The organism is Streptomyces malachitofuscus, assembly GCF_055571035.1.
Map to the genome: position 1 here is coordinate 6,927 of NZ_JBVIGA010000025.1, position 55,064 is coordinate 61,990.

General features: G+C 71.0%; 54 protein-coding genes and 2 pseudogenes (1 of these 56 only partly in view). 19 read left to right on the top strand and 37 right to left on the bottom strand.

Annotation, left to right across the window (positions count from 1 at the left end; translation table 11 throughout):
• Positions 1-211 precede the first annotated feature (211 nt).
• The 3 genes from ACZ44S_RS30250 to ACZ44S_RS30260 all read left to right on the top strand — a co-directional run bounded on the left by ACZ44S_RS30250 (position 212) and on the right by ACZ44S_RS30260 (position 4,807).
• Complete coding sequence (locus tag ACZ44S_RS30250; protein WP_466934457.1) at positions 212-1,615, top strand: class II fumarate hydratase; 1,404 nt, start codon at positions 212-214, stop codon at positions 1,613-1,615.
• Between the two features lie 72 nt (positions 1,616-1,687).
• Complete coding sequence (gene fomD / locus ACZ44S_RS30255) at positions 1,688-2,380, top strand: cytidylyl-2-hydroxypropylphosphonate hydrolase (RefSeq protein WP_466934459.1); 693 nt, start codon at positions 1,688-1,690, stop codon at positions 2,378-2,380.
• Positions 2,381-2,653: 273 nt separating this feature from the next.
• A complete protein-coding gene (locus ACZ44S_RS30260; protein ID WP_466934461.1) occupies positions 2,654-4,807 on the top strand; it encodes a SpoIIE family protein phosphatase in 2,154 nt (717 codons plus the stop codon).
• A 61-nt stretch (positions 4,808-4,868) separates the two neighbouring features.
• Here ACZ44S_RS30260 and ACZ44S_RS30265 read toward each other — a convergent pair whose 3' ends face one another.
• Entirely contained in the window at positions 4,869-7,163 is a 2,295-nt protein-coding gene (locus ACZ44S_RS30265; protein WP_466934463.1) for a transglycosylase domain-containing protein, read from the bottom strand.
• Between the two features lie 271 nt (positions 7,164-7,434).
• On the opposite strand from ACZ44S_RS30265, the gene ACZ44S_RS30270 reads away from it, so the two are divergent.
• The 5 genes from ACZ44S_RS30270 (at position 7,435) to ACZ44S_RS30290 (ending at position 12,276) form a co-directional block, all read left to right on the top strand.
• Complete coding sequence (locus ACZ44S_RS30270) at positions 7,435-8,379, top strand: SPFH domain-containing protein (RefSeq protein ID WP_466934464.1); 945 nt, start codon at positions 7,435-7,437, stop codon at positions 8,377-8,379.
• Positions 8,325-8,621, top strand: a complete 297-nt coding sequence (locus ACZ44S_RS30275; protein ID WP_466934466.1) for a type II toxin-antitoxin system antitoxin — start codon at positions 8,325-8,327, stop codon at positions 8,619-8,621. Before ACZ44S_RS30270 ends, ACZ44S_RS30275 begins: the two co-directional genes overlap by 55 nt.
• A 105-nt stretch (positions 8,622-8,726) precedes the next feature.
• Positions 8,727-9,251 carry a PadR family transcriptional regulator gene (locus ACZ44S_RS30280; RefSeq protein ID WP_466934467.1) on the top strand — a complete coding sequence of 175 codons (525 nt, stop codon included), beginning with the start codon at positions 8,727-8,729 and terminating at the stop codon, positions 9,249-9,251.
• A complete protein-coding gene (locus ACZ44S_RS30285; RefSeq protein WP_466934469.1) occupies positions 9,248-9,943 on the top strand; it encodes an ABC transporter ATP-binding protein in 696 nt (231 codons plus the stop codon). Before ACZ44S_RS30280 ends, ACZ44S_RS30285 begins: the two co-directional genes overlap by 4 nt.
• Positions 9,940-12,276 (top strand): ABC transporter permease, encoded by a 2,337-nt coding sequence (locus ACZ44S_RS30290; protein ID WP_466934470.1) that lies wholly within the window; start codon positions 9,940-9,942, stop codon positions 12,274-12,276. Before ACZ44S_RS30285 ends, ACZ44S_RS30290 begins: the two co-directional genes overlap by 4 nt.
• Positions 12,277-12,295: 19 nt before the next feature.
• Here ACZ44S_RS30290 and ACZ44S_RS30295 read toward each other — a convergent pair whose 3' ends face one another.
• Positions 12,296-13,240, bottom strand: coding sequence for a LysR substrate-binding domain-containing protein (locus ACZ44S_RS30295; protein WP_466934471.1), 945 nt, complete (start codon positions 13,238-13,240; stop codon positions 12,296-12,298).
• Positions 13,241-13,373: 133 nt separating this feature from the next.
• Here ACZ44S_RS30295 and ACZ44S_RS30300 point away from each other — a divergent pair, with 133 nt between their 5' ends.
• Positions 13,374-13,928: a peroxiredoxin gene (locus ACZ44S_RS30300; RefSeq protein WP_149547415.1), complete on the top strand. Its 555-nt coding sequence runs from the start codon at positions 13,374-13,376 to the stop codon at positions 13,926-13,928.
• Positions 13,929-13,934: 6 nt separating this feature from the next.
• Positions 13,935-14,468 carry an alkyl hydroperoxide reductase gene (locus ACZ44S_RS30305; protein ID WP_466934472.1) on the top strand — a complete coding sequence of 178 codons (534 nt, stop codon included), beginning with the start codon at positions 13,935-13,937 and terminating at the stop codon, positions 14,466-14,468.
• A 389-nt stretch (positions 14,469-14,857) separates the two neighbouring features.
• Here the strand turns inward: ACZ44S_RS30305 and ACZ44S_RS30310 are convergent, their stop codons facing one another.
• The 13 genes and pseudogenes from ACZ44S_RS30310 to ACZ44S_RS30370 form a co-directional block, all read right to left on the bottom strand.
• Positions 14,858-16,222 carry an AI-2E family transporter gene (locus tag ACZ44S_RS30310; RefSeq protein ID WP_466934474.1) on the bottom strand — a complete coding sequence of 455 codons (1,365 nt, stop codon included), beginning with the start codon at positions 16,220-16,222 and terminating at the stop codon, positions 14,858-14,860.
• Between the two features lie 145 nt (positions 16,223-16,367).
• The gene (locus tag ACZ44S_RS30315; RefSeq protein WP_466934475.1) at positions 16,368-17,066 is read right to left on the bottom strand and encodes an aggregation-promoting factor C-terminal-like domain-containing protein; all 699 of its coding nucleotides are present in this window, start codon (positions 17,064-17,066) and stop codon (positions 16,368-16,370) included.
• Between the two features lie 418 nt (positions 17,067-17,484).
• The gene (locus tag ACZ44S_RS30320) at positions 17,485-18,810 is read right to left on the bottom strand and encodes a PhoH family protein (protein WP_466934477.1); all 1,326 of its coding nucleotides are present in this window, start codon (positions 18,808-18,810) and stop codon (positions 17,485-17,487) included.
• Positions 18,811-19,148: 338 nt separating this feature from the next.
• Positions 19,149-19,922, bottom strand: coding sequence for an isoprenyl transferase (locus ACZ44S_RS30325; RefSeq protein WP_466934479.1), 774 nt, complete (start codon positions 19,920-19,922; stop codon positions 19,149-19,151).
• Positions 19,923-20,093: 171 nt separating this feature from the next.
• Positions 20,094-20,741, bottom strand: a complete 648-nt coding sequence (locus ACZ44S_RS30330; protein ID WP_466934481.1) for a hypothetical protein — start codon at positions 20,739-20,741, stop codon at positions 20,094-20,096.
• Positions 20,742-21,261: 520 nt separating this feature from the next.
• Positions 21,262-22,047 (bottom strand): class I SAM-dependent methyltransferase, encoded by a 786-nt coding sequence (locus ACZ44S_RS30335; RefSeq protein ID WP_466934483.1) that lies wholly within the window; start codon positions 22,045-22,047, stop codon positions 21,262-21,264.
• Positions 22,048-22,112: 65 nt separating this feature from the next.
• Positions 22,113-22,988 carry an LLM class flavin-dependent oxidoreductase gene (locus ACZ44S_RS30340; protein WP_466934485.1) on the bottom strand — a complete coding sequence of 292 codons (876 nt, stop codon included), beginning with the start codon at positions 22,986-22,988 and terminating at the stop codon, positions 22,113-22,115.
• Positions 22,989-23,007: 19 nt separating this feature from the next.
• A pseudogene (locus ACZ44S_RS30345) lies at positions 23,008-23,625 on the bottom strand (hypothetical protein); the annotation flags it as partial.
• A gap of 211 nt (positions 23,626-23,836) precedes the next feature.
• Positions 23,837-24,349, bottom strand: coding sequence for a hypothetical protein (locus ACZ44S_RS30350; RefSeq protein ID WP_466934486.1), 513 nt, complete (start codon positions 24,347-24,349; stop codon positions 23,837-23,839).
• Positions 24,346-25,080 carry a hypothetical protein gene (locus tag ACZ44S_RS30355; RefSeq protein WP_466934488.1) on the bottom strand — a complete coding sequence of 245 codons (735 nt, stop codon included), beginning with the start codon at positions 25,078-25,080 and terminating at the stop codon, positions 24,346-24,348. The genes ACZ44S_RS30350 and ACZ44S_RS30355 overlap by 4 nt, the downstream gene beginning before the upstream one ends.
• Before the next feature lie 73 nt (positions 25,081-25,153).
• A complete protein-coding gene (locus ACZ44S_RS30360; protein ID WP_466934490.1) occupies positions 25,154-27,517 on the bottom strand; it encodes a Tox-REase-5 domain-containing protein in 2,364 nt (787 codons plus the stop codon).
• 251 nt (positions 27,518-27,768) lie between these two features.
• Positions 27,769-28,107, bottom strand: coding sequence for a helix-turn-helix domain-containing protein (locus ACZ44S_RS30365; RefSeq protein WP_466934491.1), 339 nt, complete (start codon positions 28,105-28,107; stop codon positions 27,769-27,771).
• Positions 28,104-28,256: pseudogene (locus ACZ44S_RS30370) on the bottom strand (type II toxin-antitoxin system RelE/ParE family toxin); the annotation flags it as partial. The gene ACZ44S_RS30365 and the pseudogene ACZ44S_RS30370, both read right to left, overlap by 4 nt.
• 248 nt (positions 28,257-28,504) lie before the next feature.
• Between ACZ44S_RS30370 and ACZ44S_RS30375 the strand changes: the two are divergent.
• Positions 28,505-28,909 (top strand): DUF192 domain-containing protein, encoded by a 405-nt coding sequence (locus ACZ44S_RS30375; RefSeq protein ID WP_466934492.1) that lies wholly within the window; start codon positions 28,505-28,507, stop codon positions 28,907-28,909.
• Here the strand turns inward: ACZ44S_RS30375 and ACZ44S_RS30380 are convergent.
• Entirely contained in the window at positions 28,896-29,429 is a 534-nt protein-coding gene (locus ACZ44S_RS30380) for an ATP-binding protein (RefSeq protein ID WP_466934493.1), read from the bottom strand. The genes ACZ44S_RS30375 and ACZ44S_RS30380 overlap by 14 nt on opposite strands.
• A 240-nt stretch (positions 29,430-29,669) precedes the next feature.
• On the opposite strand from ACZ44S_RS30380, the gene ACZ44S_RS30385 reads away from it, so the two are divergent.
• Positions 29,670-30,521: a helix-turn-helix domain-containing protein gene (locus ACZ44S_RS30385; protein WP_466934495.1), complete on the top strand. Its 852-nt coding sequence runs from the start codon at positions 29,670-29,672 to the stop codon at positions 30,519-30,521.
• 13 nt (positions 30,522-30,534) lie between these two features.
• On the top strand, positions 30,535-30,726 hold the full coding sequence (locus ACZ44S_RS30390; RefSeq protein ID WP_466934497.1) for a hypothetical protein: 192 nt from the start codon (positions 30,535-30,537) through the stop codon (positions 30,724-30,726).
• On the opposite strand, the gene ACZ44S_RS30395 is transcribed toward ACZ44S_RS30390, so the two are convergent.
• From ACZ44S_RS30395 to ACZ44S_RS30420, 6 genes are all read right to left on the bottom strand, one after another.
• Positions 30,727-31,326 carry an OmpA family protein gene (locus ACZ44S_RS30395; RefSeq protein ID WP_466934698.1) on the bottom strand — a complete coding sequence of 200 codons (600 nt, stop codon included), beginning with the start codon at positions 31,324-31,326 and terminating at the stop codon, positions 30,727-30,729.
• A gap of 23 nt (positions 31,327-31,349) precedes the next feature.
• Positions 31,350-31,931, bottom strand: coding sequence for a hypothetical protein (locus ACZ44S_RS30400; protein WP_466934498.1), 582 nt, complete (start codon positions 31,929-31,931; stop codon positions 31,350-31,352).
• A 34-nt stretch (positions 31,932-31,965) separates the two neighbouring features.
• Positions 31,966-32,568 carry a pilus assembly protein TadG-related protein gene (locus ACZ44S_RS30405; RefSeq protein WP_466934701.1) on the bottom strand — a complete coding sequence of 201 codons (603 nt, stop codon included), beginning with the start codon at positions 32,566-32,568 and terminating at the stop codon, positions 31,966-31,968.
• Entirely contained in the window at positions 32,565-32,765 is a 201-nt protein-coding gene (locus tag ACZ44S_RS30410) for a Flp family type IVb pilin (RefSeq protein ID WP_466934501.1), read from the bottom strand. Before ACZ44S_RS30410 ends, ACZ44S_RS30405 begins: the two co-directional genes overlap by 4 nt.
• Positions 32,766-32,922: 157 nt before the next feature.
• Complete coding sequence (locus tag ACZ44S_RS30415; protein WP_466934503.1) at positions 32,923-33,747, bottom strand: response regulator; 825 nt, start codon at positions 33,745-33,747, stop codon at positions 32,923-32,925.
• Positions 33,744-35,129, bottom strand: a complete 1,386-nt coding sequence (locus ACZ44S_RS30420) for a sensor histidine kinase (protein WP_466934704.1) — start codon at positions 35,127-35,129, stop codon at positions 33,744-33,746. Before ACZ44S_RS30420 ends, ACZ44S_RS30415 begins: the two co-directional genes overlap by 4 nt.
• Between ACZ44S_RS30420 and ACZ44S_RS30425 the strand changes: the two genes are divergently transcribed.
• Positions 35,128-35,364 (top strand): hypothetical protein, encoded by a 237-nt coding sequence (locus ACZ44S_RS30425; protein ID WP_466934725.1) that lies wholly within the window; start codon positions 35,128-35,130, stop codon positions 35,362-35,364. The two genes, ACZ44S_RS30420 and ACZ44S_RS30425, sit on opposite strands and share 2 nt — an antisense overlap.
• Here ACZ44S_RS30425 and ACZ44S_RS30430 read toward each other — a convergent pair.
• The 8 genes from ACZ44S_RS30430 to ACZ44S_RS30465 all read right to left on the bottom strand — a co-directional run bounded on the left by ACZ44S_RS30430 (position 35,351) and on the right by ACZ44S_RS30465 (position 42,263).
• Positions 35,351-36,238: a DUF5936 domain-containing protein gene (locus ACZ44S_RS30430; protein ID WP_466934505.1), complete on the bottom strand. Its 888-nt coding sequence runs from the start codon at positions 36,236-36,238 to the stop codon at positions 35,351-35,353. The two genes, ACZ44S_RS30425 and ACZ44S_RS30430, sit on opposite strands and share 14 nt — an antisense overlap.
• A gap of 21 nt (positions 36,239-36,259) precedes the next feature.
• Positions 36,260-37,204, bottom strand: a complete 945-nt coding sequence (locus ACZ44S_RS30435) for a type II secretion system F family protein (RefSeq protein ID WP_466934507.1) — start codon at positions 37,202-37,204, stop codon at positions 36,260-36,262.
• An 11-nt stretch (positions 37,205-37,215) separates the two neighbouring features.
• Entirely contained in the window at positions 37,216-38,553 is a 1,338-nt protein-coding gene (locus ACZ44S_RS30440; protein WP_466934508.1) for a CpaF family protein, read from the bottom strand.
• Positions 38,554-38,597: 44 nt separating this feature from the next.
• Entirely contained in the window at positions 38,598-38,975 is a 378-nt protein-coding gene (locus ACZ44S_RS30445; RefSeq protein WP_466934706.1) for a TadE/TadG family type IV pilus assembly protein, read from the bottom strand.
• Between the two features lies 1 nt (position 38,976).
• Positions 38,977-39,372, bottom strand: a complete 396-nt coding sequence (locus tag ACZ44S_RS30450) for a TadE/TadG family type IV pilus assembly protein (RefSeq protein ID WP_466934510.1) — start codon at positions 39,370-39,372, stop codon at positions 38,977-38,979.
• Between the two features lie 14 nt (positions 39,373-39,386).
• Entirely contained in the window at positions 39,387-40,640 is a 1,254-nt protein-coding gene (locus ACZ44S_RS30455; protein ID WP_466934512.1) for an AAA family ATPase, read from the bottom strand.
• A 9-nt stretch (positions 40,641-40,649) separates the two neighbouring features.
• Positions 40,650-41,357, bottom strand: coding sequence for a Flp pilus assembly protein CpaB (gene cpaB, locus ACZ44S_RS30460; RefSeq protein WP_466934514.1), 708 nt, complete (start codon positions 41,355-41,357; stop codon positions 40,650-40,652).
• A 72-nt stretch (positions 41,358-41,429) separates the two neighbouring features.
• Positions 41,430-42,263, bottom strand: coding sequence for a hypothetical protein (locus ACZ44S_RS30465; RefSeq protein ID WP_466934709.1), 834 nt, complete (start codon positions 42,261-42,263; stop codon positions 41,430-41,432).
• A gap of 438 nt (positions 42,264-42,701) precedes the next feature.
• Between ACZ44S_RS30465 and ACZ44S_RS30470 the strand changes: the two genes are divergently transcribed.
• The 3 genes from ACZ44S_RS30470 (at position 42,702) to ACZ44S_RS30480 (ending at position 46,406) form a co-directional block, all read left to right on the top strand.
• Positions 42,702-44,411, top strand: coding sequence for a chitinase (locus tag ACZ44S_RS30470; protein ID WP_466934515.1), 1,710 nt, complete (start codon positions 42,702-42,704; stop codon positions 44,409-44,411).
• Positions 44,412-44,575: 164 nt separating this feature from the next.
• Positions 44,576-45,085, top strand: coding sequence for a SigE family RNA polymerase sigma factor (locus tag ACZ44S_RS30475; RefSeq protein ID WP_466934517.1), 510 nt, complete (start codon positions 44,576-44,578; stop codon positions 45,083-45,085).
• A gap of 64 nt (positions 45,086-45,149) precedes the next feature.
• Positions 45,150-46,406 (top strand): hypothetical protein, encoded by a 1,257-nt coding sequence (locus ACZ44S_RS30480; RefSeq protein WP_466934519.1) that lies wholly within the window; start codon positions 45,150-45,152, stop codon positions 46,404-46,406.
• Between the two features lie 7 nt (positions 46,407-46,413).
• Here ACZ44S_RS30480 and ACZ44S_RS30485 read toward each other — a convergent pair whose 3' ends face one another.
• Positions 46,414-47,736, bottom strand: a complete 1,323-nt coding sequence (locus ACZ44S_RS30485; protein ID WP_466934521.1) for an Nramp family divalent metal transporter — start codon at positions 47,734-47,736, stop codon at positions 46,414-46,416.
• Positions 47,737-47,919: 183 nt separating this feature from the next.
• Between ACZ44S_RS30485 and ACZ44S_RS30490 the strand changes: the two genes are divergently transcribed.
• The gene (locus tag ACZ44S_RS30490) at positions 47,920-49,257 is read left to right on the top strand and encodes a M14 family metallopeptidase (RefSeq protein WP_466934523.1); all 1,338 of its coding nucleotides are present in this window, start codon (positions 47,920-47,922) and stop codon (positions 49,255-49,257) included.
• Between the two features lie 4 nt (positions 49,258-49,261).
• On the opposite strand, the gene ACZ44S_RS30495 is transcribed toward ACZ44S_RS30490, so the two are convergent.
• The 6 genes from ACZ44S_RS30495 to ACZ44S_RS30520 form a co-directional block, all read right to left on the bottom strand.
• Positions 49,262-49,879 carry a hypothetical protein gene (locus tag ACZ44S_RS30495; protein WP_466934524.1) on the bottom strand — a complete coding sequence of 206 codons (618 nt, stop codon included), beginning with the start codon at positions 49,877-49,879 and terminating at the stop codon, positions 49,262-49,264.
• A 92-nt stretch (positions 49,880-49,971) separates the two neighbouring features.
• Positions 49,972-51,537 (bottom strand): AAA family ATPase, encoded by a 1,566-nt coding sequence (locus ACZ44S_RS30500; RefSeq protein WP_466934526.1) that lies wholly within the window; start codon positions 51,535-51,537, stop codon positions 49,972-49,974.
• A 53-nt stretch (positions 51,538-51,590) separates the two neighbouring features.
• Positions 51,591-52,154 (bottom strand): hypothetical protein, encoded by a 564-nt coding sequence (locus ACZ44S_RS30505; protein WP_466934528.1) that lies wholly within the window; start codon positions 52,152-52,154, stop codon positions 51,591-51,593.
• Positions 52,151-52,387, bottom strand: coding sequence for a hypothetical protein (locus ACZ44S_RS30510; RefSeq protein ID WP_466934529.1), 237 nt, complete (start codon positions 52,385-52,387; stop codon positions 52,151-52,153). Before ACZ44S_RS30510 ends, ACZ44S_RS30505 begins: the two co-directional genes overlap by 4 nt.
• Entirely contained in the window at positions 52,384-54,156 is a 1,773-nt protein-coding gene (locus ACZ44S_RS30515; RefSeq protein ID WP_466934531.1) for a hypothetical protein, read from the bottom strand. The genes ACZ44S_RS30510 and ACZ44S_RS30515 overlap by 4 nt, the downstream gene beginning before the upstream one ends.
• Before the next feature lie 59 nt (positions 54,157-54,215).
• A complete protein-coding gene (locus tag ACZ44S_RS30520; RefSeq protein ID WP_466934532.1) occupies positions 54,216-54,737 on the bottom strand; it encodes a hypothetical protein in 522 nt (173 codons plus the stop codon).
• 176 nt (positions 54,738-54,913) lie between these two features.
• On the opposite strand from ACZ44S_RS30520, the gene ACZ44S_RS30525 reads away from it, so the two are divergent.
• Positions 54,914-55,064, top strand: the 5' end (the start) of a protein-coding gene (locus tag ACZ44S_RS30525; RefSeq protein WP_466934534.1) for a caspase family protein. Its footprint extends 1,814 nt past the window's final position; the window shows 151 of its 1,965 coding nt (coding positions 1-151); its start codon is at positions 54,914-54,916; the stop codon falls past the right edge of the window.

Here is a 55,064-nt window from a genome sequence, read left to right on the forward strand (position 1 = left end):
TCCTCGAAGAGATGGGCGCCGCCGGCAACCCCCCTCTGATAACGATCGCCCCCCCCCCCTCCCCCCCCACCCCCCCCCCCCCCCTCCCCACCCCCCCCCCCCCCCCCCCCCCACCCCCCCCCCCCCCCCCCCCCCCCCGCGCCGGGGCGGCGGGCATGTCCGGGAATACGCTCGTCAGGGACCGCTGCTGTGACTCCTCGGAGGTACCACGATGACGACCACGGACGACGACCGGCGCTACCGCATCGAGCACGACTCCATGGGGGAGGTGAAGGTACCGGCCGACGCCAAGTGGCGTGCGCAGACCCAGCGCGCCGTGGAGAACTTCCCGGTCTCCGGGCAGCGGCTGGAGCGGGCCCACATCGAGGCGCTGGCCCGCATCAAGGGCGCAGCGGCCAAGGTGAACGCGCGGCTCGGGGTGCTGGACAAGGACATCGCCGAAGCGATCCAGGAGGCGGCCGGCGAGGTCGCCGAGGGCCGGTGGGACGAGCACTTCCCGGTGGACGTGTTCCAGACCGGGTCGGGGACCTCGTCCAACATGAACACCAACGAGGTCGTCGCCACCCTCGCCACCGAGCGGCTGGGACGGGACGTGCACCCGAACGACCACGTCAACGCCTCCCAGTCGTCCAACGACGTCTTCCCCTCGTCCCTCCACATCGCCGCCACCGCCGCCGTCACCCGTGATCTGATCCCGGCCCTCGACCACCTCGCCGCCTCCCTCGAACGCAAGGCGGAGGAGTTCGCCGACGTGGTGAAGTCCGGGCGGACCCATCTGATGGACGCCACGCCCGTGACGCTGGGCCAGGAGTTCGGCGGGTACGCGGCCCAGGTGCGGTACGGGATCGAGCGGCTGAACGCCTCCCTGCCGCGCCTGGCCGAGCTGCCGCTGGGCGGCACCGCCGTCGGCACCGGCATCAACACCCCGCCCGGGTTCTCCGCCGCCGTGATCGAGGAGGTCGCCCGCGCCACGGGACTGCCGCTGACCGAGGCGCGCGACCACTTCGAGGCGCAGGGCGCCCGGGACGGCGTCGTGGAGACCAGCGGGCAGCTGCGGACCATCGCCGTCGGACTGACGAAGATCGCGAACGATCTGCGGTGGATGGCGTCGGGCCCCCGCACCGGGCTCGCGGAGATCGGCCTCCCCGATCTCCAGCCCGGCTCCTCGATCATGCCCGGCAAGGTCAACCCGGTGGTCCCGGAGGCCGTGCTGATGGTCTGCGCCCAGGTCACCGGCAACGACGCGACCGTCGCCGCCGCCGGCGCCTCGGGCAACTTCGAGCTCAACGTGATGCTTCCGGTCATCGCGAAGAACGTGCTGGAGTCGGTGCGGCTGCTGGCCAACGTCTCCCGCCTGCTCGCCGACCGCACCGTCGACGGGATCGTCGCCCACCGGGAGCGGGCCCGCGAGTACGCCGAGTCCTCGCCGTCCGTGGTCACCCCGCTCAACAAGTACATCGGCTACGAGGAGGCCGCGAAGGTCGCCAAGAAGTCCCTGGCCGAACGGAAGACCATCCGGCAGGTGGTCCTGGAGGGCGGCTACGTCGAGCGCGGCGACCTCACCGTCGAGCAGCTCGACGAGGCGCTGGACGTCCTGCGGATGACGCACCCGTGAAGCCCCGTGTCCCGGGCGAGAACCGTGACGGGCGCCGCAGCGTCGTATGCCCGGGGCACCTAAAATCCGCTCATGGCAGAGGGTGGAGCGATGAAGCGCGAGGAAGCGGGGCGAGCGGACGGCCACTGGGCGCCCGGGACACAGATCCTGTGGCGTTACCGCGAGAACGGCGGCGCGCGCATTCACATCGCGCGCCCCGTCACGGTCGTACGCGACGACTCGCAGCTGCTCGCCGTGTGGATGGCGCCCGGCACCGAGTGCGTGAAGCCGGTGCTCGCCGACGGCACGCCCGTGCACCAGGAGCCGCTCGCCACCCGGTACACCAGGCCGCGCACGGTGCAGCGGGGCCGCTGGTTCGGCACCGGTGTGCTGAAACTGGCCCGGCCCGGCGACCCCTGGTCGGTGTGGCTGTTCTGGGAGCCGGGCTGGCGGTTCAAGAACTGGTACGTGAACCTGGAGCAGCCGCTGGCCCGTTGGGCGGGCGGGGTGGACTCCGAGGACCACTTCCTGGACATCTCCGTGCACCCGGACCGCGGCTGGCACTGGCGGGACGAGGACGAGTTCGCGCAGGCACAGCGGGACGGTCTGGTGGACTCCGCGCTGGCCGGAAGGGTGCGCGAGGCCGGGCGGGCGGCGATCGGGGTGATCGACGCCTGGGGGCCGCCGTTCTCGGACGGCTGGGAGAACTGGCGCCCCGATCCGTCCTGGACGGTACCGTCACTGCCACAGGACTGGGACCGCACTTCCGCGCATGTGTCCTCGTGAGACCCTTGCTGCGCCCCCGGGCGGGAAACGTAGGATCGTCGTCCGCAAGGGCGCGGGAAACAACTACCGGAGCGCGCGCTGGGCTTGACCAAACGTCACCGAGGGGCGGCAGGACGTGAGCGAGGGGTACGGAAACACCGGTACCGGCCGAGGACGGTCAGCCGGCGGCGCAGGAACAACCTCTGACCACACGCGAAATCCGTTCCGGGGGCACGTATTCCGGGTATCGGAGTTTCGGCGGGACGAACCGCGCGCACGGCGTGCGCCGGACGGATGGACTCGACACGCGTGACGGAGCAGCCGACCTCCTTCGAGCGCCCGCAGCCGGGCGTGGACCCCGCGGATCCCCGCGGGGCACTCCTGCGTACCCCGCCACCGGCCCGCGTGCCGGGCACCGGGGCCGCCTTACCGGTACAGGGCCGTTCCGGCGACGAACCACCCGCGCCCGGGGCGTCCCCGGGCTCCCCGGGTGCCACCACGCCGGGCACGGTGACACCGGACGGCACCGGCCGGGACCCGGCGGACGGACCGGCCTCGGAGCATTCCCAGCCGGGCGCCGGACAGGGCGCCGAACCGGACACGCACCGCCCGCGTCCCGTGCCGGAGGGCATCCCGGTGCAGCCGGCCGCGGGGCAGGACCGGACGGCACCGGCGCAGGCACCCGACGGGAAGGAACGCCGCACCGGGCAGCAGACGCAGCCCGGGCGGCCGACGCCGATGCGGCGGGACGGCGACCGGCTGCGGTTCGTCGGTGCGGCCACCCGGCGGATCGCCCGCGGCATCGACCTGGACGAGATCGTGATGGGGCTGTGCCGGGCCACCGTGCCCACCTTCTCCGACGCGATCCTGGTCTATCTGCGCGATCCGCTGCCGGTCGGCGACGAGCGGCCCACGGGCCCGCTGGTGCTGCGGCTGCGCCGCACCGACCGGATACCGGCCGAGCGGGACACCGAGGGCGGGTTCGCGCCGGTCGCCGCCCCGCCGGAGCCGTCCGAACTGGACTCGGTCGGCGAGGAGCTGTGCACGGTACGGCCGGGCAGCGCGCTCGCCGAGGTGCTGCGCGGGGTGCGGCCGGTGTTCACGGACGCGCCGGCCGCCCGTGCCGCGCTGCCCGAACTGCTCGGCGACGACGGCGCGTCGGCGGTCCCGGACGGACAGCGGGCGATCCTCGCGCCGCTGCGCGGCCGGCGCCGGGTGATCGGCGCGGCACTGTTCCTGCGCCGTCCCGAGCGTATCCCGTTCGAGGCCGACGACCTGCTGGTCGCCGCCCAGCTCGCCACGCACAGCGCCCTCGGCATCGACAAGGCGGTGCTGTACGGGCGGGAGGCGTACATCGCGGACGAGCTGCAGCGCACGATGCTGCCGGAGAACCTGCCGCGCTGCACCGGGGTGCGGCTCGCCTCGCGCTACCTCCCGGCCGCGGAGACCGCCCGGGTCGGCGGCGACTGGTACGACGCGATCCCGCTGCCGGGCAGCCGGGTGGCGCTGGTGGTCGGTGACGTGATGGGCCACTCCATGACCTCGGCGGCGATCATGGGCCAGCTGCGCACCACCGCGCAGACCCTGGCCGGTCTCGACCTGCCGCCGCAGGAGGTGCTGCACCACCTCGACGAGCAGGCGCAGCGGCTCGGCGTGGACCGCATGGCGACCTGTCTGTACGCGGTGTACGACCCGGTCTCGCACCGCATCACCATCGCCAACGCCGGTCATCCGCCGCCGATCCTGCTGGAGCTGGGCGGCCGGGCCGAGGTGCTGCGGGTGCCCGCGGGCGCCCCGATCGGCGTGGGCGGGGTGGACTTCGAGGCCGTGGAGCTGGACGCGCCCGCCGGTGCGACCCTGCTGCTGTACACCGACGGCCTGGTGGAGTCCCGGCTGCGGGACGTGTGGACCGGTATCGAGCAGCTGCGCGAGAAGCTCGCCGCGACCGCGCAGCTGACCGGCCCGGACCATCCGCCGCCGCTGGAGGCGCTGTGCGACGAGGTGCTGGACATGCTCGGCCCGGGCGACCGGGACGACGACATCGCGCTGCTGGCCGCCCGCTTCGACGGGATCGCGCCGAGCGATGTGGCGTACTGGTTCCTGGAGCCGGAGGACGCCGCCCCCGGGCGGGCCCGCCGGCTGGCCCGGCGGGCGCTGTCCCGCTGGGGCATGGAGGAGCTGAGCGACTCGGTGGAGTTGCTGGTCAGCGAGGTGGTGACGAACGCCGTGCGGTACGCGACGCGGCCGGTCACGCTGCGGCTGCTGCGCACCGACGTGCTGCGCTGCGAGGTCGGTGACGACGTGCCGCAGCTGCCCCGGCTGCGGCAGGCGCGCGCCACGGACGAGGGCGGGCGCGGGCTGTATCTGGTGAACCGGCTGGCCCGGCGCTGGGGTGCGACCCGGCTGAGCACGGGCAAGGTGGTGTGGTTCGAGCTGAACCGCGGCTGAGCCGTCGTACGACAGGAGGGGCGCCCGGTGACCGCACCGGGCGCCCCTCCTGTCGTACCTGCTACTGGTTGCCGTCGAACTGCGGGTCGCCCGGGTCGTCCGGGTCTCCCGGGATGCCGAAGGTCGGCGAGTTCGAGGGCGTCTTCGTCGGCGGCGGGGTCGTCGGCGGCTGGGTCGGCGGCTGCGAGGTCGGCGGCGCGGAGGAGGTCTCCGGGGGCGCCTGGGTGGTGGGCTCCCGGGTCGTGGGCTCCTGGCTCGGGGTCTTCGAGGGCGTCTGCGACGGGGACGGCGACCTGGTCGGCCTCACGGCCGCGCCCTGTTCGGTGTCCAGGTCGAACTTGGCGACCTCGTCCATGATGCCGAAGGTGTACGCCGCCCAGATCTGCGCGGGCGGCCCACCGCCGTTGATGCGGTCCTCGCCGAGGGCTCCGTACATCTTCACGTGCCGGTGCGGGGGCTTGTCGTCCTCGCCGAACAGTCCGACGGAGGTCACCAGACCGGGTGTGAAGCCGGTGAACCAGGCCGAGATGTTGTCGTCGGAGGTACCGGTCTTGCCGGCGACCTGCTGGCCGTCGCGCAGCGGGTTGTCCCGCACCGCCTTCTGGGCCGTACCGTCGTCGACCACGCCGGTCAGTACGGAGGTCACGGTGTCGGCGGTCTGCCGGCTGATGACCTGTTCGCCGACCGCGTCGGGCATGGTGACCGTGCGGCTGCGGTGCTCCGCGGACTTGATGATCGTCGGGGTGGTCTTCTTGCCGTGGTTGTCGAGGGTGGCGTAGACCCCGGCCATGTGCAGCGGGCTGGCGCCCATCGAGCCCAGGGTCTGGGCGGGCACGGCCTCGAGGCCCTCGACGTCCATGCCGAGGTTGCCCGCGGTCTCCATCACCTTGTCCATGCCGACGTCGACGCCCATCTGCGCGAAGACGGAGTTGACGGACTTGTTCATCGCCGTCTGGACGGTGATGTCGCCGTAGTTCTGGTCGTCCTCGTTCTCGGGGGCGAAGCCGACCTTCTTGCCGTTGTCGACGACCGGGCGCTCGCTGGTGCCGTCATAGAGGGTGTTGGCCGTGATCGGCTGCCCGTCCTGGGTCTCGGACTGCTCCTCGAGGGCGGCGGCCAGGATCACCGGCTTGAAGGTGGACGCGGGCTGGTAGTCCTTGCGGGTGGCGTTGTTGGTGAAGTGCTTCAGGTAGTCCACGCCGCCGTACATGGCGACGACCGCGCCGTTCTTCGGGTTCACGGAGACGGCCCCGGCCTGGACGTCGGCGTCGACCTTGCGTTCCTTCGGGTCGAGCTTGCCGGTGAGCTGGGTCTTGACCGCCTTCTCCAGCGCGGTCTGCTTCTTCTTGTCGATGTTGAGGGTGACGGTCCAGCCGCCGGCGTCGACGAGCGCGTCCGCCTGCTTGGCGTCCTCCGCCGTGCCGTCGGCGACGAGCTGCCTCTTCAGCTCGTTGTTGGCGGCATACACCAGGTAGCCGGTCTGGCCGGCCATGCCCGGGTCGCCCTTGGGTTCCTCGGGCACGGGGAACTTCATGCCGGAGCGCTCGGACCGCTTCAGCCAGCCCTCCTCGACCATGTTGTCCAGGACGTAGTTCCAGCGCGCCTTGACCAGCTTCCTGCTGTTCTCGGAGGCGACCGCCCAGTCGTACTGGCTCGGCGCCTGGAGCAGCGCGGCGAGATAGGCGCCCTGTTCGACCGAGAGGTCCTCGGCGTCGACGCGGTAGTAGGCCTGCGCGGCGGCCTGGATCCCGTAGGCGTTGCGGCCGTAGTAGCTGGTGTTGATGTACCCGGCGAGGATGTAGTCCTTGGACTTCTCCCGGTCCAGCTTCAGGGAGATGACCAGTTCCTTCAGCTTGCGGGTGACGGTCTGTTCCTGCGTCAGGTAGTAGTTCTTCACGTACTGCTGGGTGATCGTCGAACCGCCCTGCGCGCCCTTGCCGGTGAGCGTGTTGAACACACCGCGCGTGGTGCCCTTGATGTCGACGCCGGAGTCCTTGTAGAAGGTCTTGTTCTCGGCGGCGACGAAGGTGCGCTGCACCGGCTTGGGGATCTGCGCCAGGTCGACGACCTCACGGTTGACCTCGCCGTCGCGGGCCATGATCGAGCCGTCGCTGTACTTGTAGATGTTGCTCTGCCGCTTGGCGTCGGCGTTCCCCTCGGGGATGTCGATCACCATGTAGAGCACGATGAAGGCGCCCATGCCGAGCAGGCAGAGGCCGAAGAAGGTACCGACGATCTTCTTCCAGGTGAAGAGGCGGCGTATGCCGGTGCGGCCGGCCGCACCCGACGAGCGGCCCTTGGGTGCCGCACGGCGCCCACCGCGCTGTCGTGCGCGTCTTTCTTCCGCTCGTCCCATACGCCCGTTCCGCTCCGCTTCGTTCATGTGTGCTCGACTGCCACACAGGTTCGCCGCTCAGGTCAGCTCAGAAAGCTAACACCGGGAGCTATGACAAAGGACTGCCGATCCGGCCTTTACGGACGTGACAATCAGCACCCGCCCCAAAGGAACCGACGTGCGAGAGGTGTGTGAGGTTGCCGGGATCGGGTAATCTGATATCACTTAGATAGGCAGGCGCTGGCCGCACGGGACCCGTGCGGCCAGCGCACGGAGAAACGGGGGATCACCCATGTCCACGCACGACACCCAGACCACACAGGTCACCGCCGATGTGCCCGAGATGCCGGCCCCGCGCGTACGGGAGTCCGTGGCGCACAGCATCGGCGGTGGTCTTGCGCTGTTCCTCGGACTGGTCGGACTGCTCTTCGGCGCGGGCCTGATCATCTCCGCCACGGCGGTCTCCGCGGCCGGCGGCAAGGCGGCCCTGATCATCGGCGGCATCCTGGTCGCGATCGCCGCGTTCCTCGCGATGTGCGGGCTGAACATGGTGGCGCCGGGCGAGGCCCGGGTGGTGCAGCTCTTCGGCCGCTACCGGGGCACGATCCGCCAGGACGGCCTGCGCTGGGTGAACCCCTTCACCTCACGCACCAAGATCTCCACGCGCGTGCGCAACCACGAGACCGCCGTACTGAAGGTGAACGACGCCTACGGCAACCCGATCGAGCTGGCCGCGGTCGTGGTGTGGCGGGTGGAGGACACCGCACAGGCCACCTTCGAGGTGGACGACTACGTCGAGTTCGTCTCCACCCAGACCGAGGCGGCCGTGCGGCACATCGCCATCGAGTACCCCTACGACGCCCATGACGAGGACGGCCTCTCGCTGCGCGGCAACGCCGAGGAGATCACCGAGAAGCTCGCCGTCGAACTGCACGCGCGCGTGGAGGCGGCCGGCGTGCAGATCATCGAGTCCCGCTTCACGCACCTCGCCTACGCCCCCGAGATCGCCTCGGCGATGCTCCAGCGGCAGCAGGCGGGCGCGGTCGTGGCGGCGCGGCAGCAGATCGTGGAGGGCGCCGTGGGCATGGTCGAGTCGGCGCTGACCCGGATCGCCGAGCAGGACATCGTGGAGCTGGACCCGGAACGGAAGGCGGCGATGGTGTCCAACCTGATGGTGGTGCTGTGCGGCGACCGGTCGGCGCAGCCGGTCCTCAACACCGGGACGCTCTACCAGTGACGGCCTCGTCCGGGGGCCCGGCCCCCCAGGGTCGGCCGCAGCGCAAGCAGGTGCTGCTGCGGCTCGACCCGTCGGTGTACGAGGCTCTGGCGCGCTGGGCCAACGACGAACTGCGCTCGGCGAACGCGCAGATCGAGTTCCTCCTGCGGCGCGCGCTGGCGGAGGCGGGGCGGCTGCCCGGGGACACCGGGCCGATGCCCCGCCGCGGGCGGCCGCCCGGGGACTCCGCACGGCCTCGGTAGCAGAACCGTGACAATCGGCCCCCACCTGGGCTCTCCCACACCCCGCCATGATCTGCACACTCCGCGTATACATGCCGCGTATACACGCTGTGTAGAGTGCTCCGCATGTCCATCGGTCACACCCTCCTGGGGCTCCTGGAGTCCGGCCCGCGCCACGGTTACGACCTGAAGCGGGCCTTCGACGAGAAGTTCGGTCACGACCGGCCGCTGCACTACGGCCAGGTCTACTCGACGATGTCCCGCCTGCTGAAGAACGGGCTCGTCGAAGTCGACGGCATCGAGGCCGGCGGCGGCCCCGAGCGGAAGCGGTACGCGATCACCGAGGCCGGCATCACCGATGTCGAGCGCTGGCTCGCCACGCCGGAGAAGCCGGAGCCGTACCTCCAGTCGACGCTCTACACCAAGGTCGTCCTGGCGCTGCTCACCAGCCGCGACGCGGCCGACATCCTCGACACGCAGCGCTCGGAGCACCTGCGCGGCATGCGGATCCTCACCGACCGCAAGCGCAAGGGCGACCTCGCCGACCAGCTCATCTGCGACCACGCCCTGTTCCACCTCGAGGCCGATCTGCGCTGGCTGGAGCTGACCGCGGCGCGTCTCGACAAGCTCCGTGCGGAGGTGACCCGATGACCGCGTCCCCTCCCCCCGGCTCGCTGCTCACGGCCCAGGACCTGCGCAAGGTCTACGGCCCGACCACCGCGCTCGACGGCGCCGGGTTCTCCATCCACCCCGGTGAGGTCGTCGCCGTGATGGGGCCCTCCGGCTCGGGCAAGTCGACGCTGCTGCACTGCCTCGCCGGGATCGTCACGCCCGACTCCGGCTCGATCCTCTACAACGGGCGTGAGCTGACCACCATGAGCGACGCCGAGCGCAGCGCGCTGCGGCGCTCGGAGTTCGGCTTCGTCTTCCAGTTCGGGCAGCTCGTGCCGGAACTCACCTGCGTGGAGAACGTCGCCCTGCCGCTGCGGCTGAACGGCACGCCCCGCAAGGAGGCCGAGCGGGCCGCGCTCACCTGGATGGAGCGCCTCGAGGTCGACGACGTCCGCAAGAAGCGGCCCGGCGAGGTGTCCGGCGGCCAGGGCCAGCGGGTCGCCGTGGCACGGTCGCTGGTCACCGGCCCCCGGGTGCTGTTCGCCGACGAGCCGACCGGCGCCCTGGACTCCCTCAACGGCGAGCGGGTCATGGAACTGCTCACCGAGGCCGCCCGGTCCGCCAACGCCGCCGTCGTCCTCGTCACGCACGAGGCGCGGGTGGCCGCGTACTCCGACCGCGAGATCGTCGTACGCGACGGCAGGTCCCGGGACATGGAGCGCGTCGTATGAGTGCGCGTCAGTGGGGGCGCGACCTCGGCATGGGCATGCGGTTCGCCTTCGCCGGCGGACGCGAGGGGTGGATCCGGGCGCTGCTCACCGCCGTCGGGGTCGGGCTGGGCGTGGCGCTGCTGCTGCTCACCACCGCCCTGCCCGGTGCGCTGGCGGAGCGCGACCGGCGGGGGGAGGCCCGCCTCAACCACTCCTACGGCGAGTTCATCGAGGCCCCGGCCGACGACACCCTCATGATCGCGGACACCAACACCGAGTTCGGCCAACAGGACATCCGCGGCCGTCTGTTGGAACCGGAAGGCGACCGGGCCCCGCTGCCCCCCGGTCTGCGGGAGTTCCCGGCGCCCGGTGACATGGTGGTCTCCCCCGCGCTGAAGGAGCTCCTCGACTCGGACGGCGGCGCGCTGCTGCGCGAGCGGCTGGCGTACGACGTCGTGGGGACGATCGGTGAGCAGGGGCTGATCGGCTCGCAGGAGCTCGCCTACTACGCGGGCGCCGAGGGCCTCGCGGAACGGATGGGCGACGGGACGGTCGGCCGTATCGACTCCTTCGGGGACCCGAACCCGACCAAGGAGGAGGCGGACCCGGTCCTCGTGCTGCTCGTCCTGGTCGTGTTCGTGGTGCTGCTGATGCCGGTCGCCGTGTTCATCGCCGCGGCGGTGCGGTTCGGCGGCGAACGGCGCGACCGCAGGCTGGCCGCGCTGCGGCTGGTCGGCTCCGACGGCGGCATGACCCGGCGGATCGCCGCGGGCGAGGCGCTCGGCGGGGCGCTGCTGGGTCTGGTGTTCGGCACCGGGTTCTTCCTGGCGGGACGCGAACTCGCGGCCTCCTTCGAGGTGTTCGACATCAGCGTCTTCCCGAGCTACCTGAACCCCTCGCCGCTGCTGGCGCTGCTGGTCGCGGTGGCGGTCCCGGGGGCCGCGGTGCTGGTGACCCTGCTGGCGCTGCGCGGGGTGGTCATCGAACCGCTGGGCGTGGTGCGCACGGCACGGCCCGCCCGCCGCCGGCTCTGGTGGCGGCTGCTGCTGCCGGTCGCCGGGCTCGGCATGCTGGCCCCCATGCTCGGCCAGGGCCGGGAGAACGGGGACTTCAACGGGTACCTGGTCACCGGCGGTGTCATGTGCCTGCTCGTCGGGGTCACGGCGCTGCTCCCCTGGATCGTGGAGACGGTCGTCGCCCGGCTCGGCTCGGGCAGTGTGTCCTGGCAGCTGGCGGTGCGCCGCCTGCAGCTGAGCAGCGGCGCGGCGGCGCGCATGGTCAACGGCATCGCGGTGGCCGTGGCCGGCGCGATCGCGCTGCAGATGCTGTTCGCCGGGGTCGAGGGCGACTACACCAAGGACACCGGCTTCGACGTGTCGCGGGCGCAGATGCAGGTACGGGTGCCGGAGGGCGCGGAACTCGCCGCGGCCACCGCGAAGCTCGAGGAGACCAAGGGCGTCCGCGAGGTCTACGCGCTGTCCGAGGGCTACCTCGGCGACCGGTCCTGGGCGAAGGAGCCGCAGCGCTCGGCCGAACTGACCATCGGCGACTGCGCGACCCTGCGCGAGGTGGCGAAGCTCCCCTCCTGCGAGGACGGTGACGTCTTCGCGCTCCGGGGCGGCGAGTACGACACCGACACCCCGTCGCTGAGCAGGCCGGGCCAGAAGCTGTACCTGGAGCTGCGCACCACCCCGGACGAGTCGGAGGACGTCGTCTGGACCCTCCCCGGGACGCTGAAGGAGGCCGACTCCGTCGAGGACCCGACCGGGACGAAGCGCGGCGGCTTCCTGATGACGCCGGCCGCGGTACCCGCGGACGTGGCGAAGGCGGTCAGGGGCGAGCTGTACCTGGCGATCGACGACTCGGTGCCCGACGCCCGCGAGCACGTGCGCAACGCGGCGGCCGCGATCGACCCGCTGTCCGATCCGACGACATGGTCCGCCACCGAGCGCGCCGATCGCTTCGACGCCATCCGCACGGGGCTGTTCGTCGGTGCCGCCGCCGTCCTGGCGCTGATCGGGGCGAGCCTGCTGGTCTCCCAGCTGGAGCAGCTGCGCGAACGCCGCAAGCTGCTGTCGGCCCTGATCGCCTTCGGCACCCGGCGGCGCACGCTGAGCCTGTCGGTGCTGTGGCAGACGGCGATCCCGATCGGCCTGGGCCTGCTGCTCGCCTCGACGGTGGGAATGGCCCTGGGCGCGGTGCTGCTGCGGATGACCTCGACGCCGGTGAGCGTGGACTGGCCGAGCGTCCTGCAGATGACCGGCATCGGCGCGGGCGTGGTCCTCGTGGTGACCGTGCTGAGCCTGCCCCCGCTGCTGCGCATGATGCGCCCCGACGGGCTGCGCACGGAGTAGGTCCGCCGACGGTGCGGACTCAGTCCCCGACGGTCCGCACCGGGAGGTCCCGCATCGCCTCGCGCAGGGCCACCGCCAACTGCTCGTACTCCGCCGCCCTCGCCGCGCCCGTGCGCATGGCGAGGGCGATGCGTCGGGTGGGAGCGGGATCGGTGAAGCAGGCGGTGAGCAGCCGGCTGGAGCGGCTGGTCTCGACGTCGACGGCGGTGCGCGGGAGCAGCGTCACCCCGAGGCCGCCCGCCACCAGCTGCACCAGCGTGGACAGTCCGGCCGCCGTGGTGGTGGCCGGCACGCCCCCGCGGCCCGCCTCACGGCAGATGTCCAGGGCCTGGTCGCGCAGGCAGTGCCCCTCGTCGAGCAGCAGCAGGTTCAGCTCGCGCAGCACCTCCCGGGGGATGCCCTGCCGACCGCCGAGCCGGTGACCGAGCGGGGTGACCAGAACGAAGTCCTCGTCGAACAGGGGAAGTTCGGTCACCCCCGGCACGCCGAGGGGCACGGCGAGCAGCAGCAGGTCGAGCCGCCCGCCGGCCAGCCCCTCCAGCAGGTTCGCGGTCTGCTCCTCGTGCACCTGGAGGTCGAGGTGCGGATAGCGGTCGTGCACCAGCCGCAGGACCGTCGGCAGCAGATAGGGCGCGACGGTCGGGATCACACCGAGGCGCAGCGCCCCGGTGAACGGCGCCCGCAGCGCGTCCGCCTCCTCCATCAGCGCGCCGACCTCCGCCAGTACGCCCTTGGCGCGGACGGCGAGCCGCTCGCCGGCCGGCGAGAGCAGCACCTTGCGCGTCGTACGCTCCACGAGGGTGACACCCAGTGTCTCCTCGAGCGCCGAAACGGCCCCCGACAGCGCCGGCTGGCTCATCCCCATCGCCGCGGCAGCGTCCCGGAAGTGCAGATGCTCGGCCACGGCGGCGAACGCCCGAAGCTGCGCGAGGCTGGGCTGCCTGCGCCTATTACCCACGGTCACTAATAGGTCCCTCCGATCAACACGACCGAGTGTAGCTATTTCACTAATCAATGCACCCTGTGCCAACATCAACAAGGTCCAACCCATGGGAAACACCCACACAATGGGTGTTTCTTCGCTGCAAGGAGAGCCTGTGCTCACTGTCGGTGACAAGTTCCCCGAGTTCGAACTGACCGCCTGCGTCTCGCTGGAGAAGGGCAAGGAGTTCGAGACGATCAACCACAAGACCTACGAGGGCAAGTGGAAGATCGTGTTCGCGTGGCCCAAGGACTTCACCTTCGTGTGCCCGACCGAGATCGCCGCCTTCGGCAAGCTGAACGACGAGTTCGCCGACCGTGACGCCCAGGTCCTCGGCTTCTCCGGTGACTCCGAGTTCGTTCACCACGCCTGGCGCAAGGACCACGACGACCTGCGTGACCTGCCGTTCCCGATGATGGCGGACTCCAAGCACGAGCTGATGCGCGACCTGGGCATCGAGGGCGAGGACGGCTTCGCCAAGCGCGCCGTGTTCATCGTGGACCAGAACAACGAGATCCAGTTCTCCATGGTGACCGCCGGCTCCGTCGGCCGTAACCCCAAGGAGGTCCTGCGGGTTCTGGACGCCCTGCAGACCGACGAGCTCTGCCCGTGCAACTGGAGCAAGGGCGACGAGACCCTGGACCCGGTCGCGCTGCTGGCCGGGGAGTGAACTGACATGTCCCTCGACTCCTTGAAGTCCCGCATACCGGACTACGCCAAGGACCTGAAGCTCAACCTGGGCTCGGTCATCGGCAACTCCGACCTGCCGGCCCAGCAGCTGTGGGGCACGGTGCTGTCGACGGCGATCGCCTCGCGCTCGGCGATCGTGCTGCGCGAGCTGGAGCCGGAGGCGAAGGCGAACCTGTCGCCGGAGGCGTACACGGCCGCGAAGGCCGCCGCCGCGGTGATGGCGATGAACAACGTGTTCTACCGCACCCGTCACCTGCTGTCGGACCACGAGTACGGCAACCTGCGGGCCGGTCTGCGGATGAACGTCATCGGCAACCCGGGTGTCGACAAGGTCGACTTCGAGTTCTGGTCGTTCGCGGTCTCCGCGATCAACGGCTGCGGGATGTGCCTCGACTCGCACGAGCAGGTGCTGCGCAAGGCGGGCGTGGAGCGTGAGGCGGTGCAGGAGGCGTTCAAGATCGCGGCAGTGATCCAGGCGGTCGCCGCGACCCTGGACGCGGAAGCAGTCCTCGCGGAGTAGCTCCGCCTTCACCCCTCGGGCCCGCCCACCCTTCCAGTGGGCGGGCCCGACCCGTACTCCGGCATCCCCGCGCACCCCGCTCACCGCGCACCGCGCACCCCGCCGTCTCTGCGGGCAGTCCTGCCGCAGGGCGCGCCCCACCCCCTGCCGCGCCGCCGCCTCCGCGGGCAGTCGTGCCGCAGGGCGGCACGGGTGGGCGCGACGGCACCCCGTTGACGCCGGGCTGCGTGACACCCCCCGGCCACGGCAACACTGCTCGCGGCGCCGGCCAGGTGCCGCTGCGCCCACCCGTGCCGCCCCAGCGGCACGACTGCCCGCAGCTGCGGCGGCGATGGGATGCGGCCCGCCGCCGAAGGGACCGGGTGGGGTCGGAGCGTGCGGCTCGCGGGCTAGTCCTCGTCGGGGAGGGGGCGCTGCTCAGCCGCAGTCTCCGGGTGCGGGGCCGGCGGCTGCGGGGCGTCCGGGGCGGACAGCGCCGTGGCGCCACGCGGCCGGGGCGCCTGGAGCACCGCCGTCTCCTGCGCGTACGCACGGAGGTAGCCGACCACCGTGTTCGTGACCGCGACCAGCGGCACGGCCACCACCGCACCCCCGATCCCGGCCACCATGCCGCCGGAGGCGACCGCCAGCACCACCGCCAGCGGATGGACCCGGACCGCGCGGCCCAGGATGAACGGCTGGAGGATGTGCCCCTCGATCTGCTGCACCGCCAGCACCACCACCAGCACCATGACGCCCGTGAACACGCCCTGGGTGACGAGCCCGACGACCACCGCCAGCGCTCCCGACACCACCGCACCCACGAGCGGGATGAACGAGAACAGGAAGATGAAGACGGCGAGCGGCACCGCCATCGGCACATCGAGGAAGTAGATGCCGAGGCCGATGAAGATGGCGTCGATCAGAGCCACTATCACCGTGCCGCGCACATACGCCGTCAGCGTCCGCCACGCCGCCGGACCGGCACCGGCGACACCCGGACGGGCCGCTGCGGGCACGAGCTTGAGCGACCACTCCCAGATCCGCTTGCCGTCGTAGAGCAGGAACAGCGTCGAGAAGACCGCCAGCAGTATGCCGGTGAGTGCCTCGACGACCACCGTCACGCCCTCCAGGCCCGCCGAGGTGATCTGCTCGGTGTTGGCCCCGACCGCCTCCCGCAGATTCTTGGCGATCTCGTTGATCTGCTTGTCGGTGACGTGGAAGGGGCTGTTGAGCAGCCAGTTGCGCAGTTCGTCGATGCCGTCCTGGATCTGGCTGGAGAGATTGTCGATGTTCTCCATGATCTGCCAGGTCACGAACCAGCCGATGAGGCCGATCACCACGAACCCGAACAGCGCCGTCAGCGCCGTGGCCGGGCCGCGCGGCACGCCGACCCGCCTCAGCCGGGCCACCGTCGGCTGGAGCAGCGCGGTGATCAGCAGCGAGGCCACGAACGCCAGCACCACCAGCTGTACGGCGCTGATGACCCGCATGAGCACCCAGACCGTGCCGGCCAGCACCAGCAGCCGCCAGCCGGCCTCGGCGGCGACCCGTACGCCCCAGGGCACGGCCTGCGCCGGGTCCGGACGGACCGGGACGGCGACGTACTCGGCCGGCGGCGGCGCCTGGTCGGGGCGCGGGCCGGCCTCCCGTCCGGTGTCCTCGTCGTCGGGCCGGTCCTCCCGCGTCACCTGGGCGCGGCGTTCCTCCAACCGCTTGCTGACCTCGGTCAGTCCGGCTCCGACCCGGCCCAGCCATCCTGGCACTCGCGACATGATCCGTCCTCTTCCCCCGTCTTTCCCCACCACTCCCCCTGGAGTCATCGGTCAGACCGTACATGGCGAAAGCCCCGCACCGTAGGACGGTTCGGGGCTGTGCCGGGGTTGAGCGAGGGGCGGGGTCAGGGGCGCCCCGGTCCGGTCAGTACCAGTGGTTGGCCTGCCAGAAGTTCCATGCGCCGCAGGGGCTGCCGTAACGGCCGTCCATGTAGCCCAGACCCCACTTGATCTGGGTGGCGGGGTTCGTCGCCCAGTCGGCTCCGGCGGAGGCCATCTTGGAGCCCGGGAGGGCCTGCACCAGTCCGTAGGCGTCGGAGGTGGGGTTGTCGGCCCGGTAGTTCCAGCTCGACTCGCGCTCCACGATGTTGCTGAAGCACTGGAACTGGTCCGCCGGGACGATCTGCCGGGCCATCGCCTGGACCTCGGCGACGGTGTAGGACGCCTGGACGGGGAAGCTCGACGCGTCGCGGACGGCGGAACGGCTGGCGGCGGCCTTGGCCTCCGCGCGCTCCTTGGCCTCCTGCTCCGCCTTCTCGGCCGCTTCCTTCTTCTTGGCGACCGCGGTCTCGGCGGCTGCCTTGCGGGCGGCCTCCTCCGCGTCCTTCTTGGCGCTCGCGTCCGCCGCGATGGCCATCGTTTCGGCCTGCTGCGTCAGGGACGCGGTCTGCACCTGGGCCTGCTGGCCCGCGGGAATGTCCGCGAGCAGCGTGGTGCCGCTTGCCGTCGCTTCGGCGTCGTTGTTCTGCGCGGTGCTGCCCGAGGCAACGCCGACGACGCTTCCGACAGCGGTGACCGCCGTGGCCGAGGCCACTGCGAATCCCCGGACCGAGATCCGGCTCACACGGTTTCCTTCCAGCATCGCCCGCTTCGGTGACCCTCGCGGACGCAATCGTGCCCCTGACACTGGCCTCCCCAACTTCGGGTCACGGGAGGCACGGGCCCGGTGGGCAACTCCCACGAGAGGAGCGCCGCGTGGTGCTCGGGCGGCATACGACGACGCTATGGAGTTGAAACGGGTCCTGCTGTGGTGCCGCACCGCTGGGGGTACAGCTGTGTCGTATGCGGGGCCTGACAGGAGTGAGACTCTGCCGTAACCCGGCGGCGCAAGGCAATTCTCCGTTGCGTGTGAAAGCTCACATCCCGTTTGGCCCCAGTGATTGCCGGAAAGCCGCACGCACGCCGACGCCGCCCGGCTAGGCTCTACGCCTTTCCGGACGGCGCCAACTACTGCGTAACCGACCCTTGTTGGAATTCGAGGGTCAGATCTGCCCGTCCTCGAGCATTTCGGTCACAAGGGCGGCGATCTGGGACCTCTCGGACCGCGTCAGGGTGACGTGCGCGAAGAGCGGATGTCCCTTCAGTTTCTCCACGACGGCGACCACACCGTCGTACCTGCCGACCCTCAGATTGTCCCGCTGGGCGACATCGTGGGTCAGAACGACCCGCGAATTGGCCCCGATCCGGGACAGAACGGTCAGCAGGACGTTCCGTTCCAGCGACTGCGCCTCGTCCACGATCACGAACGCGTCGTGCAGCGAGCGGCCCCGGATGTGGGTGAGCGGCAGGACCTCCAGCATGCCGCGCGCGGTCACCTCCTCGATGACCTCCCGGCTGGTGACGGCCGACAGGGTGTCGAACACCGCCTGGGCCCAGGGGCTCATCTTCTCCGCCTCGGAACCGGGCAGATAGCCGAGCTCCTGCCCGCCCACCGCGTACAGCGGGCGGAAGACCATCACCTTCTGGTGCTGCCGGCGCTCCAGGACCGCCTCGAGGCCCGCGCACAGCGCCAGCGCCGACTTGCCGGTGCCGGCCCGGCCGCCCATGGACACGATCCCGACGTCCGGATCGAGCAGCAGGTCGAGCGCGATGCGCTGCTCGGCACTGCGGCCCTTGATGCCGAACGCCTCCCGGTCGCCGCGCACCAGCCGCACGTTGCCCTCGGCGGTGACCCGCCCCAGCGCCTTGCCGCGCTCGGACTGGATGGTCAGGCCGGTGTGCACGGGGAGGTCGGACGCCTCGGGCACATACACGTGCCCCTCCTCGAAGAGGATGTCCACCTGCTCGCCGGGCAGCGTCAGTTCGGACATTCCGGTCCAGCCGGAGGAGTCCGTGATGGCGAGTTCGGCCCGGTACTCCTCGGCGAGGAGACCCACGGAGGACGCCTTGATCCTGAGCGGAAGGTCCTTCGACACCACGGTGACGTCGAACCCCTCGGCCTGCAGATTGCGGGCGACCGCGAGGATGCGGGAGTCGTTGTCCCCCAGGCGGTAGCCGCTGGGCAGCACGCTGGGGTCCGAGTGGTTGAGCTCGACCCGCACGGTTCCGCCGAGGTCCCCGGTCGGAATGGGGGCGTCGAGGCGGCCGTACCGCACCCGGTAGTCGTCCAGCAGACGGAGCGCCTGCCGGGCGAAATAGCCGAGTTCGGGATGGTTCCGCTTGGCCTCCAGTTCCGTCACCACGACGATGGGGAGCACGACCTCGTGCTCGTCGAAGCGGTTCAGGGCGCCTGGGTCGGCCAGCAGGACGCTGGTGTCGAGAACATAGGTGCGCCGGTCTGGCTTGTGGCGCTGTGCGCTGGTCACCACGGAAGGACGTACCCCCTCGGATGAGGTCGGGGAGCGACGGAGCGGAGCTGGACCGGTCGACGGCCCCTCTGCACAGCGGGCCGAGAACCGGCCCTCCGCTGCTTCGTCCGTGCCGTGACCGCACGGTCGGGCTGCTGCAAAAGGGCCTCCCGGGCGGACGGCTTCCGTGCCGCCCGCTGAGATCCGACACCCGTGGTTCGGGTGTCGACCTGCCTGGCTTATTCCCTCGAACGGGCACGGCCATGCCACGGCATATGACGGCGGGCCGGTGAACGGTGGGTGACCAGTGGTACGGGAGGCGGGAAAGCCGCGGCCGTACGGGCCCCGTGCGGTGCCGTTCAGCCGCCGTAGCGTCGGCCGCGAGCGGCGTAGTCGCGCAGCGCCCGCAGGAAGTCGACCTTGCGGAAGGCCGGCCAGAAGACCTCGCAGAAGTAGTACTCCGAATGCGCGGTCTGCCAGAGCATGAATCCGGACAGCCGCTGTTCCCCGCTGGTGCGGATCACGAGGTCCGGGTCGGGCTGGGCCCGGGTGTAGAGGTGACGTCCGATCATGTCGACGTCGACGGCCTCGGCGAGCTCCTCCATGGAGGTGCCCTTCTCGTGGGCGTCGACGAGCATGGAGCGCACCGCGTCGGCGATCTCCTGCCGACCGCCGTATCCGATGGCGACGTTGACCACTATTCCCGTGATGTGCGCGGTGGCCTCCTCGGCCTCCTTCAGGGTGGTCTGCATCCCGGACGGCAGCAGGTCGGGCGTGCCCACGTGGTGGACCCGCCAGCGTCCGTCGGCGGCGAGGCTGCGCACCACGTCCTCGATGATGCCGAGGAGCGGGACGAGTTCCTCCTTCGGCCGGTCGAAGTTGTCCGTCGACAGCAGCCAGAGGGTGACGACCTCGACGTCCGTCTCGCTGCACCAGCCGAGGAACTCCTCGATCTTGTCCGCGCCGGCCCGGTGGCCGTGGACGGTGCTGGAACCCGCGGCCTTCGCCCAGCGGCGGTTGCCATCCATGATGACGCCGATGTGCTTGGGCACCTGAGCGGTGTCCAGGTGGCCTTCCACCCGGCGCGCGTACAGCCTGACCAGCAGGCTCCGCAGCTTGTCGCGCAGGTTCACGTGATCGTCAGCCCCTCCGTGCGGATCGGACAGGCGCGCGGCACCCCGCCGCGTCGCGCGGCAAGCGGCCCGGTCTCGGCCGCGGGCGGTACCTGTCCGTATGGCGGTCCCCGAAGGCGAAGCGTACCCCCGCCGGGGCGGGGGTCCCCAAAGTCCGCAGTGGTGCGTTTGTCAGCTGTGTTGCGGCGGCACGCCGTTTGCGCGCCGGCGCCGGAACCACTGCCCCGCCGAGCCCTGGCTGAGCAGGACGATGACGGCGATGGCGGTGCCGAGCGGCAGGATCCCCAGCGGAATGCCCTGGGCCGTGGCGCTCAGCGCGAACAGGATCTGCACGGACGCCAGCACGATGGACGTCACACGGACGCCGTTGCCCGCCTTCGGGTACTGGAACGCCAGGATGAACAGCACGACGGTCATCAGATACGTGCTGAAGAACCGCCCCGACGACTCGGGCCCGGCGGCGACGGCGACCAGGACGGTGAGCAGAACGCCGAGCCCGAACGTCGCGAAGATCACGATCTGGGCGGCACGCACCGGGCCGGGCATGGCCAGGGGCTGGGAAGGGTCGTAGTACGGCGGGGTGCCGGCCCAGCCATAGGGGTGGACGCCGGGCTGGGGATGCTGCGGATAGGGACCGGGCGGGGCGAAGGCGCCGGGCTGCTGCGGGTGGGGCTGCTGCGTTCCCGGGGCCGGCGGGGTGCCGTAGGGGCCGGGCGGCGTGCCGTACTGGCCGTACGCGGCGGGAGGGCCGTACTGGCCCGCGGGGCCCGGCGGGCCGGGAGGCTGCTGCTGGGGTGGCGTCGGCTGCTCGTTCGACATGCCTGGACTCTAGCCAGGGGGTGCCGGGGGACGGCACGGCCCGGGGCGCCAAGAAAAACGGGCCGGTCCGTGGGGGGGAGACGGACCGGCCCGAGGGGGGGTTTCCACCATAACCCTTCGTAAGTGATGCTGCGCGCATCGGCGGGCCACAACTACTCTCCGGAATCGGCCGGCGACGCTCGAACGGCCCAGGAAAGCGCCCTCCATGGCCTTCACGTGGCCGAAACACGGCCACATCCTGGGGAAAAAGAGGTGTTGGGGGGACTGTGTGCAGGTTGTGGCGGCGACGCCGCATCATCAGCGCCACTCTTCCGGTCGTCCCCCTGACGGGTGACCCCGGGGGTGCCGTCCGCTTGACCCGGCGGCGGCGTTCTCGGCCGCCGAGCACGGCACCGCGCAGCCCCCTCCACTGCGCGGTGCCACCCCGCGCAGCTTTGCTTGCGCGAATCGCATTGGTCCGAACCTATGCGATCCCCTGCTGCGGAGGCCAGTCGCGGCCGATAACAATGCGAAAACTCGCTCAGCGCACCTTGCGGACCTCGAGGAGATGCCGGCTGCTGTGCGCCACGAACGCGCCCTCGGCCTCGATCCGCTCGTGCAGGGCGCGCAGCCGCGGCCGGTACGCCTCGACGGTGAAGCCCGGAACCATCCAGATCACCTTGCGCAGGAAGTGCACGACTGCGGCGATGTCGTGGAACTCCATGCGCAGCCGTTCGGCCCGCACGTCGACGGTCTCCAGACCGGCGGCCTCGGCCGCGCGGCGCTCCCGGTCGGGGTGGCGTGCCTCCCGCTGCTCCTCGGGCTGCGGTCCGAGGAAGAACTCGACGAGTTCGTAGGCGCTGGCCGGCCCGACGTGCTGCGCGAGATACGTACCGCCGGGGCTCAGCACCCGCGCGATCTCGTTCCAGTGGGCCCGCACCGGGTGCCGGCTGACGACCAGGTCGAAGGTCCCGTCGGCGAAGGGCAGCGGCGCGTCCTCGGGGGAGGCGACGACGGCGACACCGCGGGGCCGGAGCAGCTCCGTCGCCTTGGCGACGTTGGGCGGCCAGCCCTCGGTGGCGGCGGTGAGCACCGGACTCCGGGCGGCCCGGGCGAGGGCGAAGTCCAGGACCTCCCCTCCCCCGGTCTGGATGTCGAGCGCGGCCGCGGCACCGGCCAGCCGTCCGGCCATCGCCGTGGCGTACCCCCACGAGGGCCGGGCCTCGGTGGCCCGTCCCTCGAACCAGGAGAAGTCCCACCCTTCGGTGGGCACGGAGGCGCCTTCGGCGAGAAGTTCCTCGAAGGTGCGCGTCTGCCGGCCGGACATGCACCGACCCTGCACGACCAGGACCCCGCCTGTCGCGCGTTTATTCGGTGCGCGCCGCCTCGCCGCTACGGCACCAGCGGCCGTACCTCCTCCGCCACGAACCGCACGAAGCCCTCGGGGTCGGGCTCGTCACCGGTCGGCTGGAGGATGACCGAGTCGGCCCCGGCACCGGCCAGCCGCCGCACCGCCTCCGCCACGGCGGCGGCGTCCCCGGCCACCCCGAGATCCGCCTGTCCGCCCACCCCCTCGGCGACCAGTTCGGACCGCAGCCGCTCGTCGGCTCCGTCCCCGGTGGCGGCGAGCAGATAAACAACAACCTTGTGGGGCGTACCGGTCCGTCCCGCCGCGGCCCGCCCCTCCTCGATGAGCCGACGCGCATGCCGGACCCCGTCGGGGGAGGTACTGGCGGTGAGGATGGTCCCGTCGGCGGCCTCACCGGTGAGCCGGACGGTGCGGGGCCCGGTGGCTCCGGCGAGGATCTCGACCGGTCCCTCCGGCGGCCAGTCGAGGGCGACGTCGTCGAGCATGACGTACCGCCCCTCGGTCGTGGCCCGCTCCCCGCCCAGCAGGGCACGCAGCGCGGTCAGATGCTCCCGCAGCAGGGTGACCGGCGACTCGACCCGCGCCCCGACCTGCCCCATCCAGTCCTGCACCCCGTGGCCGACCCCGAGGACCACCCGCCCGGGGAACATCCGGTGCAGGCTCGCCGCCTCCATCGCCGTGACGGCGACGTTCCGCAACGGCACGGGAAGCAGCCCGACCCCCACCCGCACCCGCACCGTCCACGCCAGCGCGGCGGCGCCCGTCGAGATCCCGCCCTCCCGGAAACAGTCCTCCCACAGCCAGAGTTCCTCGAGCCCGCTCTCGTCCGCGGTCCGCGCGACGGATCGAAGCCTCTCGGGAGCGAGCTGGGGACGGAAGACGGCGCCAAGTGTGGTCATGGGCACTTCCTACCCGACCTCAGCGGTTGACGGCCTGGATTTCCTGGGCCACGACCTCCTGCGTGGCACCGAACTCGCCGTCCGGGAGGTCACCGCCCGCGCCGCCGGAGCCGGTCCAGTGGCTCTCCCGGGTCACCGTGGCCTGGAGCGGAAACGTGCCGTCGCCCGAGGACCGCAGGTACTTCACCCCGCACGGCGGAGTCTCGTCCGCCTTGCCCTTCGCGTACGGCTCGCCGATACGGCCGCCGTCGATCTCGCAGACGCCGGATGCCGGGTAGGTCTCGGCGTCCGGGGTGCCCGGCTCGATCTTCAGCGACACCGGCTCCGCCGTGGCGGTCGCCTCGATGCCGATCTCCGGGGCGGACGCGGTGACCGAGACCGGCGTGAACTCCGCGCCGTCCAGCCGAGCCCACGTCGGAAGGTTCACCTTGGCCGCCTCGGCGGGGGCGAGGGTGACCTCGGTGCCCGGGACGCGGATCTCCGCGTAGGCGAGTTCGGCGAGGACCTCCGGTGTGACCGCGTTCTCGATGTCCGCGGGCGGGGCTTCGCCCTCGTCGACCCAGAAGTAGTCCTTCGTGCAGGAGTCCCAGCCGGGCGGGTAGGTCTCGTCGACGTACGAACCCCACCAGTAGCCCTTGCGGGGCGCCCGCGAGCTCGTCGCCGGCCTTGGCGGAGTCGTCGTCGCTTCCGCACGCGGCCAGCGTCATGGCGGCGGTCAGCGCGAGCGCTGCGAGCAGGGTGGGACGACGGTTCACGGTCGGCTCCCGGTGGGGCGAGGCTTCTCTCGAGCGAACTCACGCTATCCAGCACCCGAGTCACGAGACCAGAGTGAACGGTGTCAACTACTGCTACAACCCGGTCACATCAGGCAGCGGCCGGTCGGTGATCAGCGCGGTGAGCATCATCGGCGCGTCGCCGTCGGACTGGTTGAGGGAGACGGCGGCCCAGCGGGCGCCCGGGGCGGCGGGCACCGGCCCCCAGAGGGTCAGGTCGCCGTTGCAGTCCTTGGCGACGAGGGTGTGGAAGGGCTCCCCCGCCGGACGTCCGAGCAGGGCCGGCCCCATGGTCACCGTCCGGTGTGGCCCCCAGCGGCGGTCCAACTCCCCCACCACCGCGGCCAGGTGTGCCTCCGCCGACGCCTCCGCGTCGTTCCATTCGCGCCCGTACACACCCGTGAGCGCGGCGCTCTCCCAGAGGGGGATCAGCAGGAACCCCTCCCCCCGGGTCGACACCCACTCACCGGTGTCCGCCTCCCCCTCGTCGGCCGTCGGACCGGCTTCCGGAAGGGGAGCGGACAGGGCCGCCTCGACGGCGGAGACCACCCGGCCCGTGTCGAAGGGCTCACCCGCGCGGGCTGTCACAGCGTGGGCCTCTTCATCGGCCGGGGCAGCGGCTCCAGCGCACCGGACTTCTTGAGGGTCTCGTACGCCTCGACGACGGCCCCGGTGTCCCCGGGCGACGCGATGGCGAGGAGGACGCCCCCGTTGGGGAGTCCGACGCGGTCGGCCGTCAGGTCGGCGGGGATACGCGCGGCGCGGCCCGCCGACAGATAGCCGGCCCAGCCCACCGACGGGGTCCCGATCCTGAAGCCCGCCTCCTTCTTCAGGGCGGACGTGACGGCCCGGTCGCTCACGTCCCCGTAGTCCGGCTGCCAGGCCTCCGCGACGACCGTGAGCAGCGCGGCGTCGGGAAACGACGCATCGTCGGGGAAGGTGATCGTGGCGACCAGCGACTGGAGCAGGGAGTCCGGCGTTCCGCCCGCCAGCGCGGCGAGCTCCACCTTCCAGCCGTCGGCGGTGCCGTCGGCCAGCAGACGCAGGGACGTGCCGTTCGCCGCCGCCCAGGGATCGGCCTCCCGGGCCGTACGCAGCGCGCCGAGCAGCGACGACTCGTCCGACCCGATCGTTTGGGCGGGCCCGGCGGTGGGGACGGTGCGCCACTCCCATGCCGGGTGACCGGCCGCCTCACCCGGCCCGCCGGCCGCCTCCGGAAGCAACAGGGCGAACCGGTCCAACGTCGTGCTCCACCGTGCGGCGAGTTCGTCCGCCGACTCCTGCCGGGGGCCCCAGAAGCCCCGCACCACGCGTCGCATGTCCCGTCTTCCCTCTCTCGCACCCACGTCCGCCGTCGCGACCACCTTAGGACGCGATCCGTCCGTTGCCCCGTCAGTCGAACGCCTCGGGCTTCCTGTCGCCGGCGGTCGGCTTCTTCGCGGTGTGGACGACCTCGATGTCCAGGCCCGCGTCCTCGAAGGCGTCCCGGGCGGCGTCGGCGACCTCCTCGTTGGAGAAGTGCCACTCGATGTCCTTGCCGTTGGCCGCGCTCACCTGTCGGCGCGCCTCGGTCAGCAGCCGTTCCCTGCCGGACGGGGTGAGTTCCGTGCGGTCGGCGGCCAGGAAGCTGTCGTAGCCGTTCTTGGCCTCCAGGAAGGTCTCCCGGGAGGAGTCCCAGCCGTCGAACTCGACGTCCGGCACGTCCGGGTCGGGGTGCGGGACGACGTACTCGTAGCCGCGCTGGGTGCCGGTGACCTGTTCCTGGTAGCGCAGCCACGACTCGTTGCGCCAGTTGGGGGCGGGGTTGCGGTCGCGGCTCGCCCAGAAGCCGTCGCCGCCGTCCGCGTCGCCGTACTCGCGGCTGCTCAGGTCGTCGGCCCAGTCCGGCGGGTTGTAGTTGCGCGGGTCGCTCGTGTCGCCGTGCTCGGGGTCGGGGTACTGCTTCCTGTTCTCCAGCGCCTCCCGGGCGCGGTCCGGTTCCTCGGCGCGCTTGCGTTCCAGGTAGGCCTGGCGCTCGGCGGCGCGGGCCTCCTCGGCCTGCTCCCGGGCCTCCTCGTCACACCCGCCCTCGGCCCGCAGGACGTACGGGCCGTTCGCGACGGGGCCGGCGGCGAGCACGGTGGTGCCCGTGCCGGGACCGCCACCGATGCCCGGGTGCGGGCCTTCGCCGTACGGGATCCGGCGGGCGGGCGCGGAGATGGTGCAACCGGTGCGGCGGGCCGCGTCCTCCGCCTCGTCCGCGGCCTCGTCGGCGCGCCGGGCGGCGTCCTCCAGCGCGTCGAGGTCGCCGGCCTCGGCCGCTCGCCGCGCGTCCTGGGCGGCCTCGGTGGCGTCGTCGACGACCTTGCTGAGCCGGCCGAGCGAGCCGATCTTCTCCGCGATCTTCGCTTCGCCGTAGCCGGGGATGAAGAGGGAGCCGACGTTCCAGATGACGGTGGTGACGGCCCGGGTCTCGTTGCCGCTGTTCCACTGGTCGACGACGTCGTCGCCGATGAACGAGTCGAACAGGACGGTTCCGCCGGTGCCGAGCGAGGCCCCGCCCCAGTCCAGGATCGCTCCGAAGTAGTCGCCGTCGTCCCACTTCTCGCGGGCGTCGGCGGTGTTGTCCCACCACTCGTCACCGAGGGAACTGCCGTAGTCCATCAGGCCGTTCCAGGTGTCGACGGGGTTGGTCACCACGTCCCAGATGCCGGTGAGGTCGCCCCAGATGCCGTCGACGAACAGCCCCTGACCGACCTGCTTGAGCTGGTCACCGGCGCAGCCGAAGAAGGCACCGAAGCCGGAGAAGCACCCTTCGTCGCCCTCGTTCTCCTCCTCACCTCCGGTGGTGGGGTCCTCGTACGGCGGCTCGTCGATCTCGTCCTCGGCGGCCACGGGGTCGACGACGGAGGGGTCGCCGTCCGGCCCGGGGGGCGGGTCGTCGGTGTCCGTGCCGCCCGGGTCGCCTGCGTCCGTGCCGCCGGGCCCGGTGCCGCCCGGATCGTCGGCGTCGCCCCCGGGGTTGCCCGGGTCGCCGCCGGGCGTCGTGTCCCCGGTGCCGTCCCCGTCACCGCGGTCCCTGTCACCGTCCTCCGCCGTGACCTGGCCGTCCCCTCCGTCCCCGGTCGCGGGACATGCCGCACCGGTGACGCGGCACACCTGTGCCTGGATGCCGGTGAGGAGCTGGTTGCCGAGGCCGGTGAGGACGAGGGCCGCGATGATCGCCGCGACGACCGCGATCAGCCCCGCGTACTCCACCGCCGTCTGACCGCCGTCGTCCCGGCGCCAGCGGATCATCCGGGGCAGGGAGAAGGGGCGGTGCTCGCGCCGGTCGGGTGCGGCGAGGCGGTACCAGTCCCGGCTCTCCGGGCGGGTCAGGAGGAACAGGACGAGGAGCGGGAGGAGCAGCTGGGTGAAGCCGCGGGCCGACCCGTCGGCGAGGTTGGACACGGAGCCGAGGACCAGCCACGCCTGGACGGCGATCAGTCCGGCCCAGACCCGGGCCCCGCCCCGCCAGGTGCGGCGGGCCAGCCACCAGCCGAGCACACCGGGAGCGGCGGCGTGGGCGACCTGGGCGAGCAGGGTGCCGTCGACCGCGTCGAGCGACGCCGCGGTCAGCAGCAGACCCAGACCGCCGAGCACGGTGAGCGCGAACAGCGCGTGCACCAGCAGCAGGGCACGGGACAGCGGCCGGGGCATGTCACGCCGCCCGCCCCCGCCCCCGCTCCCGGCCGCCGGCACGGCCCCGGACTCCGCCCCTCCCCCGATCCAGGCCATGTCCGCCCCTCCTCAAGTCCCCCGGTTCGCAACCGTGTTTGGTTACGGCAGGCCCCGAGGGTAGGAAGGGGCGGGTGGTCGGGGCATGGGCCCGTGGGCCCAAAACAGCGCCCAATCGAGGCTGCGCCTCGGGCGGTGGCCACCGAGGCTCGGACGTGGCTCAAGCTTTGGGAAGGGTCAGGCGCCGGTCACGGCTCGGGGCGACGGGGTGAGCCCTACCTCTGTCTCTCGAATCAACAGTGAGGGCAGGCTTACGCGGCGTCCTCGCCGAACGCCACGGTGTTGCTGCCGTCGGCCATCACGTGGAGATCGACTGCGACACGCAGCGCCGCCGCCAGGCGCACGAGAAGGTCGGTCGTGACCGGCAGCATTCCTCCCAGCTCGACTGCCTCCACCTCTTCAGCGGTCATGGCAAGGCGCTCCCCCAGACCGGCTTGGGACAAGCCCAGCGCGACCCTTCGTTCGTACACGAGCTGTCCCAAGTGCAGCGCCAATCGGATCTGCTCCCGCTCGGCCACCACCCCGGGGGGCTCGGTGTACCCCAGTGACGCCTGCCGCTCGCTGGCCCGCTTCCATCGAGCGTGGTTCATTGTTCCTCCCGGAAGTCGCGAGCGAACTCCTCGTGCGCCGGGCCATGCTCCGCCTCACACACCAACTTGGCCAGCTTGGCGCGCTTGACCTCTGCTTCCTCTCGCATCCGAGTCTTCCTGAAGACAGTGAGCAGAACGATCCGCCGCTCAATCTGCCATCAGGAGCTCTCCCCAGTTCGAGGTGGTTCATTTGGAGGCGTCTCCCAGGTGACGCTCAACCACACCGCGCTCGTGTCCAAGCTCGGACCCTCGCTGGGGGTACGCCCCGCACAGACCCTCGCCGCCTCGCCCGCGCAACTCCGCAAACACTGACATCACGGTGCCTGCTGGGGATACGTTCGGTGGGAACGGCGGCTTCGGTGGGCCGTGGGTTCGTGGTGGAGGGGGTCGGTCGGTGATGGGGCGCTGGCGGGACGGGCGGGGGCGGTTAAACGTGCGGGAGCGAGATGGCGACGGACCCGCCATGTGCGTTCCCCTCGAGATCGCCACCTCCTACCGAGCCAGGACGAAAGGCCTGTTGGGGCGGAACTCCCTCGACGGGGCGCTGCTCCTCTCCCCCGCCAACAGCGTGCACACCTTTCGGATGCGCATGCCCATTGACGTCGCCTATCTCGACCGGCGGCTCCGGGTCCTGGCGGTACGCACCATGCCACCGGGGCGGCTCGGACTGCCCCGGCTCCGGGCGCGGCACGTGCTCGAAGCGGAGGCGGGGGCGATGGCGGGCTGGGGGCTGCGGGTGGGTGCGCGCGTGGAAGTGGTGCGGGAGGACGAGCAGGGCCGCCCAGGGGTCAGGGGGACGTAGCCGCGGCCTTCCTGCGCGTGCGCGATCCCTCCTCCGCATAGGCGCGAGCGCCCTCCCTGGGCAGGACGGCCCACGTGCGGGTGCCGCCGCCCGGTTCCCGCGCGTCGCCGACGCCCCAGTCACCGGAGCAGGCCTTGACGACACAGGCCAGCACACGGAGCGCGGCACGGCGACGGGCGTCGCAGGCCGCGGCCAGCCGGGGGTGGGTGTGCCGGGGGTGGGCGTCGTAGAGGGTCACGCGGAGGGCGTCGTCGCGGTAGCGGAGTGAGACGTACAGCTCCGTGGTGGGGGCCAAGCGGTATGCCGTGGCGGCGAGTTCGCCGAGCACCTGCACGGCCGCGTCCGCCATGTCGTCCAGACCGTGGGCCCGCAGGATGGCCCGGGCCGCCGCACGGGCGATCGCGGGGCTCTGCGCGCCTGCGGGGAGAGTGAAGCTGTACGCGAGCGTGTCGGGCTCCGGCCGTGCGGGAGGGAGGTCGGCGGGGGCGGCGATCGGGCAGAGGCCTGCGGATACGGACATGGCAACTCCAGTGCTCAGCGGGTGTCGTGCGGCCCGTCCGGTGGCTCGTCTCCCTGACGCGAGCACGCCTCTCCCAGGGCAGGAGAGTGCGGGCAGGCTCGCGCGACGCCCTTCCGGGTCGGTGCAGGTCGTAGTCGACCCGTCACTGAAGGTAGTAGGGTCCGAGTCACGGTGTCCATCACTTCGGGGTCAATTACCCCTATCGATGGGTTGAGGTAGGTACACAGAGGGTGGGGTCGCGTGGCGACACGAAACACACCGACGGAGCGGCAGAAACGGCTCGGTGCCGAGCTGCGCAAGATGCGAGTGGCGGCGGGCGTCACAACGGAGTACGCAGCCGGACTACTCGGCATCGACCGGACGCGCCTGTCCAACATGGAATCCGGCATCCGGCCCTTCTCGGCAGAGCGTGTCCGCACGCTGGCGTGCAACTACGACTGCAGTGACGCCCCTTACGTCGACGCTCTGGCGGCCATGGCCGAGAACAAGCAACGCGGCTGGTGGGAACACTACCGAGGCACTCTGCCCGCAGGCCTCCTGGACATCGCCGAGTTGGAATGGCATGCCGCACGCGTGCGTACGGCGCAGGTGATGCACGTACCCGGCCTGCTCCAGACCGAGGATTACGCCCGCGCCGTGTTCGCCGCGGTTCTTCCTGCGTTGAGCAGGCTGGAGGTCGAACTGCGAGTGGCTCACCGTATGGAGCGGCAACAAGTGCTGCGGAAACCGGATGCCCTTCCGTATCTGGCCTACGTCCACGAAGCAGCTTTGCGCATGCCGTACGGAGGTACGGAGGTGACCAGGAAGCAGCTGGAACACCTCACCACCGAATCGGAGCGGGAAGGGCTCGACGTTCGGGTCGTCCCCAACGGAGTTGGCGGGTTCCCCGGGGCGGGCCACGCCCTTCTGTACGCGGACGGAGCGACCCCTCAGCTCGACACCGTGCAACTCGACTCGGCGCATGGGCCGGAATTCACCGGCGCGGAGGCGCAGCTCACCAAGTACCGTGCCCACCTGGAGTGGATGGACACAGCAGCGTTGTCTCCGGCGGCCTCGCGTGATCTCATCCGTAGCATCGCCCGAGAACTCTGAAGGAGCCGGCCCCATGACAGGCATCGACTGGGAAGAGCCGTTCTGCGGCGAGGGAAACAACTGTTTCCGCATAGGCACCGACACCGACGGCAACGCCTACATCGCCGTCACCGGGCAGGAGGACGCCCCGCTCACCGACAGCAGAGAGGCCCTGCGCTCCCTGATCCTGGAGATCAAGGCAGGCAAGGCCGATCATCTGCTTTAGTCAGCTCTGCGTGCGCGGGAAAGAGATCTCCACCCTTCGGTTCTTCTTGCGGCCGGCCTCCGTGGAGTTGTCGGCGATCGGGTACTGCTCGCCGTAGCCGCGGACTTCGTAGGTGACGTTGGAGTCGCTCAGCTCCTGGACGAGGACGCCGTGTACGGCGTTGGCTCGCTTGCGGGACAGGACGTCGCCGTGGGCGGACGAGCCCAGGTTGTCGGTGAAGCCGAAGACGCGGATCTTCGTGGCGTTCTGGGTCTTGATCTCGTCGGCGATGGCGGCGATGCGGGACTTTGCCTCTCCGCCGAGCTTGGCGCTGTCCTTGCCGAAGAGGACTTCCGCCTGGAGAGCGAAGGTCACGTCGGAGTTGGTGTCCTCGCGGCGTTCGTCGCCGCTCTGGTCCTCGACGACCTGCTTGATGTCCAGCACCTTCGGCTCCGCGAGGGTGGCGCCGTCGGGGAGCTTGAGGTCGGGGTCGTTCGCGTCGAGCTCGACCGGGGCCGAGGCGGTGGCTTCGGTGCCTGGGGGGACGCTGGGGCCGTCGGCGGCGTGGGCCACGCCTGGGGTGACGGCGAGGAGGGAGACGACCGTTCCGATGAGGATCATGCGCTTATGCGTCATCGTCTGCCTCACCCAGAGATCTGGATGGTGCCGCTGGCGAAGGTGGGCAGTTGGAAGGTGACTTCGGTGGCGTCCGTCGGGGGTGCGGGGAACTGAATGAAGACAGCCAGAGATTCACCCGGCTTGATCGATGAGAAGCCTGTCGTGGTCAGCGGTCGACCGTCCGTGTCACGCAGCACGTAGTAGCGCTTCTTGTCCTTGCTGTCGACCAGAGTTGCACCCCCGAGAGACATGCCGTGCCGAAGGATCTCCGTTTCATTTCCTCGTACAGCGGCCGGTACTGTAATTCGCTTGGCGCCATCATTCTTCAGCGTTCCGCTGACGGTGACGAATCCCCCGGCATCACGCTGGGCCGAGGTGATTCGCAGAAGTAGGCCATCCGTGCCCCTCAGTTCTGCCAAGGGCTCGTCTGCCTGGCCTTCTTGAGCGCTAGGGTTGGACCCATCACCCTTCGAGGCAGAGGCCGAAGTCTTCGGCCTTTTGCCGTCGTCACCGCCTCCGCCGCACCCAGCCACACCAATGGCCAGTGCGGCCGCAGCGGTCAGCACGACCATCCCCCTGCGGGCCTTCGTAGTGAACCGCATGCTCATGCCTCTGCTTCCTTCATCACTCGTCGTTCGCTTGTCAGTCGGCCAGGTGGACGTCGAAGAGGTCTTCCGGTTTCGGAAGCAATGCCTCAGGAGCCTTCGGGTCCAGTTCCCACTCGGCACCCTCACAGCTGAGCAGAGGCAGCGTATCCTCAGCAGCTTCCCCTATCGGGAGGTCGAACTCGCAGCGAGACGCGATCACGGCAGTGGCCTTTTCTTGTGACTTCTTGCCCTCTGTGCCGGGCACGATGGAGTCACCCACGGTGTCGTTCGTTTCGGCCACCACCGTGTAGCCCAGCGGCCCGTCAGGAAGGCAGCTCAGGAGAACGGCGTCGTTCTGCGCCGCGAGCTGGTCCGCCCGCCAACACGATAGGCCGAGCCCGTCCGCATTTCCCTCGAAGATCGCCTGCCATTTGTCCGGCTCGAGCAGGTTCTTCACCCACGCGCCGGCGAGCTGATCCCGCCGGTCCTGAGCAGCGGCAAGGGCGGCCGCGTCAGCGGCTGTCTGCGCGTCATTTCGATTCGCCGCGGCCTGGCCGACCGCAAAGTACGCGAACGCGAGGAAGAGCAGGCCTCCCACCACCGTGATGTAGATGGGGAAGGCCTGCCCTGCCTCGCCGTACTTGCGAAGTTGCGTCAGCCGCCGCCGACGACCTCGTTCACCTTGTCCGTGATCGCGGTGTAGATCGTGTTGCCGATGTCCGTCCCCGTGATCGCCAGCACAATCGCCACGACCACCGCGATGATGCCCAAGTACTCCACCGCGGTCTGGCCCTTGTCGTTGCGGGCGGCGCGGGACTGGAGGTAACTGACGGTCGTGTTGATCCAGTTGCTCATGGGGTTCCCCCTCTGGCGCGGTGGCGGCCTTCCTCGTGGGGCCGCTTTCGACACGAGCAACGTACGGCCGGGTGCCCCGCCCCTCAGAGGGCCCCAGGGCCCAATTCCGGGCCCAAACCGAGGCCCACCGTGTCTGTCCTCCTGGCCTCACCACAGGTCACCCCACTCCCCGATCCGAACCCGGTGCCGTGCCGAGCCACTTGGCCGCGGCCTCGGAGCGGCTCGTGCTGTGGAGCTTCGCGAAGATGCGGTTGATGTGGTTCTTGACCGTCTTCTCGCTGATGAAGCACGTGGCGGCGATCTGCTGGTTGTTCATGCCGGATGCAATGAGCTCCATGATCTCCGCCTCCCTCGCGCTCAGTTGGAACCTCGACCTGTCGGGAGCGGCCGGGCGGCCGCTTGTCCACCCAGACGACGACTGTGCCATATCCGGTTGCAGTCGCGAAAGGTTTTCTGCAGAAGTAGGTGGGGGCGTTGTCCGAGTTGTGCCCAGTCCGTCCGGTAGCTGGCGCCGAACCGACGGCTCTTGCCTCAGTTGCGACAGCAACGCCCCCGCCGCCGTTGGTGTGAAGTGCGGGCGGCCGTCCTTGATGTCCCGCACCGCCGACACCAGCTGGTCCGCCGTGAACTCGCCGTGGACCAGGTAGCCACCCGCCCCGCGCCGCAGCGCCTCCTGGACGATCTCCGATTCCCTGCTGTACGTCAGCATCACGACCGGGGCGATGCCGACCAGGTGCGGAAGTGCCGAGATGCCGTCCACGCCGGGCATGCGGACGTCCAGGAGGACGACGTCGGGGCGGTGGGTGTGGGCCGCCTCGTACGCTTCCCTGCCGTCCGCCGCCTCCGCCACGACCGTGACGTCCTCGCGGCCGGTGAGGAGGGCGGTCAGGCCGGCGCGGACCACGGGGTTGTCGTCCGCCACCACCACGCGGAGGGGAGACGGCGGCGGAACGTTCGCGAACGGGTTCGGCGGTGTGCTCATGAGATGGCCTCCGTGGGGGTTGCCGGGGTCACGGCCGCGAGCGGGAGTTCCAGGCGGACCTCCGTGCCCCGGGCGCGGGTGCCCCGGCCTATGCGGATGCGGGCGCCGACCGAGGCGGCCCGTTCGACCATGCCGACGAGGCCGAAGTGGCCGGCCTTGCGCAGGTGGGCGAGGTTCGTGCCCGGGGGGAGTCCGGTGCCGTCGTCGTACACGCTGATGCGGAGCAGGTCGCCGTGGACGCCGGCCTGGACGTCGACGCGGGTCGGTTTCGCGTGGCGGTGGGCGTTCTCCATCGCCTCGGAGGCGATGGTGAGGAGCTGGCGTGCCACCGCCGGGGGGACGGGCGGGACCGTGTCCTCGCCGGTCGGGTTGTAGGACGCCGGCAGGCCCGTGCGCTTGCTGAAGTCCTTCGTACGGGCGGCGAGTTCCACGAGCACGTCCGTGCCCTGGTCCGGGTCGGACTCCCTGCGCAGGTCGGTCAGGAGTTCGCGGGATTCGGCGGCGGCTCTGCGGGCCGAGCGGGCCACCAGCTCTGCCTGCTGCTTCATCCGGGTCGGGTCCATGTGGGGTGCGCCGGCCGTGGCTGCCAGACCGTCGGCAGCCAGGGCGACCCCGTGCAGGGTTTTCGCCACCGAGTCGTGCATCTCGCGGGCGAGGCGGGCCCGTTCGGCGCTGACGGCTTCCGTGACGGCCAGCTTGGCCCGGACCGTCGTCAGGGCCCGGGTCGCCGAGCCGAGGCGGAGCATCAGGTTGCGGAGGCTGGAGCCGACCGCCCCCGCGATGACGCACAGGCCGGGCAGGAGCAGCGTCTGCGCCAGTTCCGTGTGCGGGTCCTCCAGGGTCGCGTAGACCAGCAGCATGATCAGGCCCTGGAGGGAGGCGAAGACGGCGGCGCCGCGCCAGCCGTAGATCAGGCCGGCGAGGAGGGGGGTGCAGACGCTGACGTAGGCGAGGGTGGTGTCCGGGCCCGCGGAGACCAGGAGCAGGGCTCCGAAGAGGGTGTCCACCGCCAGGAGGGTGGGGTGGCGCAGGAGAAGGGGGCCGAAGCGTTCCCAGTCGCGGAAGAGGACGTACGAGGCCATGAAGGTGACCACGACGGCTATCGCGACGAGGCGGGTGCCCCAGCCGGGGCCGGCGTTGAGCAGGGCTGCGGGGGCGGCGAGGGCGATCATCGCCAGTCTGAAGCCGAACGCCTGGCGGCACAGGGCTTGTAAGGCGTTCACCTGGATTTGGACGTCCGGGGACGGTGCGGGTCGTAGGGGGTGCATCCGGCCTTCGGCCGGATGGGGGTTTTCACCCGCACCACCCGTGCGGGATGCGTTGGCGGGTGCGGGTGGCCCCTGTGGGGCTTCCGCACCATCGGCGGCATCCCGTCCGTGGATGGCATCCGGTCCCCTCGCCGGAACACCCCCCACCGGCTCCCAGCCCGGCGGCAGCGCCGGGGTCGCCGACGTCACCGGGATGTCCGGCGCGCCCGTCCTCGCGTGGGGCGGGAGGACCGTGCCCGCCGGAGGTGTGGTGATCTCCGACGGTTTCGCCGGGCGGCGGAGCAGCCCCGTGCGTTCGCGTTCACCGGTCGTCGTCATCGCACCCCGCCCCCGTCCTATTCACCCGTGATGGAGCCGAAGTCGGTGCCCGAGCCCAGGATCAGGCCGGCGCCGAGGAGGATCATCGTGGCCGGAACCATGAAGGTGGTGATCATCATGGTGGCCTTGGGGACCGCGCGCGCCGCCTTCCGGCGGGCGTTCTGCGCGTCCGTGCGGCGCATGTCCTTGGCCAGTGACACCAGCGTGTCGACGATCGGTGCGCCCAGCTCCTCCCCCTGCTGCAGCGCCGTGACGAACATCGCGACCTGCTCGGAGTCGTTGCGGCGGCGCAGTTCGGCGAACGCCTGCCTGCGGCTCATGCCCAGGTCCATCTGGCGGAGTGTGATGCGCAGTTCGTCCGCCCAGGGGCCCTCGTACTTCGACGACACCCGGTCCAGGGCCTGGCGGAAGCCCAGGCCCGCGCTCACCACCACCGCCAGCACGTCCAGGAAGTCGGGCAGGGTGCGTTCGATGACGTCCTTGCGGATGCGGATCGCCGACCAGATGCCGACCTCCGTCCAGAAGGCGCCGAACGCCAGGAGCAGCAGCGCCACGAAGAGCTGGCCACGCATGACGAAGACCAGGAAGCCCACCGCGCCCAGCGCCCCGTACACCGCGCGGCGGGCGGCGTAGCGGTCGATGGTGAGGCCGCCGGGGTTGCCCGCCAGGTCGATCTTGCGGCGGTACTTGGCGACCTGCTTGGGGCCCATGAGGCGCAGCACGGCGGGGGCGTAGCGCATGCCCATGCGGTCGACGAGGGAGTCGACCGCGCCGGTGCGGGTGGAGCCGACCTCCAGGGCGAGCATCAGGTCGCCGGGGAGCTTCGCCTCCGCGCGGTACATGCGGATGCCGGCGAAGATGCCCCAGACGCCGAGGCCCATCAGCAGGGCGAGCAGAAGTCCCATGTCAGTCAGCCTCCTCGCCGGTCAGACGTCGATGCGGGACAGTCGGCGGATGAGGACGAAACCCACGGCGTAGAGGCCGAAGGCGATGATCACCGCGGCCTGGCCGGCCGGGGAGCCGGTCATGCGTTCCAGGGCGCCGTCCTTCACGCCGTTCATCAGGAACAACGAGCCGATGCCCAGGACGGGGACGGCGTACGAGGTCATGCTGACCTGGGAGAGCTGGGTGCGGACCTCGCGCCGGGTCTCCTTGCGCTCCTCCAGCGTCTCGGTGAGGTTCCTGAGCGCGCTCACCACCTGGCCGCCCGCCCGGTTCGACAGCACCAGCGTGGTGACGAGGACGACGAGTTCGCGGGAGGGGAGGCGGTCGGCGAGTTCACCGAGGGCGTCGTCCATGGAGGCGCCCACGGCCAGCTGGTTGGCGACCTTGGCGAGTTCCTCGCCCGCCGGGGCCTCCAGTTCCTCCGCCGCCATGCCGATGGCAGTGCGCAGGGCCAGGCCTGCCTGGGTGGCGTTGGCCAGGATGCGGGCCAGCTCCGGGAGTTGGTTGATGAACTTCTCGATGCGTTTCTGGCGCTGCCAGTTGAGGAACTGGACCGCAGCCCAGATGCCGAGCAGCCCGGCGATCGGCCCGAAGAACGGGGCGAGGGTGGCCTGGCCGACCAGCCAGAGGCCGGCGACGGCGGCGAGCATGGCGGCGAAGAACTCGCCGGGGGTGATGTCCAGGCCGGTGGCCAGCAGCCGGAGTTCCAGTTTGCGGCCGAGCCTGGTGCGGCGCAGGCGGCGGTCCAGGGTCGGGAAGTGGCGGCGGCGGCCGACGACGGGGATCTGACCGGTGGCCGTCAGACGGTCCACCAGTGCCTGGCGCTGCGCCCGGCCGGAGGCGTAGGAATGCACCCCGATGACCGCGAGGACGCAGGTCAGCAGGGTGACGCCGGTGGTCAGCGTGATCAGGTTCTGCAGATCCATGGGGACGGTTCCTACCTGGCTTCTCGGGTGGCGAGCTGGTCGGCGGACTGGGCGATGCCGAACGCCTGTGGGATGGGCTGGCTCGCCATGTAGAGGCGGTCGGCGGTGCGGCGCGGCAAGGGGTAGTGGTCGTAGGCGCCGTAGACGCGTCCGTCGGCGGCCATCGGCTGCGCGTGGAAGCGGGCGACCGTGGCCAGCCGGTACGGTTCGCCGCCGTGGCTCTCCAGCAGGGCGATCTCGGTGATGCGGCGGGCGCCGTCGGCGAAGCGGGTGAGCTGGACGATCACGTCGACGGCGCTGTTGATCTGGTCGTGCAGGGCGACGAAGGGGATTTCGACGTCGGACATGGAGGCGAGGGTCTGCAGGCGCATCAGCGCGTCCTCGGCGCTGTTGGCGTGGACGGTGGCGAGGGAGCCGTCGTGGCCGGTCGACATGGCCTGGAGCATGTCCAGCGACTCGCCGCCGCGGACCTCACCGACGACGATGCGGTCGGGGCGCATGCGCAGGGAGTTGCGGACCAGGTCGCGGATGGTGACCTTGCCCTTGCCCTCGACGTTCGGCGGGCGCGACTCCAGGCGGATGACGTGCGGCTGCTGGAGCTGGAGTTCGGCGGAGTCCTCGATGGTGATGATGCGTTCGCCCTCCGGGATCAGGCCGCTGAGGGCGTTGAGGAGGGTGGTCTTGCCGGTGCCGGTCGCGCCCGACACGATGACGTTGAAGCGCGCCTGCACCAGCCCGGCGAGCAGGTACAGCATGTGTTCGTCGAGCGAGCCCAGGCCGATGAGTTCCTGGAGGGTGAAGGAGCGCGGGAAGCGGCGGATGGTGAGGGTGGCGCCGGTCAGGGAGAGCGGCGGGATGATGACGTTGACGCGTTCGCCGGAGGGGAGGCGGGCGTCGACCATGGGGTTGGACTCGTCGACGCGGCGGTTGACGGTGGAGACGATGCGTTCGATCGTCTGCATCAGCTGGTCGTTGGAGGCGAACCGCATGGGGAGCTGCTCCACCCGGCCGCCGCGCTCGACGAAGATCGCGTCGGGGCCGTTCACCATGATCTCGGTGATCGACGCGTCCTCCAGCAGCGGTTCCAGGATGCCGAGGCCCAGTGCCTCGTCGACGACGCGGCGGATCAGCTGGGAGCGTTCGACGGTCGACAGGACCGGGCCCTCGCGGCTGATGATGTGGCCCAGGACGCGTTCCAGCCGTGCCCGGCGCTCGGCGGCGGCCAGCGAGCTCATCTCCGCGAGGTCGATCTCCTCCAGGAGCTTGGCCCGGTAGGAGGCGACCAGATGGCCGTCCTCGCCCCGGCCGGCCGTCTCCTCGGGGGAGTTGATGCGTGCCCGCAGGCTCATGAGTCGCGCGCTCCTCGTCCTTTTCCTGGTTCCTCAGTGGTTCCTCAGTGGTCCATCGGCATCGTGGCACTCTTGCTGGCGGGGCCGAAGTCCCAGCCGGGGACGATCGAGGGGATCTCGACCGTGGCGGTGACGGTGACCTCGTCGCCGCCCTGCGCCGTCCCGCAGTCGGTGCCGTCGGCCAGCCAGGCGCTGACGGCGGCCGTGCAGGCTCCCTGGGCGCCGGCGCCCTCGTCCAGCGACGCGCTGCGCGCTCCCGCCCGCGCGGCGGTGCCCGCCTGCTGGGCGGTGTAGGCGATCAGGCCGAGCTGTACGGCGGCCATGGCGACGATGAGCAGGATGGGGAGGAAGCCCAGGTATTCGAGGGCCGCCTGGCCGTGGTCCCCTCGCTTCGGAAGGTGCCGGTGGCGCCGGTGGGGCATCTCAGTCACCCTTCTCCTCCTCGACCGCCCCCGCGTGCCCCGTCACCTCGAAGGGGAAGGAGACCGTGCCCGGGAAGAGGAGGGGGACGTCAAGCTCCACGTCGGCGGTGACGAAGCCGCCCGCCGTCGCACAGTTCACGGTCGCTCCCCCCGCCCACGCTCCCGACAGCTTGTCCAGACCGGCCTCCTGGCAGGCGCCCTGGCGTGCGCCCGGTGCCGTCGCCGTCGCCGCCCGTACCGCCTCGTCCGCAGCATTCCCCGCGAGCGTGTACGTGTATCCCACGAGGACGAGCTGCCACAGCACCACCAGCGTGACCAGGATCGTCGGGGTCATGCCGAGGAACTCGACGGTGACCTGGCCCCGGTCGCGGTGTTCGCGTAAGACCTTCCTGCGCATCCGCCTCGCTCCCCTCATCCCCCGTCGTCCCTCTTCCGCCGGAAGCTCACCGACCCCCGGTCGCCGCGCAGCCGGCCGCCCTTGTGGGCGCCCTCGGTGGCCTTGACCAGGCCGAGTTCGCCGGCCAGGCCCCACAGGGCCTGTTTCACGGTGCTCTTGGCCTCCAGTTCGTGGACGCGGCCGGCGTCCACGACTCCCTGGAGCTCCTTGAAGTGGGCGGGGACCGTGGTGGCCGCCACCGTGGTGCCGGTGATCTTCTGGATGAGCGGGGGCTGGATCTCCGTGGCCCGGGTGTGACGGTTGACCACCACCGTGGTCTCCTCGGCCTTGCGGATCTGCAGCCGGTCCCACATCCGCACCGCCCGCTTCGCGCCGCGTACGGCGACGACGTCGGGGGTGGTGACGAGCAGGGCCCGGTCGGCCATCTCCACGGCCGCGGCGCCGGCGCCGCCGAGCTGGGCGCCGCAGTCGATGACGACGACCTCGTAGCGGGAGCGCAGGGCGCTGACGATCTGGCGGGTGGCGCGGTCAGTGACGTCCTCGCCGCGTTCGCCCTCGGCGGGGGCGAGCAGCAGGGCGACTCCGGTGTCGTGGCGGAAGACGGCGTCGGCCAGGACGCGCGGGGAGATGTCGCCCACCGCGGCGAGGTCGACGACGGACCGCCGGAACTGGACGTCCAGGTAGGAGGCGATGTCACCGGTCTGGAGGTCCATGTCGACCAGGGCGGTGGTACGGCCGGACGCCTGGGCGGCGAGGGCGAGCTGGATGGCGGTCAGGGTGGTGCCCACGCCGCCCTTGGAGCCGCTGACGGTGACGACGGTGCTGCCGACGCCGGTGAACACGTCGACGCCCGCGCCCAGATGACGGCGTACGCCGACCGACCACTGGGCGACGGCCTGGACGCGGCTGGCGAGTTCCTCGTAGCTGAGCGGGAGGGCCACCAGTCCGCGGGCGCCGTAGTCCATGGCGGCCTGGAAGAGGCCGGGGCTCGCGTCGGAGGTGACGAGGATGACGCCGACGGAGGGGAAGCGCAGGGCGACTTCGCGGATCAGCTCCAGGGCGGGGACGGGGCCGATCCGCTCGTGCACGACCACGACCTCGGGCAGTTCGTCGACGGACTCGGCGGCCAGGCGCGCGAGGGTGTCGATGAGCTGGGTGGAGTCGACCACCGGGGCCACCGGCTCGGCGTCCGGGAGCTGGCTGAGCAGTGTGGTGATGGACCGGACCGCGTCCGCGTCGCCGACTGCCGGGAGGATCCTGGTGGGCATGCGGGCCTCTCACTTGTCCTTCGCGAGTTCGTACGTCCGGTCCTTCTCGGGGACGTCCCCGTCGCCCCCGGGTGCGACCAGCGCGAGCCGGACCCGCTGGGCGAACGACTCGGCGTAGGTGATGCGCTGGGCATCGATGGCGGACAGCGCGAAGGTGATCGGTACGGCGTCGGTGGGCTGCCGGCCGCGGTCGTTCTCGTCGGGCTGGAGGGCGGTGAGCCGGCCCACGTCCAGGACCTTGGCGTTGGTCACGATGATCTTCGACTGGGCGGGGTCGCCCTCCCGCTCGCCCTCGAAGGTGGCGTAGACGTTGACCGACGAGCCGGGGGTGATCTTGCCGGCGACGCCGGTGGCCGCGTCGATCATGATGGCGACCTCCTGCTGTCCCGGCTGCAGGGCGGGCCGGTCCACGATCATGTCGCTCTGCAGCAGGGAGCCCTCCCGCAGGGTGGTGACGGCGATCTTGCCGCGGATGTCGTCGAGGTCGGTGACGGCGTTCTCGGACAGCCACCGCTCGGGCATCTCGATCTTCTCGAACTGATCCGTGCCGAGCGCGGTGTAGGGCGCGATGTCGGACTTCAGCCGGTAGGCGGCCACTTCGGGACCGACCTTGGACTTCACGTCACTGATGACGGAGAGCACGCCGGCGAACGCGCCGAGGGCGCACAGGACCGACAGGAGCAGGAGTATCACGCCGCGGCGCTGACGGGAGTTCATGAACCGTACAACCTCATCGGGGATAGCGGTCGAGCGGACTCGGGCGGTCGGAGTGGTGCGGGGGCGGACGGATCACGTGCGCCGGGTGAGGGCGGGTGTGCCCTCGGGGGCGGGCGGTACGGCGGAGCAGAACACACAGCGGTCGCCGATGACGTCGATGCCGCACCAGTGGCAGGTGCCCCGCCGCACGGAGGTGACCAGCTGGTACAGGACGGACAGGTCGGGCAGGTAGGTGCAGAACTCGACGAGTTTCCCGGTCCCCCACCAGCCCGGGGACGCGGCGGGCAGCGGTGTCTCCCGCAGGCCCTGGACCTTCCAGGCGGGGGCCAGGGCCGTGGTGACCCAGTCGGACTGGAGCTGCCCCTTGGCGACCAGCATCCACGTGCCGAACTCGGGCCCGTCGAGGGCGGCTTCGGGGCCGAGGCGGACGAGCTGGGGCTGCGGGTGGGCGAGCACGGCGAACTGGCTGCCCGGCATCCACGACTTGGCGTGCTGCTTCAGGTTCACCGGCACCCGGTCGAGCCGGGCGACGGAGCCGAGCAGGGCCCCGGAGTGGATGTAGTGGATCAGCAGGCGGCCGGCCGAGGCGAGGACGCCGGGGCTGAGGTCGCAGGAGGCGAGCTGGCGTAACTGGCGGGCCAGCACGGCCAGTCCGAGCGGCGGCAGATCGGGCCGGAAGAGGGCTATCCGGTCGCTCTCCAGGAGGGAGCGCAGGGTGTGCAGCCGCCGCTGGACCGCGGTGGGGGCGGCCCGGGAGCAGACGACGATGAGGTGGCCGTGCTGCTCGAGGATCATCTGGAGTTCGGTCAGCGCCTGGTCCAGCGGGCGGGTGTCGATGTCCCGCAGCACGACGGCGGGCAGGGTCCGTTCGTCCTGGGCCGGCAACGCCATGTCGGCGCCGGTCACGGCAATGGCAGTTGGCACGCGCGGCTCCCCGTTCTCCCCATCCCGGCAGCCCACCGGGCGGCACTCCGATGCACCCTGGCGACTTCACTGCGTGACTACGTGAGCACTGTAACCGCGGGTCTGTGACCGGAGAACAGCGTTTGTGTAGCTGAACAGCAACTACTGGTGCACAAGGTGCGTCAAACCGGGACAGGTTGAGCATCTCGCCGGTCTCGATCCGGACCCAGTGGTGTGGGTCCTGTGCACTCGGCTTGACGCCGGACCCGGCCCCGGGTCCTCGGACCCACGCTTCCCCCCTGGCGCCGGGCCTACTCCCGCCCCGGATGCCGGTCTTTCCGGTCTGGACCTATTGACAACGCAATTGGTCTGGACCACCTTGTCTCCAACGGTGGCCACCGTCGTCCCAGCCTTCCCCAACTCCCCCACCGGAGGCCCCAAGTGGACCGCGCACCACGAACGCCCGGCCGCGGCAGACGCGTCTGGGCCGGAGCCCTCGTCTCCGCCCTCGCCCTCGCCCTGTCCCTCGCCGGCGCGGGCCCGGCGTCCGCGGCGGACGTCAACAACGCCAAGAACGCAGGATTCGAGGCGGGCCTGAGCAACTGGACCTGTTCCGCCAACAGCGGCAGCACCGTCTCCTCCCCCGTGCACGGCGGCACGGCCGCGCTCAAGGCCGCCCCGGCCGGGCAGGACAACGCCCGCTGCAGCCAGTCGGTCGCGGTGAAGCCCGGCTCGACGTACCGGCTGAGCGGCTGGGTGCAGGGCGGGTACGCCTACCTGGGCGTGACCGGCACCGGTACGACGGACGTGTCCACCTGGACCCCGGACTCCGGCAGCTGGAAGCAGCTGTCGACGACCTTCACCACCGGCTCGAACACCACCTCGGTGACGGTCTACACCCACGGCTGGTACGGCCAGCAGCCCTACTACGTCGACGACCTGTCGGTGTTCGGCCCCGACGGGGGCGGCGGCGGTGACCCGGAGCCCACGGTCCCGGGCACCCCGGGCGGCCTCGGCGTCTCCGGTACGACGGCGTCGTCGGTGTCCCTGGCGTGGAACGCGGTGTCGGGGGCCACGGGCTACACGGTCTACCGCGACGGCACGAAGGTGACGGCGGTCTCGGGCACGTCCGCGACGGTGACCGGGCTCGCGGCCTCGACGTCGTACTCCTTCCAGGTCGCGGCGACCAACGCGGCCGGAGAGTCCCCCAAGTCGGTCGCGGTGTCCGCACGGACGAAGGACGACGACGGGGGCGGCGGCGGTGACCTGCCCCGGCACGCGGTGACCGGCTACTGGCAGAACTTCAACAACGGGGCGGCGGTCCAGCGGATCTCGGACGTCCAGTCCCACTACGACATCATCGCGGTCGCCTTCGCCGACGCCACCGGCACTCCGGGTGCCGTCACCTTCAACCTGGACTCGGCGGGCCTGAACGGCTACACCGTCGCTCAGTTCAAGGCGGACGTCCGGGCCAAGCAGGCGGCGGGGAAGAAGGTCATCATCTCGGTGGGCGGCGAGAAGGGCACCGTCTCGGTGAACGACTCCGCCTCCGCGACGAACTTCGCGAACTCGGTGTACGCGCTGATGCAGGAGTACGGCTTCGACGGCGTCGACATCGACCTGGAGAACGGCCTCAACGCGACCTACATGACGCAGGCGCTGCGCTCCCTGTCCGCGAAGGCGGGCCCGTCGATGATCCTGACGATGGCCCCGCAGACCATCGACATGCAGTCGACGTCCAACGCGTACTTCCGGACCGCGCTGAACGTGAAGGACATCCTCACGGTCGTCAACATGCAGTACTACAACAGCGGTTCCATGCTGGGATGCGACGGCAAGGTCTACAGCCAGGGCTCGGTGGACTTCCTCACCGCGCTCGCCTGCATCCAGCTCGAGGGCGGTCTCGACCCGTCCCAGGTCGGCCTGGGCCTTCCGGCCTCGACCCGGGGCGCGGGCAGCGGCTACGTCTCCCCCTCCGTGGTGAACAACGCCCTGGACTGCCTGACCCGCGGCACCAACTGCGGCAGCTTCAAGCCGTCCCGGACCTACCCGTCCCTGCGGGGCGCGATGACCTGGTCCACCAACTGGGACGCCACGGCGAACAACGCCTGGTCCAACGCGGTGGGCCCGCACGTGCACGCCCTGCCGTAGCCGTCGTCCGGCCCCGGTTCCCCGGCCCCGTCCACAGCACTGTGGGCGGGGCCTCGGCCGTCCCCGGGGACAGCGGCCGGAACGTCGTGTGAAACATTTCCCCGGTCCCACCGCATCAATGAGGTGAGGGCAGCACACGGCGGGCGGGAACCGGGGGACGGCGGATGAGGCAGGGTCGGGCGGACGAGTACGCCGAGTTCGCGGCGGCGCGGGCGGGCCACCTGTACCGGTCCGCGTGTCTGCTCACCGCCGGGGACACGCATCTGGCCGAGGATCTCGTGCAGGAGACCTTCGGGCGGCTGTACGTCCGCTGGGGACGCGTCCGCCGGGTCGGGAACCCGGCCGGGTACGCCCAGACCGTGCTCACCCGCACCTTCCTGGCCCACCAGCGGCGGCGCAGCAGCCGTGAGCGGGCCACGGACGTGTTCCCCGATCTGCCCGGGGCCGTCGACGGGGACGCGCCGCTGCGGCTGACCCTGATGGCGGCGCTCGCCCGGCTGCCCGCCAAGGACCGGGCCGTCATCGTCCTGCGGTACTGGGAGGACCGCTCGGTCGAGCAGACGGCCGATGTGCTCAACGTCAGCTCGGCGGCCGTACGGACGCGGTGCTCGCGCGCCCTCGGCCGGCTGCGGGAGCTCCTGGGCGAGGACCTCGCGGAGTACTCCAGACCCTGACGCCCGGCCGCTCCGTCCCCTCGGACCTCATATCTCACACACCTTGTGGAAAGGGTGGTTCGCCATGCCCGAGAACGAGCACCACGACCCCTTCGAGGACCGGCTCACCGCCGCCCTGCGCGACACCGGGGACGGCTTCGACACCGATATGGCCGCCCTGACCGCCGGGGGGCAGGTCCGCGGGCGGCGCGCCCAGTTGCTGCGGCGGACGGCCGTCATCGGGGGCGCTGCCGGCATCGCCCTGGTCGGGGTGGGCGGTGCGCTGCTCATGCCGGGCGGTGACTCCTCCGCCTCCCAGCGGTCGGCCGCGGCGGCCGCGCGGTCCGCGTCCGCGAGTCCCGCCCCCGCGGGGGCCTTCTCCGGCGACGACCTCCTGCGCACCCTCAAGGAGCTGCTCCCCGCGGGTGAGTTCAGCGAGGAGGCGGCTCAGGGCACGGACAGGGAGATGCCCCCGTTCGCACGGGTCGTCTACGACGACGGCAAGGGCGCGGCGGCCATCGGCCTCAGCCTCAACCGGGTGGAACCGGACAGCCCGGAGGCCCGTGAGCTGACACGGTGCCCGGCCAAGGTGCTCGTCGGCCACGACGACTGCACCTCCAGCCGGCTGCCCGACGGCTCCCTGCTCATGCTGTACCGGGGCTACGAGTATCCCGACCGGCGCGAGGACACCAAGCGGTGGTCCGCCGACCTGGTCACGGCCGAGGGGCAGCATGTCTCGCTGAGCGAGTGGAACGCCGCCGCGGAGAAGGGGGCCCCGGTCTCCCGTCCGGCACCACCCCTGTCGGTCAACCAGTTGAAGGAGGTCGTCCTGGCCGATGTGTGGCGGGGGGTCGTGGACACCATGCCGCAGGACCCGAAGCCGCCGGCCACCGGCACGCCCGAGCCCCCGCCGCAGGGCGCCGCGGGCGAGGCGATCGGCACGACGCTGGCCGCGCTGCTGCCCGACGGACTCACGGTGGCCGACCGGGGCGGTCAGGAGACCGAGTACGCCTACCTCGTCGTCGACGACGGCAAGGGCAGGAGCCTGGTGCAGATCAATGTGCAGCCCGACATGTCCGACGTCGCCCACCAGCTCTACGGCAGCGCCGAGACGCTCCCCGACGGCACCCTGGTCGCCACGCGGAAGGGGCCCGGCGAGAAGGGTGCCGAGGGCGTCGTCATGTGGACCGCCGACACCATGCGGCCCGACGGGTTCCGGGTCGTGATCAGTGCCTTCAACACCGGGGCCCAGCACGAGGACGCCACCCGCGACGCCCCCGCGCTGACCATGGAGCAGATGAGGGAGATCGCGCTCAGCCCGAAGTGGGAGGAGCTGCGGTAGCCGCGGGTCAGAAGAACTCCGACCACGGCTGGTCCCAGATCTGCTTCACGCACAGCACCAGGAACAGCAGCCCCGCGACGGCGAGCATGGTGTTGCTCAGCGGTCCGTTGCGCCATTCACGGGGTGTGCGGGAGGAGTTGAGGAGCCACATCAGGGTGAGGGCGAGGAACGGCATGAAGGCTGCGCCCAGGACGCCGTAGATGATGATCAGGCGGAAGGGTTCGTCCTGGAAGAGCAGGACCATGGGCGGGAAGGTGAGCCAGAGCAGATAGGCGCGGAAGGCCCAGGAGCGTTCGCGGCGCCCGGAGGCCAGCTCGTCGCCACGCGCCTCGCGCTCGCCGCGCTGCCGGGCGAGGAAGTCGGCGAACATCAGGCTCACGCCGTGCCAGACGCCGATCAGGGAGGTGAAGGAGGTGGCGAAGAAGCCGATCAGGAACAGCTTGCCGGTGGCCGTGCCGTACTCCTCCTCCAGGATGTCGCCGAGCTGCATCAGACCCTTGTCGCCGCCGGCGATCGCGATGTTCGCCGAGTGCAGCAGCTCCGCGCCGACGACGAGCATCGCGACGACGAAGATGCCGGTGGTGGCGTAGGCGACCCGGTTGTCCAGCCGCATGATCCGCATCCAGCCGGTGCCGGTCCAGCCCTTGGCGTTGACCCAGTAGCCGTACGCGGCCAGCGTGATGGTGCCGCCGACGCCGCCGATCAGACCGAGGGTGTTGAGGACCGAGTCCTTCTCGTCGGGCAGGACCGGGAGGAGGCCGGCGAAGGCGTCACCGAGGTTGGGGGTGACCCGGATCGCCAGATAGACGGTCACCACGAACATGACGCCCACCAGGACCGTCATGACCTTCTCGAAGACGGCGTACTTGTTGAACCAGACGAAGACCAGGCCGACCAGACCGCAGGCGATGGCCCAGTACTCGAGGTCCATCACGTCGGGGAAGAGGGCCTGGAGCGGCAGGCCGCTGGAGGACATCGCCGCCGCGCCGTAGACGAAGCCCCAGATCACGGCGTAGACGCCGAAGAACCACGTCGTCCAGCGGCCGAGGCCGGCCCAGCCGTCGAAGAGGGTGCGGCCGGTGGCCAGATGCCACCGGCCGCACGCCTCGGCGAGGGAGATCTTCACCAGACAGCCGAGGACCGCCGCCCACAGCAGGGTGTATCCGAAGTTGCTGCCGGCGATGAGTGTGGCCACGAGGTCACCGGCGCCCACACCGGTCGCGGCGACGACGATGCCGGGGCCGATGTGGCGCCAACCGGACGTGCGCGGGTCGGGGCCGGGGGCGTGCGCCGCCCCGGTGTCCTGGGTGTTTCCCGTGGTGTCCGCCATGGGGTCAAGAAAGCGGATGGGCGACGGTCGGACAAGAGGGCGTGCGGGGATCTTCACGAGATGCACCTGGACCGGCCGGACGTCGCGAACGCTACTTGACCTGATCATGTCAGCCGTCGACGATGACCGCACCGCACCACGCACGTCGCCATGAACAACCCCCACCTCCCACAAGGAGACTTCATGCGACTGAGCCCACGCGGCAGACGCTCCGCCGCGCTCGCCACCCTCCTCGCCCTCGCCCTGGCGGCGCCCCTGTCGATGACGGCCTCCCCGGCCGGCGCCGACAGCGCCGGACGGCCGGCCCCCTCGGCCGACGACATCCGCCAGTACGAGATCCACGCGCACACCACCCCCGTGACCCGTACGGCCCTCCAGCGCTCCGGGGTCACCGTGGACGAGGCGGACGAGGAGACCGTGGTCGTCTCCGGACGCGCGGACCAGATCAAGACGCTGCGCCGACAGGGGTACGACGTCACGCCGCTGGGCGCGGCGCCGGACCGCTCCTCCCCCGCCGACGGGCTCCGCCTGTACGACTTCCCCTCGGCCGACTCCCGCTACCACAACTACGCAGAGATGAACGCCGAGATCGACCAGCGTCTCGCGGCGTACCCGGCCATCATGAGCAAGCGGGTGATCGGCAGGTCCTACCAGGGGCGGGACATCGTCGCCATCAAGATCAGCGACAACGTGACCACGGACGAGAACGAGCCGGAGGTCCTCTTCACCCACCACCAGCACGCGCGCGAACACCTCACCGTGGAGATGGCCCTGTACCTGTTGCGTGAACTCGGCGCGGGATACGGCACCGACTCCCGGATCACGGACATGGTCGACGGACGGGAGATCTGGATCGTCCCCGACCTCAACCCGGACGGCGGCGAGTACGACATCGCCTCCGGCTCCTACCGCTCCTGGCGCAAGAACCGCCAGCCCAACTCCGGTTCGTCGTACGTCGGCACCGACCTGAACCGCAACTGGGACTACCGCTGGGGCTGCTGCGGCGGCTCCTCCGGGTCCAAGTCCTCCGAGACCTACCGGGGGTCCGCCCCGGAGTCCGCGCCCGAGGTGAAGGTCGTCGCCGACTTCGTGCGCAGCCGGGTCGTGGGCGGGGTGCAGCAGATCAAGGCCGGCATCGACTTCCACACCTACAGCGAGCTGGTGCTGTGGCCGTTCGGCTACACCTACTCCGACACCACCACCGGGATGACCGCCGACGACCACGCCGCGTTCCGGACGGTCGGCCAGAAGATGGCCGCCGACAACGGCTACACGCCCCAGCAGTCCAGCGACCTCTACATCACGGACGGGTCGATCGACGACTACCTCTGGGGCGCGCACAAGATCTTCGGCTACACCTTCGAGATGTATCCGAGGTCGTCCTGGAACGGCGGTTTCTACCCGCCCGACGAGGTCATCGAGCGGGAGACGTCCCGCAACCGGGACGCCGTGCTCCGGCTCCTGGAGAACGCGGACTGCATGTACCGCTCCATCGGGAAGGAGGAGCAGTACTGCGGTTAGCCGTTCAGGACGACGACTCCTCGGAGTCGGGGGTGTCCTCGGAGTCCTCCGCGGTCCTGTCCGCGTCCTCCGCGGTCCTGTCCGCGTCCTCGTCGAAGTACTCGTCCAGGACCGCGTCAAGACCGGCGTCCCACTCGGCGAAGCGGTTCCTGGAGTCGGCCTCGATCTCGAGGAAGTACCAGCGGCGGTCGGGGGTGTGGACGGTGACCGTGTAGCGCTTGCCGAAGCGCGGGGTCTCCGTCTCCACCGCACCGATCTCGTCCCAGCGGAACTCGCACTCCTGGTCGTCCAGGCGCAGGCGTACCCCGCTGTGGTCGGCGACGATCCTGGCGCGGCGGTCGGACGCCTCGAAGACGGGGCCTTCGGGGGCGGGCTCCGGGTCCTCCTCCAAGGCCTCGGAGCCGTCCTCGGACGCCCGGGGCTCCTCGGCGGCCCCGGCGGCCTCCTCGTCGGGCTCCGTCCCGGCGTCCGCCTCCGGCACCGCCCCGTCCTGCGGATCGTCCGTCTTCGCCGTCGCGTCCTCCTCCCGGCCGGACACGGGCGAGGTGAGCCCGGGGATGAATGCCGGGTCGAATCCGGCGCCTTCCAGGGGCTGGCTGCTCGAACCTATGCGCTGCTCCACACCGCAGGAGTATGGTCGACAATCCTGTGCGGGTCACAGCCAGCCCCAACTTCGTTATCAGACGCCTACACGGGCACCACGGCTCACCCGGGTCAGTCGTCCATGAACACGATCCGTCGTGAGGGCGTGGCCGCGCCCGCGCCCCCGGTCGCCGCCGTGCGGCCCGCCGGCACCGCGCGCTCGCGGCCCCAGGCGCGGATCTCCTCGATCTGCTCGGGGTTGACCCTGCTCAAGGGCACCGTGTTGGCGAAGGTGTCCAGGAGGAAGGACGGCTTGAGGCGGTCGGCGCCGCCGCAGCGGAACGCCTCCTCGCCCACGTCGTGCAGGGTCGACTCGATGTCGGAGCCCGCGAAGCCCTCGGAGAGATCGACGAGCCGGTCCAGCTGCTCCGGCTCGGGGTCGACCTCCAGATAGCGGCGGTAGTAGAGCTCGATGATCTCCCTGCGGTCCTGGCTGTCCGGCAGGTCGACGAAGAACAGTTCGTCGAACCGGCCCTTGCGCAGCAACTCGGGCGGCAGGCTGCGGATGTCGTTGGCGGTGGCCACGACGAACGCCCGCGACCGTGACTCCTGGAGCCAGAACAGGAACTGCCCGATGATCCGCTGCGGTACGCCGGACATGTCGTCCTTGCCCGCGAGGCCCTTCTCGATCTCGTCGATCCACAGGATGCAGGGGGCCACTCGGTCCGCCATCGCCAGGGCCTCCCGGAATCGGCCCTCGGACTCACCCAGGTACTTGCCGTGGATGCTGGCCATGTCGAGCCGGTAGAGCGGGAGCTGCCACTCGTGGGCGATGGCCTTGGCGGAGAGGGACTTCCCGCAGCCGGGCACCCCGACCAGCAGAACGCCCCTGGGCGGCCGCAGCGCCGAGTCCCGCAGGTCGGCGTGCATCATGCCGTGCTTGCGGCTCAGCCACTCCCGCAGGCTGGTCAGTCCGCCGACGGTGTAGTCACCCTCCTTCAGCTGCACACGTTCGAGGCCGGTGAGATTGCTGAAGATGCGGTCCTTGGCCTGGGCGAGTCCGAGGACGTCGGCCTTCCCGATCGACCCCTTGGCCGCGATGGTGGCCATCAGGTTGATGCACTCGGCCTCGGTGACACCGCTCAGGAACTCGGCGGCGCGGCGGGTGTCGTTCTCGTCCCACTCGATGGGGATGTGACCCCGGTGGTCGGCCAGGAAGCCTGCCAGGGTGCCGTACATCTCCTCGGCGTCCGGCAGGTCCAGCTGCAGGTTCATGCCGAGCCGCTGCAGCCCGCTCCAGATGGGCGCGTCCGTGATCAGGACGATACTGCCCATGTTGTTGTCGGCGAGCCGGGCGAGTTCGGCGATGTGCCGGGTGACAGGGGTGTCGTCCTCCAGATGGTCGGGGTCGACGAAGACGACGGTGGCGTTGGCGCGGTTGCTGAACTGGGCGGCGGCGAAGTCCATGGCCCCGGTCAGTGATCGGTCGTCCTGCACCGGCGCGTTGGTGCGCAGGTCGCGCAGGCCGGTGGCTCTGGTGTAGATCCAGAACGGCATGCTGCTGCGGCGGTGCTGAAGGGCTGCGTCCCTGAGGAGGCGGAGCGCGCGTTGCTGCTCGATGGTGCGCATGCCGATCACTGGGACACGGGCGGAGATGTAGCTGTCCAGGTGGTGGAGGCTTTCGGTGTAATTCGACATGCGGGCCTTCGGATCGGTTTTCGGATGCTCCGCGCCAGTCCGGTCGCGGTTCTTCAGTCCGTGATGACGCGGCGGCGGGGGCGGTCTGCGGCATGGGTCCCGGCCCATGGGTCGGCCGAGCCGGTGACCGGGGGCGTGAGCGTCGCGGTGAGGGCGTTGTCGCGCAGGGTGCGGCGGCGTTGTTCCACCCGGCGCGGGTCGGAGCCGTTCGCGGCGGCCTGGTCGTCCAGCCTGCGTTCCAGTTGCCGCTGGAGGTCCGTGATCTGGCCGTCGACCAGTTCACGGAACCTGCTGCGGAGCGACTCGGGCAGGCCCGGATGGCCCGCCACCGCCCGTACCGTCAGGAGTCCGGCCCGCGCCTGGGCCAGCTCGCGGCCCGCCGAGAACTCGTCCGGGGCGGCGAGCAACGCATCGGTGAGCCGGTCGGCCCAGGCCTTCAGCCGGATGTCGAGGGCCTGGCCGAGGTGAAGGGTGAACCGTTCCCAGGTCTCGCCGGGGAAGTGTTCCTGCGCCAGCGGCGGCAGGGCATCGAGGTCGGGGCTCTCCTCCGCGGCCCATCGGCGCAGGAAGTCCACCCAGGTCTCGTAAGCACCGCCGTGCCCCCAGTACGTGCTCACGCCACGCTCCCCGGCCTGCGTACGACGGTTTCGCCGGGCGGCAGGGGCTCCCAGTCGGGCAGCCCTTCGGCGATCTTGCGCACGCGGCTGGTGGCGCGCTCCCCGGCGGGCCTGCGCGAGGCGCCCCACGGCGAGTCGCCGACCGGGGTGCCGGGCGTGGACCACTGGGGGTCCCCCGGGGGTCTGCGGGGCGGAGGCGGGGCCGCCGGGTGCGGGACGGGTGCGGTGCTCATGACGCGGTTTCCTCCTTGGCCACGGTCCGGCCCTCGAACGGCGAGCCGCCCCGGGTGGCGGTGCCGAGGGACGTGATCAGCTCCCGGCACTGGGGCTCGACGGCGTCGGCCGCGCGGAGCTTGGTGTTCCAGTCGGTGAGTTCGGCGGAGGCCGCGCGCAGATGGTGCAGGGACTCCAGCTTGGCCTGCTGGAGGATCTGGCGGACGTTGTCCTGGAGGCGTTTCGCGGCCTGCGCGCCGTTGTGCAGGACGAGCCCCCAGACACCGCCGACGATCGCGGCGGCGACCAGCGCGGCGCCGATGGAGAGGGATCCGACGATCAGCAGGATGCCGGCCAGGACCGCGGCGAGCGGCGCCGCCTTCTTCCCCCACGGGTACGCGTAGGCGGCGATGAACGGCTCCATGTGCTGGTCCCAGTGGGTGGCCAGCGATCGCTCCAGCTCGGCCAGCGGCTGAAGGAACGAGCCCTGCCAGGGCGGCAGTTGGAAGGTCCTGGCCGCAACCGTGTACGCGGTGCCGAACCGGGCCTGCACGTCCTGCGGCACGGCGGCCCGGTAGTCACGGGTGAACCCGGCGTGCGCCTGGAGGAACCACTCCTGGCAGGCGGCGACGGAGAGCCGCTGGGTGGCGGGCGAGGTGCCGATGGCCGCCGGGTTGAGCGCGGCGGTGGTCTGCACGGTCAGATAGTCGAGGGTCTCCTCGTACGAGGCGGAGTCCGCGTCGGCCGCGTGGCGGGCGGCGTCCAGGTCACCGCCGTGGTCGATCACCGCGTGGTTGAACGCCAGGTCACGGCGGAGCGGAAGTTCCTCGTCGTCGTACTCGGAGACGAGCCGGTCGAGGATGTCGTCGACCGCGTCCTCCAGCCGGTCGGAGGGCTGGAACTCGCGTTCCATGATGGCCCGGTACTTGTCGAGCACCACCTGCTGGGCGCGGGCCCGGGCCAGCACTCCGTCGAGCTGCGGCCATTGCGGGCAGACCTGGGCGAGGCGCGGGAACTCGGCGGCCGCGGAGGGCTGCACGAGGGAGTCGACCTCCTCGCGCCAGCGGGCGATCTGCTTCTGCTGGCCCTCGGCGCTGTCCATGAGCGTCTCGCGCCAGCCGGCCAGGGTGCTGTTGAGCAGCTCACGTCCGGCGAGCCCGAAAGCGCCCTGGGCGATGGACTCCAGGATGACCGCGAACTCCCGGCCGAGCGCCGCCGGGTCCTGGGCGAGCAGGTAGTGCCGCAGCCAGCGCACGGACGCCTCCCTGCGGTTCTGGCGGCGCAGCACCAGGGCGAAGAACAGCGAGGTGCGGTCCGGTGAGCGGCGGAACGCCTCCTCCACCGCCTTCTCGCACAGCGTGCGGTCGTCGGCCGACCAGGACGCGAGTGCCACCAGGGCAGGTGCCAGCCAGTAGCGGGGCGTCTGGATCATCAGCTGGTCACCGACCGTGCGGACGCTGTCCTCGGACACCAGCCCCAGGTCGAAGGCCTGGAGCATGCCGACAGCGGTGCGCCGTACGGTCTTGTGGTGGCCGAACTCGTGGTCCACCTGGTCCTGGATCGCGCCGACGCGGGTCTCGGCGCGCTGGACGTTGGCGGTGAGCTGAGCGGTGCGGACGAACGCGAGGAACTCGTCACGCAGTTGCTGAAGTTCGCCGCGGGTCTGCTGCTGGTTGGCCTCCACGGCCTGAACCTGGCCGGACACGGAGCCGACCTGTTCGCTGAGCCGGACCACGAGGCTGGTGACCTGCTGCACCTTCTGGTGCAGCGCGTAGTCCACCTCGGACATTCGGTTCTCCGATCACATGGGTCTGTCACATGGTCACGTGGTGCGGGGGGTGCGGGGAGTCAGGGACGTACGACCGTCCCGTCGTCGAGGACCGGCAGGAGCAGGCCTCCGGAATAGACCTCGACGTAGGCGTAGCCGCCGGAGCGCACCAGCATCCGGGCGCCCGAGAACGGTTCGGGAACCGGGTCGGACGGGGCGAAGTGGCGGACGATGACCTGGAACAGGTTGAGCTGGTGGTCCACGTAGGGCGGGCCGAGGTGGCAGCGGGCGAAGAAGCCGAGCGGGATCCCGCCGTAGTGGGCCCGGTACTCCTCGCCGATCCACTCGGCCAACTGCCTGCGGGCGTGCTCGTCCAGGCCCGCGTCGAGACGGCCGACCGCGTCGCGCAGACCCTGCGGACGGGGGGCGAGGCGCTCGCGGCCCAGCGGTGCTGCGGGGCCGGCCGCGCCGACGGTGCGGCGGGGTCCGGTCCCGGAGGCGGGGCCCTGGTCCGTGCGGCGCAGGACGTCCGAGGAGGTGGACGGTGTCCCGGCCGTGCCGCCCGGCCGCACGATGCGCCGAGGCCGCTCCAAGTGGCTCATGTGTCCCCCGACTTGAGCGAAGCGTGTTGCGAGAGGTGAATGCTGATGACGGTACGTCAATAGTGCGTCGGGGGAGATGATTTGGCACCCCGCGGACCCGTTTCGGCCCCGAACTCGCCCCGTACCCGCCCGGTTCACTCATGTCCGGGCCCGTTACGGCTGACACACTGCCCGGCATGGGGTCGATCTACACGTTCATGGCGGGCATCAACGACTACCGGGAGGAGATCGCCACTCCGCTGACGGGCTGCGTCAACGACGTCACCGAGGCCCACCGGCTGGTGACCGCCCGGACGGCGGGCGGCGCGGAGGTGCGGACCGCGCTGA

What these genes read in the sequence shown, in the direction of transcription:
- ACZ44S_RS30355 (WP_466934488.1), bottom strand. Translation starts at nt 25,080, where the DNA reads ATGCGACGCGTGGTGCGGGGCTTCTGGGGCCCCCGGCAGGAGTCGGCG.
- ACZ44S_RS30500 (WP_466934526.1), bottom strand. Translation starts at nt 51,537, where the DNA reads ATGTCGAATTACACCGAAAGCCTCCACCACCTGGACAGCTACATCTCC.
- ACZ44S_RS30280 (WP_466934467.1), top strand. Translation starts at nt 8,727, where the DNA reads ATGTCCATCGGTCACACCCTCCTGGGGCTCCTGGAGTCCGGCCCGCGC.
- ACZ44S_RS30305 (WP_466934472.1), top strand. Translation starts at nt 13,935, where the DNA reads ATGTCCCTCGACTCCTTGAAGTCCCGCATACCGGACTACGCCAAGGAC.
- ACZ44S_RS30485 (WP_466934521.1), bottom strand. Translation starts at nt 47,736, where the DNA reads ATGGCGGACACCACGGGAAACACCCAGGACACCGGGGCGGCGCACGCC.
- ACZ44S_RS30415 (WP_466934503.1), bottom strand. Translation starts at nt 33,747, where the DNA reads ATGAGCACACCGCCGAACCCGTTCGCGAACGTTCCGCCGCCGTCTCCC.
- ACZ44S_RS30330 (WP_466934481.1), bottom strand. Translation starts at nt 20,741, where the DNA reads ATGTCGAACGAGCAGCCGACGCCACCCCAGCAGCAGCCTCCCGGCCCG.
- ACZ44S_RS30310 (WP_466934474.1), bottom strand. Translation starts at nt 16,222, where the DNA reads ATGTCGCGAGTGCCAGGATGGCTGGGCCGGGTCGGAGCCGGACTGACC.
- ACZ44S_RS30390 (WP_466934497.1), top strand. Translation starts at nt 30,535, where the DNA reads ATGACAGGCATCGACTGGGAAGAGCCGTTCTGCGGCGAGGGAAACAAC.
- ACZ44S_RS30260 (WP_466934461.1), top strand. Translation starts at nt 2,654, where the DNA reads ATGGACTCGACACGCGTGACGGAGCAGCCGACCTCCTTCGAGCGCCCG.
- ACZ44S_RS30335 (WP_466934483.1), bottom strand. Translation starts at nt 22,047, where the DNA reads ATGTCCGGCCGGCAGACGCGCACCTTCGAGGAACTTCTCGCCGAAGGC.
- ACZ44S_RS30425 (WP_466934725.1), top strand. Translation starts at nt 35,128, where the DNA reads ATGGCATCCGGTCCCCTCGCCGGAACACCCCCCACCGGCTCCCAGCCC.
- ACZ44S_RS30270 (WP_466934464.1), top strand. Translation starts at nt 7,435, where the DNA reads ATGTCCACGCACGACACCCAGACCACACAGGTCACCGCCGATGTGCCC.
- ACZ44S_RS30365 (WP_466934491.1), bottom strand. Translation starts at nt 28,107, where the DNA reads ATGAACCACGCTCGATGGAAGCGGGCCAGCGAGCGGCAGGCGTCACTG.
- ACZ44S_RS30395 (WP_466934698.1), bottom strand. Translation starts at nt 31,326, where the DNA reads ATGATCCTCATCGGAACGGTCGTCTCCCTCCTCGCCGTCACCCCAGGC.
- fomD (WP_466934459.1), top strand. Translation starts at nt 1,688, where the DNA reads ATGGCAGAGGGTGGAGCGATGAAGCGCGAGGAAGCGGGGCGAGCGGAC.
- ACZ44S_RS30515 (WP_466934531.1), bottom strand. Translation starts at nt 54,156, where the DNA reads ATGTCCGAGGTGGACTACGCGCTGCACCAGAAGGTGCAGCAGGTCACC.
- ACZ44S_RS30510 (WP_466934529.1), bottom strand. Translation starts at nt 52,387, where the DNA reads ATGAGCACCGCACCCGTCCCGCACCCGGCGGCCCCGCCTCCGCCCCGC.
- ACZ44S_RS30375 (WP_466934492.1), top strand. Translation starts at nt 28,505, where the DNA reads ATGGGGCGCTGGCGGGACGGGCGGGGGCGGTTAAACGTGCGGGAGCGA.
- ACZ44S_RS30360 (WP_466934490.1), bottom strand. Translation starts at nt 27,517, where the DNA reads ATGGCCTGGATCGGGGGAGGGGCGGAGTCCGGGGCCGTGCCGGCGGCC.
- ACZ44S_RS30480 (WP_466934519.1), top strand. Translation starts at nt 45,150, where the DNA reads ATGCCCGAGAACGAGCACCACGACCCCTTCGAGGACCGGCTCACCGCC.
- ACZ44S_RS30285 (WP_466934469.1), top strand. Translation starts at nt 9,248, where the DNA reads ATGACCGCGTCCCCTCCCCCCGGCTCGCTGCTCACGGCCCAGGACCTG.
- ACZ44S_RS30265 (WP_466934463.1), bottom strand. Translation starts at nt 7,163, where the DNA reads ATGGGACGAGCGGAAGAAAGACGCGCACGACAGCGCGGTGGGCGCCGT.
- ACZ44S_RS30440 (WP_466934508.1), bottom strand. Translation starts at nt 38,553, where the DNA reads ATGAGCCTGCGGGCACGCATCAACTCCCCCGAGGAGACGGCCGGCCGG.
- ACZ44S_RS30410 (WP_466934501.1), bottom strand. Translation starts at nt 32,765, where the DNA reads ATGAGCAACTGGATCAACACGACCGTCAGTTACCTCCAGTCCCGCGCC.
- ACZ44S_RS30250 (WP_466934457.1), top strand. Translation starts at nt 212, where the DNA reads ATGACGACCACGGACGACGACCGGCGCTACCGCATCGAGCACGACTCC.
- ACZ44S_RS30520 (WP_466934532.1), bottom strand. Translation starts at nt 54,737, where the DNA reads ATGAGCCACTTGGAGCGGCCTCGGCGCATCGTGCGGCCGGGCGGCACG.
- ACZ44S_RS30445 (WP_466934706.1), bottom strand. Translation starts at nt 38,975, where the DNA reads ATGCCCCACCGGCGCCACCGGCACCTTCCGAAGCGAGGGGACCACGGC.
- ACZ44S_RS30450 (WP_466934510.1), bottom strand. Translation starts at nt 39,372, where the DNA reads ATGCGCAGGAAGGTCTTACGCGAACACCGCGACCGGGGCCAGGTCACC.
- ACZ44S_RS30380 (WP_466934493.1), bottom strand. Translation starts at nt 29,429, where the DNA reads ATGTCCGTATCCGCAGGCCTCTGCCCGATCGCCGCCCCCGCCGACCTC.
- ACZ44S_RS30430 (WP_466934505.1), bottom strand. Translation starts at nt 36,238, where the DNA reads ATGGGACTTCTGCTCGCCCTGCTGATGGGCCTCGGCGTCTGGGGCATC.
- ACZ44S_RS30475 (WP_466934517.1), top strand. Translation starts at nt 44,576, where the DNA reads ATGAGGCAGGGTCGGGCGGACGAGTACGCCGAGTTCGCGGCGGCGCGG.
- ACZ44S_RS30400 (WP_466934498.1), bottom strand. Translation starts at nt 31,931, where the DNA reads ATGAGCATGCGGTTCACTACGAAGGCCCGCAGGGGGATGGTCGTGCTG.
- ACZ44S_RS30290 (WP_466934470.1), top strand. Translation starts at nt 9,940, where the DNA reads ATGAGTGCGCGTCAGTGGGGGCGCGACCTCGGCATGGGCATGCGGTTC.
- ACZ44S_RS30340 (WP_466934485.1), bottom strand. Translation starts at nt 22,988, where the DNA reads ATGACCACACTTGGCGCCGTCTTCCGTCCCCAGCTCGCTCCCGAGAGG.
- cpaB (WP_466934514.1), bottom strand. Translation starts at nt 41,357, where the DNA reads ATGAACTCCCGTCAGCGCCGCGGCGTGATACTCCTGCTCCTGTCGGTC.
- ACZ44S_RS30435 (WP_466934507.1), bottom strand. Translation starts at nt 37,204, where the DNA reads ATGGATCTGCAGAACCTGATCACGCTGACCACCGGCGTCACCCTGCTG.
- ACZ44S_RS30455 (WP_466934512.1), bottom strand. Translation starts at nt 40,640, where the DNA reads ATGCCCACCAGGATCCTCCCGGCAGTCGGCGACGCGGACGCGGTCCGG.
- ACZ44S_RS30490 (WP_466934523.1), top strand. Translation starts at nt 47,920, where the DNA reads ATGCGACTGAGCCCACGCGGCAGACGCTCCGCCGCGCTCGCCACCCTC.